The 57671-nt window shown below is 58.5% G+C and carries 48 protein-coding genes, 4 tRNA genes and 2 pseudogenes (1 of these 54 running past the window's edge); 15 read left to right on the top strand and 39 right to left on the bottom strand.

The features are described 5' to 3' along the window. Positions 1-263, top strand: partial view of an ATP-binding protein gene (locus MLC70_RS11505; RefSeq protein WP_248183894.1) — the final stretch only. The gene continues 1126 nt to the left of window position 1, outside the view; only the last 263 of its 1389 coding nucleotides appear in the window; its start codon lies beyond the left edge, outside the window; it ends in the stop codon at positions 261-263. Here MLC70_RS11505 and MLC70_RS11500 read toward each other — a convergent pair. Beyond that, positions 235-1845: a GMC family oxidoreductase gene (locus tag MLC70_RS11500; protein WP_248183893.1), complete on the bottom strand. Its 1611-nt coding sequence runs from the start codon at positions 1843-1845 to the stop codon at positions 235-237. The genes MLC70_RS11505 and MLC70_RS11500 overlap by 29 nt on opposite strands. Before the next feature lie 112 nt (positions 1846-1957). Continuing rightward, a complete protein-coding gene (locus tag MLC70_RS11495; RefSeq protein ID WP_248183892.1) occupies positions 1958-2392 on the bottom strand; it encodes a PAS domain-containing protein in 435 nt (144 codons plus the stop codon). Positions 2393-2623: 231 nt separating this feature from the next. Between MLC70_RS11495 and MLC70_RS11490 the strand changes: the two genes are divergently transcribed. Both MLC70_RS11490 and MLC70_RS11485 read left to right on the top strand, forming a co-directional pair. Further along, positions 2624-4051, top strand: coding sequence for an alkaline phosphatase PhoX (locus MLC70_RS11490; RefSeq protein WP_248183891.1), 1428 nt, complete (start codon positions 2624-2626; stop codon positions 4049-4051). A gap of 100 nt (positions 4052-4151) precedes the next feature. Then, entirely contained in the window at positions 4152-6320 is a 2169-nt protein-coding gene (locus MLC70_RS11485) for an alpha/beta hydrolase (RefSeq protein ID WP_248183889.1), read from the top strand. A 71-nt stretch (positions 6321-6391) separates the two neighbouring features. Here the strand turns inward: MLC70_RS11485 and MLC70_RS18675 are convergent, their stop codons facing one another. The 3 genes and pseudogenes from MLC70_RS18675 to MLC70_RS18765 form a co-directional block, all read right to left on the bottom strand. Then, positions 6392-7945 (bottom strand): methyl-accepting chemotaxis protein, encoded by a 1554-nt coding sequence (locus MLC70_RS18675; protein WP_248183888.1) that lies wholly within the window; start codon positions 7943-7945, stop codon positions 6392-6394. Positions 7946-8062: 117 nt separating this feature from the next. Next, a pseudogene (locus MLC70_RS18770) lies at positions 8063-8482 on the bottom strand (methyl-accepting chemotaxis protein); the annotation flags it as partial. 99 nt (positions 8483-8581) lie between these two features. Further along, positions 8582-9310, bottom strand: a pseudogene (locus MLC70_RS18765) (PAS domain-containing protein); the annotation flags it as partial. 359 nt (positions 9311-9669) lie between these two features. On the opposite strand from MLC70_RS18765, the gene MLC70_RS11465 reads away from it, so the two are divergent. Then, a complete protein-coding gene (locus MLC70_RS11465; RefSeq protein WP_248183886.1) occupies positions 9670-10509 on the top strand; it encodes a metal-dependent hydrolase in 840 nt (279 codons plus the stop codon). A gap of 112 nt (positions 10510-10621) precedes the next feature. On the opposite strand, the gene MLC70_RS11460 is transcribed toward MLC70_RS11465, so the two are convergent. The 5 genes from MLC70_RS11460 to MLC70_RS11440 form a co-directional block, all read right to left on the bottom strand. Then, on the bottom strand, positions 10622-11941 hold the full coding sequence (locus MLC70_RS11460) for an NADH:flavin oxidoreductase/NADH oxidase family protein (RefSeq protein WP_248183885.1): 1320 nt from the start codon (positions 11939-11941) through the stop codon (positions 10622-10624). Between the two features lie 82 nt (positions 11942-12023). Beyond that, positions 12024-12995: a transporter gene (locus MLC70_RS11455; protein ID WP_248183883.1), complete on the bottom strand. Its 972-nt coding sequence runs from the start codon at positions 12993-12995 to the stop codon at positions 12024-12026. Positions 12996-13724: 729 nt separating this feature from the next. Continuing rightward, on the bottom strand, positions 13725-14267 hold the full coding sequence (locus MLC70_RS11450; RefSeq protein WP_248183882.1) for a hypothetical protein: 543 nt from the start codon (positions 14265-14267) through the stop codon (positions 13725-13727). A 228-nt stretch (positions 14268-14495) separates the two neighbouring features. After that, positions 14496-14572, bottom strand: a tRNA-Met gene (locus MLC70_RS11445). A gap of 99 nt (positions 14573-14671) precedes the next feature. Further along, positions 14672-16012: an acetyl-CoA C-acetyltransferase gene (locus MLC70_RS11440; RefSeq protein ID WP_248183881.1), complete on the bottom strand. Its 1341-nt coding sequence runs from the start codon at positions 16010-16012 to the stop codon at positions 14672-14674. A gap of 180 nt (positions 16013-16192) precedes the next feature. Between MLC70_RS11440 and MLC70_RS11435 the strand changes: the two genes are divergently transcribed. Further along, positions 16193-17599 carry a 3-oxoacyl-ACP reductase gene (locus MLC70_RS11435; protein ID WP_248183880.1) on the top strand — a complete coding sequence of 469 codons (1407 nt, stop codon included), beginning with the start codon at positions 16193-16195 and terminating at the stop codon, positions 17597-17599. A gap of 180 nt (positions 17600-17779) precedes the next feature. Here the strand turns inward: MLC70_RS11435 and MLC70_RS11430 are convergent. From MLC70_RS11430 to MLC70_RS11405, 6 genes are all read right to left on the bottom strand, one after another. Beyond that, a tRNA-Val gene (locus MLC70_RS11430) sits at positions 17780-17855 on the bottom strand. A gap of 14 nt (positions 17856-17869) precedes the next feature. Then, positions 17870-17946: transfer RNA gene (locus MLC70_RS11425), tRNA-Asp, on the bottom strand. Between the two features lie 88 nt (positions 17947-18034). Next, positions 18035-18110 (bottom strand) — tRNA-Val (locus MLC70_RS11420). A 175-nt stretch (positions 18111-18285) separates the two neighbouring features. Continuing rightward, complete coding sequence (locus tag MLC70_RS11415) at positions 18286-18498, bottom strand: hypothetical protein (protein ID WP_248183879.1); 213 nt, start codon at positions 18496-18498, stop codon at positions 18286-18288. Between the two features lie 105 nt (positions 18499-18603). Continuing rightward, the gene (locus tag MLC70_RS11410; RefSeq protein ID WP_248183878.1) at positions 18604-19515 is read right to left on the bottom strand and encodes a DUF2846 domain-containing protein; all 912 of its coding nucleotides are present in this window, start codon (positions 19513-19515) and stop codon (positions 18604-18606) included. Between the two features lie 132 nt (positions 19516-19647). Further along, positions 19648-20616: a hypothetical protein gene (locus MLC70_RS11405; protein ID WP_248183877.1), complete on the bottom strand. Its 969-nt coding sequence runs from the start codon at positions 20614-20616 to the stop codon at positions 19648-19650. 159 nt (positions 20617-20775) lie between these two features. On the opposite strand from MLC70_RS11405, the gene purE reads away from it, so the two are divergent. The 6 genes from purE (at position 20776) to MLC70_RS11375 (ending at position 27966) form a co-directional block, all read left to right on the top strand. Continuing rightward, positions 20776-21267, top strand: a complete 492-nt coding sequence (purE, locus tag MLC70_RS11400) for a 5-(carboxyamino)imidazole ribonucleotide mutase (RefSeq protein WP_248183876.1) — start codon at positions 20776-20778, stop codon at positions 21265-21267. 36 nt (positions 21268-21303) lie between these two features. Continuing rightward, a complete protein-coding gene (locus tag MLC70_RS11395) occupies positions 21304-22422 on the top strand; it encodes a 5-(carboxyamino)imidazole ribonucleotide synthase (RefSeq protein WP_248183875.1) in 1119 nt (372 codons plus the stop codon). 71 nt (positions 22423-22493) lie between these two features. After that, on the top strand, positions 22494-23072 hold the full coding sequence (sodB, locus tag MLC70_RS11390; protein ID WP_248183874.1) for a superoxide dismutase [Fe]: 579 nt from the start codon (positions 22494-22496) through the stop codon (positions 23070-23072). A gap of 256 nt (positions 23073-23328) precedes the next feature. After that, positions 23329-25389, top strand: coding sequence for a putative bifunctional diguanylate cyclase/phosphodiesterase (locus MLC70_RS11385; RefSeq protein ID WP_248183871.1), 2061 nt, complete (start codon positions 23329-23331; stop codon positions 25387-25389). Between the two features lie 58 nt (positions 25390-25447). After that, positions 25448-26035 (top strand): LemA family protein, encoded by a 588-nt coding sequence (locus tag MLC70_RS11380; RefSeq protein WP_248183870.1) that lies wholly within the window; start codon positions 25448-25450, stop codon positions 26033-26035. Between the two features lie 11 nt (positions 26036-26046). Next, entirely contained in the window at positions 26047-27966 is a 1920-nt protein-coding gene (locus tag MLC70_RS11375) for a M48 family metallopeptidase (RefSeq protein WP_248183869.1), read from the top strand. A 7-nt stretch (positions 27967-27973) separates the two neighbouring features. Here the strand turns inward: MLC70_RS11375 and gspD are convergent, their stop codons facing one another. From gspD to MLC70_RS11345, 6 genes are all read right to left on the bottom strand, one after another. After that, entirely contained in the window at positions 27974-29929 is a 1956-nt protein-coding gene (gspD, locus tag MLC70_RS11370) for a type II secretion system secretin GspD (RefSeq protein ID WP_248183868.1), read from the bottom strand. A gap of 33 nt (positions 29930-29962) precedes the next feature. Next, positions 29963-30817, bottom strand: coding sequence for a type II secretion system protein N (locus tag MLC70_RS11365; protein ID WP_248183865.1), 855 nt, complete (start codon positions 30815-30817; stop codon positions 29963-29965). Further along, positions 30817-31608 (bottom strand): type II secretion system protein N, encoded by a 792-nt coding sequence (gene gspN / locus MLC70_RS11360; protein WP_248183864.1) that lies wholly within the window; start codon positions 31606-31608, stop codon positions 30817-30819. The genes MLC70_RS11365 and gspN overlap by 1 nt, the downstream gene beginning before the upstream one ends. Before the next feature lie 205 nt (positions 31609-31813). Next, positions 31814-33466 (bottom strand): chaperonin GroEL, encoded by a 1653-nt coding sequence (groL, locus tag MLC70_RS11355; RefSeq protein ID WP_248183863.1) that lies wholly within the window; start codon positions 33464-33466, stop codon positions 31814-31816. Positions 33467-33544: 78 nt separating this feature from the next. Next, positions 33545-33832: a co-chaperone GroES gene (gene groES, locus MLC70_RS11350; protein ID WP_248183862.1), complete on the bottom strand. Its 288-nt coding sequence runs from the start codon at positions 33830-33832 to the stop codon at positions 33545-33547. A 193-nt stretch (positions 33833-34025) separates the two neighbouring features. Beyond that, complete coding sequence (locus MLC70_RS11345) at positions 34026-34568, bottom strand: FxsA family protein (protein WP_248183861.1); 543 nt, start codon at positions 34566-34568, stop codon at positions 34026-34028. A 73-nt stretch (positions 34569-34641) separates the two neighbouring features. Here MLC70_RS11345 and MLC70_RS11340 point away from each other — a divergent pair, with 73 nt between their 5' ends. Beyond that, positions 34642-35403, top strand: a complete 762-nt coding sequence (locus tag MLC70_RS11340) for an SDR family oxidoreductase (protein WP_248183858.1) — start codon at positions 34642-34644, stop codon at positions 35401-35403. Positions 35404-35480: 77 nt separating this feature from the next. On the opposite strand, the gene MLC70_RS11335 is transcribed toward MLC70_RS11340, so the two are convergent. From MLC70_RS11335 to MLC70_RS11325, 3 genes are read right to left on the bottom strand one after another with little or no spacing between them, the layout of a single operon-like run. Beyond that, positions 35481-35792 (bottom strand): MGMT family protein, encoded by a 312-nt coding sequence (locus tag MLC70_RS11335; protein ID WP_248183857.1) that lies wholly within the window; start codon positions 35790-35792, stop codon positions 35481-35483. Beyond that, positions 35785-37161: an AmpG family muropeptide MFS transporter gene (locus MLC70_RS11330; protein ID WP_427902106.1), complete on the bottom strand. Its 1377-nt coding sequence runs from the start codon at positions 37159-37161 to the stop codon at positions 35785-35787. Before MLC70_RS11330 ends, MLC70_RS11335 begins: the two co-directional genes overlap by 8 nt. 39 nt (positions 37162-37200) lie before the next feature. Continuing rightward, the gene (locus MLC70_RS11325) at positions 37201-37683 is read right to left on the bottom strand and encodes a YajQ family cyclic di-GMP-binding protein (protein WP_248183856.1); all 483 of its coding nucleotides are present in this window, start codon (positions 37681-37683) and stop codon (positions 37201-37203) included. A gap of 117 nt (positions 37684-37800) precedes the next feature. On the opposite strand from MLC70_RS11325, the gene MLC70_RS11320 reads away from it, so the two are divergent. Then, entirely contained in the window at positions 37801-38772 is a 972-nt protein-coding gene (locus tag MLC70_RS11320; protein WP_248183855.1) for a GGDEF domain-containing response regulator, read from the top strand. Between the two features lie 342 nt (positions 38773-39114). Here MLC70_RS11320 and MLC70_RS11315 read toward each other — a convergent pair whose 3' ends face one another. From MLC70_RS11315 to MLC70_RS11260, 12 genes are all read right to left on the bottom strand, one after another. Next, on the bottom strand, positions 39115-40326 hold the full coding sequence (locus MLC70_RS11315) for an argininosuccinate synthase (protein ID WP_248183854.1): 1212 nt from the start codon (positions 40324-40326) through the stop codon (positions 39115-39117). A 103-nt stretch (positions 40327-40429) separates the two neighbouring features. After that, on the bottom strand, positions 40430-41173 hold the full coding sequence (locus tag MLC70_RS11310; RefSeq protein ID WP_248183852.1) for a substrate-binding periplasmic protein: 744 nt from the start codon (positions 41171-41173) through the stop codon (positions 40430-40432). Between the two features lie 101 nt (positions 41174-41274). After that, entirely contained in the window at positions 41275-41673 is a 399-nt protein-coding gene (fliS, locus tag MLC70_RS11305) for a flagellar export chaperone FliS (RefSeq protein ID WP_248183851.1), read from the bottom strand. Between the two features lie 29 nt (positions 41674-41702). Then, a complete protein-coding gene (gene fliD / locus MLC70_RS11300) occupies positions 41703-43106 on the bottom strand; it encodes a flagellar filament capping protein FliD (RefSeq protein ID WP_248183850.1) in 1404 nt (467 codons plus the stop codon). A gap of 195 nt (positions 43107-43301) precedes the next feature. Next, complete coding sequence (locus MLC70_RS11295; RefSeq protein WP_248183849.1) at positions 43302-43739, bottom strand: flagellar protein FlaG; 438 nt, start codon at positions 43737-43739, stop codon at positions 43302-43304. Between the two features lie 71 nt (positions 43740-43810). Continuing rightward, positions 43811-44641 carry a flagellin domain-containing protein gene (locus MLC70_RS11290; protein WP_248183847.1) on the bottom strand — a complete coding sequence of 277 codons (831 nt, stop codon included), beginning with the start codon at positions 44639-44641 and terminating at the stop codon, positions 43811-43813. Between the two features lie 152 nt (positions 44642-44793). Beyond that, positions 44794-46905: a motility associated factor glycosyltransferase family protein gene (locus MLC70_RS11285; RefSeq protein ID WP_248183845.1), complete on the bottom strand. Its 2112-nt coding sequence runs from the start codon at positions 46903-46905 to the stop codon at positions 44794-44796. A gap of 40 nt (positions 46906-46945) precedes the next feature. Next, positions 46946-47758, bottom strand: coding sequence for a methyltransferase domain-containing protein (locus MLC70_RS11280; protein ID WP_248183843.1), 813 nt, complete (start codon positions 47756-47758; stop codon positions 46946-46948). Next, positions 47727-48686 carry a glycosyltransferase family protein gene (locus tag MLC70_RS11275; protein WP_248183841.1) on the bottom strand — a complete coding sequence of 320 codons (960 nt, stop codon included), beginning with the start codon at positions 48684-48686 and terminating at the stop codon, positions 47727-47729. Before MLC70_RS11275 ends, MLC70_RS11280 begins: the two co-directional genes overlap by 32 nt. Further along, positions 48683-49672: an N-acetylneuraminate synthase family protein gene (locus MLC70_RS11270; protein WP_248183840.1), complete on the bottom strand. Its 990-nt coding sequence runs from the start codon at positions 49670-49672 to the stop codon at positions 48683-48685. Before MLC70_RS11270 ends, MLC70_RS11275 begins: the two co-directional genes overlap by 4 nt. Before the next feature lies 1 nt (position 49673). Next, positions 49674-50735, bottom strand: a complete 1062-nt coding sequence (locus MLC70_RS11265; RefSeq protein WP_248183839.1) for a hypothetical protein — start codon at positions 50733-50735, stop codon at positions 49674-49676. Beyond that, positions 50725-51459: a cytidylyltransferase domain-containing protein gene (locus tag MLC70_RS11260; RefSeq protein ID WP_248183838.1), complete on the bottom strand. Its 735-nt coding sequence runs from the start codon at positions 51457-51459 to the stop codon at positions 50725-50727. Before MLC70_RS11260 ends, MLC70_RS11265 begins: the two co-directional genes overlap by 11 nt. Before the next feature lie 388 nt (positions 51460-51847). Here MLC70_RS11260 and MLC70_RS11255 point away from each other — a divergent pair, with 388 nt between their 5' ends. Beyond that, the gene (locus MLC70_RS11255) at positions 51848-53014 is read left to right on the top strand and encodes a flagellin (RefSeq protein WP_248183837.1); all 1167 of its coding nucleotides are present in this window, start codon (positions 51848-51850) and stop codon (positions 53012-53014) included. 95 nt (positions 53015-53109) lie between these two features. Beyond that, the gene (locus tag MLC70_RS11250; RefSeq protein ID WP_248183836.1) at positions 53110-55110 is read left to right on the top strand and encodes a tetratricopeptide repeat protein; all 2001 of its coding nucleotides are present in this window, start codon (positions 53110-53112) and stop codon (positions 55108-55110) included. Positions 55111-55117: 7 nt separating this feature from the next. Here MLC70_RS11250 and sbcB read toward each other — a convergent pair whose 3' ends face one another. Both sbcB and MLC70_RS11240 read right to left on the bottom strand, forming a co-directional pair. Continuing rightward, positions 55118-56566, bottom strand: coding sequence for an exodeoxyribonuclease I (gene sbcB, locus MLC70_RS11245; RefSeq protein ID WP_248183835.1), 1449 nt, complete (start codon positions 56564-56566; stop codon positions 55118-55120). A gap of 56 nt (positions 56567-56622) precedes the next feature. Next, complete coding sequence (locus tag MLC70_RS11240) at positions 56623-57507, bottom strand: hypothetical protein (protein WP_248183834.1); 885 nt, start codon at positions 57505-57507, stop codon at positions 56623-56625. Positions 57508-57671 lie beyond the last annotated feature (164 nt).

The following is a 57671-nucleotide window of genomic DNA, read 5'->3' as shown; positions in this document are numbered from 1 at the left end:
GTGTGGAGACCCATCTGGAAACAGCGGATGACGGTTATCGGGTGCTGATCTGTGACCAGGGCCCGGGCATTCCCGAGGATGCCCGCGAGCAAGCCCTGAACCGCTTCACCCGCCTCGATCAGCGCATGGGATCCGGCGCAGGTCTGGGCCTGGCCATCGCCCGCCGCATTGCGGAAATGCACGGCGGGCGGTTGGCCTTGATGGACCGGCGAGACGGTCAGCCGGGGCTGTGCGTCAGCGTGTGGTTCCCGGCTCATCGTTAGCCCGCATCATGTCGGCCGCTTTTTCAGCGATCATCACCGCAGGCGCATTGGTGTTGCCACCGATGATGCTGGGCATGATAGACGCGTCCACCACCCGCAAGCCTTCCAGGCCATGAACCCGAAGCTGAGGATCGACCACCGCCATGTCATCGATGCCCATCTTGCAGCTGCCCACCGGGTGATACACCGTGTCGGTGCGGGAACGGAGCACGTTGCGGATATCGTCGTCGGTGCTGACGTTGCCGGTAAACGGGTCACTGGTGATAAACCGCGACAGCGCCGGGGCTTTCATCAGTTTGTCAGTCATCTTGTAGCCCTTGACCATGGCTTCAATATCGTCCGGATGGTCAAAGAACTTCGGATCGATCACCGGCGGCGTCTGCGCGGAGGCGTCTTTCAGGGACACTGTACCGCGGCTCTTCGGCCTGAGCAGGCACACATGGCAGGAGAAGCCGTGCCCGCTGTGCAGCGTGCGGGCATGATCATCCACCAGCGCAACGACAAAATGCAGCTGGATATCCGGTGCCGCCTGCTCGGGACCGGTCTTGAGAAAGCCGCCGCCCTCGGCGAAATTGGAGGCCAGCAGGCCGCGACGCTCCTTGCGGTAACGCAGGAACTGGCGGATGCCGTGCAGCCCGCCTTTCAGTGACAGACCCAACAGATTGGCATCGCTGGACTTGTAGCCGAAGATGAAATCGGGGTGGTCGTGCAGGTTCTTGCCCACGCCGGGAAGGTGATGCAACACCGGCACACCGACCGCGGTCAACTCATCGGCATCACCGACGCCGGACAGCATCAGCAGCTGCGGCGACTGGAAGGCACCGGCACTCAGTACCACTTCCTTACGAGCACGAATCTGCCGTAGCTGGCCATTCTGCAGAATCTCCACACCCACAGCTCGCTTGCCCTCGAACACGATTCGTTGCGCCACGGCATCGGTTTCGATGGACAGGTTCGGGCGTTCGAGGTGGGGCATCAAATAACCGCGGTAGGTACTCCAGCGCTCGCCGTTGAGCTGGGTGACCTGATAGAGACCGATCCCCTCCTGCTGGGGACCGTTGAAGTCCGGGGTCAGCGGGTAGCCGACCTGGCGGGCAGCCTCAAGATAGTGCTGCTGGAACGGGTTGTCGCTCTGCAGATCACTGACTTTGAGCGGGCCATCGGTGCCGTGCCACTCATCATTGAGGGTCTGATTACCCTCGGATTTGCGAAAGTATGGCAGCACGTCCTTGAAGGACCATCCCTCATTGCCCTGCTCGGCCCAGTGATCGTAGTCACTGGCGTGACCACGAATGTAGGCCATGGCGTTGATGGCCGAGGAACCACCCAGCACCTTACCCCTGGGCTGATAGCCCCGGCGCCCGTTCAGCCCAGGCTGAGGTACGGTTTCAAAGGCCCAGTTATTGATGTTTTTAGGCACCATGGCGACCACCGCGGCGGGGGTTTGCACCAACCAGCTGGCACCTTTACGGGAACCGGCTTCGATCAGCGCCACGGTGGTGTTGGCGTCTTCGCTCAAACGCCCGGCCAGCGCGCATCCGCTGGAGCCACCGCCCACAATTACATAGTCCACTGTCTGCATTACTGAATACCCTTTGAATTCTTGTTATGGAGAAGAACGTCGCAGCCTACCTTTGATGAGAGAGTGGACGAAGTGACACCAAACCTGAAGGTGAATCCGGGCCACTTTGCACTTATTGACATCCAGCCGGAACATCACGCTCCACGAGGGTGATGATGCGCTTGAGGAAACCCTTTTCGCTCATCACCGGCAGATAACGGGATGCCAGCTGAATTCTGTGCCCGTCGGCATGAACGTGGGTGAAAAGCCCCCGGTGCACATGGCCTGTGACCAGCTCACGCCAGAACGTGATGTACGCCTCGCTGCCAGTGTATTGTGTATCGCACAGAACCCGGTGGTGTTGGCCCACCAATTCATGCTCCTGATAGCCCACCGCTTCCCGAAACAGGGGGTTGGTGCGTTCAATCAGCCCATCGGGAGACATCACCAGCACCGCCTGGTGGTCCTCGATGACCGCGAAGTCCGCTTCCAGCTCTCTGAGCTTCTCCTCTGCTGCCGCCAGTTTGTCGAGGGCGGCCTGAAGTTCTCTCTTCGTTTTACCAAACATCACCACTATGACCATCCCATCCGAACACCAGTCTCTCGACCTCGAGGCCAATCCGAGAAGTCTATACGTTGTATCTGAGGGACTCGATGAAAACCCGCACGAGAAGAACATCTGTTTGTCAGCGAAACCACCATTGGACTGCCCACCGACAGGATAACAGTCACCGAAACGTAACACTTCGTTACTATCCTCCGTCAGAAGAGTGAGCTTATTCGGTGCGAGGCAGTGGTCATGGACAATCAAAGACGTCGTTTATTACAGATGTTGTTCGTCGGCGGTTCGGCGATGGCGCTGGGCGCCTGCGGTGGCAGTACGCGGACCCCGGGTACGCCGGAGCAGACCGCGACCACGCCCCCGACGAATACCCCGCCAACGCCTGCGAGCCCAGAGGCGTTGGCCATACAGCTGCCCTTGCAGCAGGGCCCCCTGATGGGCATTGGCGCACTGCAGGACAGCGGCGTTGACGGTGTGCTGATACCCCCTGAATTTGACATTCGCAGAGTGGCGATCTCCGGGCTCACCGCCTCCACCGTCCTACCTCTGCCCTCACTGGGACTGATTACCTATCCCTGGCACACCTTTCCGGACGGCGGCGCCGTATTCGATCTCGACGACGGCGGTTGGATCTACGTTTCCAACAGTGAAACCATGTTGACCGGTGGCGTCGGAGCGCTCCGTTTCGACCGTGACGGAGCGATTACCGACTCCTACCCCATCCTGTCGGGCACCCGACGGAATTGCGCAGGTGGCCCAACGCCGTGGCAAACCTGGCTGTCCTGTGAAGAGGTCGAAGATGGCAAAGTTTACGAGTGCGACCCGCTGGGCACACCGGATACGGCGCAAGAACTGCCGGCCCTTGGCATATTCAACCACGAAGCTGTCGCGGTGGACCTCGAGACCCGTACGCTCTTTCTGACCGAGGATGCCGGTGACGGTCGGCTGTATCGTTTCCGCTCCAGCGGCATGGCGCCTTCCATCAACGGAGAGCCGGGCCTGGATATGCAAAATGGCACTCTGGAAGTGCTGGAAATTCAGGGTTTCGAGTCCGGCAACTATCAGGAAGACCTTAACGAAGCCCGCAAAGTCGCGCGCGTGACGTGGGTGCCCGTGGTATCGCCCGAAAGGGCTCAGTCCGAGGTTCGTTCAGAAATCCAGATGGCTACGGGCATGGGCGCACCCGGCACTATTTTCAAAGGCGGCGAAGGCATCTGGATTCAGGAAATCCCCCGCGAGCAACAGCAACGCGTCAGCGGCACACAACATCCGCTGCGAGCGGTGGTTTACTTCGCCTGTAAGGGCGATAACCGGGTTTACGCCGTGGATGTGGATAACGACCTGATCGAAGTGGTCTTCGATAATGACCAACTGATGGCGCCGGACATCCCCTTTGACGATGTCGACAACCTCACCGTATCGCCCATGGGCGACATCATCGTCTCGGAAGATGGCGATGCCATGCGGCTGATGGTCATGAACCCGAACGGTCCATCCAAGATATTGCTGCAGGTGCCCGGCGGAGGCAGTGAGCTGACGGGTCCGGCCTTTACGAGAAATGGACAGTATCTCTATTTCAGCTCTCAGCGGGGGAACGCGTTGGGTAGCGGCATCCCGGGGCTTGGCATCACCTATGAGCTCGAGGTTCCCGAGAGATTCCGCTGAATATTGACCAGATTGACGCTCCAACTGATTGCCCGAGACACGCACTTTGCAGTGGCTTTGTTGTTAGTCTTTTCCAAAATAAACAACAACAGGCGAATCAATGAAACAGCTGCATAAACTTGGCTTGGCCATTCCGGTGGGACTTCTGCTTGGTTGTGGAAGCGAGTCAGGAGAATCCACTGCTTCAAACGGCACGGTACCTGCCGCCGAAGCTGCGGCTCCCCAGGTTGCTCAGGAGCAGGCGGCGGACTGCTCGAAAAACAGCTGGATAGCCGGCTCGGTCGAGTGGTGCGAAGGCAAACTCACCTACTACGATTATGTGTATGACGATTACGGTGCCGACCGCGGCCTGATTTCCCCGGCGCCTACTCTGCTCAATGTGCTGAACAGAGGCGGGCAACTGGGCTCGCCGGTTGCGAATACCCCCGGTTTGTTGTCGCCAACCGCCGGTGACGAGCGGTATCCCGAGGGGCTTCTGAATACCGCAGACCTGGTCAAACTTCACGTCGAAAATCTCGATGGTACCCTCAGGATTACCGCGGAGCTGAACACCCTGTTCAACCCGGGCGATGCAATCCTCGGCGTGGCGTTGGACCTGGATCCTGGCCAGTCCAACGGCGGAGGCGACTGGGGTCGGGTCGATGTTGCCAGCGAGGGTTGGGATCAGGTCCATTTTCAGGACAACGGCGACCCCGACTCCAATGAACTGGTGCTGACGTTTCCCGCTCCCGCAGCTGACAACTACCGACTCCAGGCCGTCGTTGCCCAGGCCGATGGTACCGTTATGAATGTTGCGTTCCGCGGCATCCATGAAGGCGCATCCGCCGATGGCGGTGTGAACCAGGTGTTGCCCGCTGCCGGTAACTGGTGGGATGACCATCAGGCCGAGGCACTGGGGCGTGGTGACATCAGCGAATTCGGGCTGACGATAGAGCGTCAGGATTTTGAAATCCGGCGATCTGATGATATCGACTTACCCAGCGGCTTTTATCAGCGGGTGTACACGTCGGATTACCCGTTGGGCGAAGGCGTTGCCATACCGGGGGTTAACGGTCGAGACGGCGGCGGTACCTTCTGCGGTCAGTCCTTCAACTATCTGGGCAAGTATCAGCCTTATGGCATTTACGTCCCCGAATCGGCTGTCCAGCCTGAGTCCAAGCCGGGCATGATGGTCGTTATGCATGGCTGTGAGGCCAATCACGCCAGCCAGATCAATCAGCCAAACATGCAGCAGCGATTCGGCGACGCGCTCAATCGCATCCTGGTTTCCCCTCTGGGACGCGGACCTTACGGGTTCTATACAGGCCCCTCCGAACGCGATGTGCTGGATGTGATGGACGATGTTCAGGACACCTACCCGGTTAATCCGAAACAAGTGTTCGCCTCCGGATACTCCATGGGGGGTTACGGCGCCTTGCATTTCGCAACCCATTACCCGGACCGCTATGCTGGCATGGTCAACTGGGTGGGCTACACCGGTGACCTTCTCAATATCCCCGAATTTACCCCTGTCGTCGATGAACTGCTGGAACAGGGAACAGAACTTGTGCTGCGCCCGATCCTCGGCGAAATACTGGGCAGCATCACAACTCCGGCAGAAGGGTTTGCCAATGTAGTGGATTACGTCGGAAATCTTCGCCACATCCCCAGCGCTCATTTGTATGCGGCGGCAGACGAGCTTGTTCATGTGAGTGAAGCCCTGGCCATCGCCCAACGGCTGTCAGCGGCAGACAATCTGGAATACAACTTTTACCTGCATCCTGTGGCGGAGCATCTGACGTTCCTGGTGCTGGATGACTGGCGTAAAGAAGCCCTGGTTTCAGCCGGTTGGGTGCTGGAAGAGAATCCTGTCAATGTGGTTTATACCTTCGACCCTACGTTTGATTACCCGGAATTCGACATCAAGCATGATTCGGCCTACTGGATCAGCAACCTGGTCGCCCGTGAGTCCACGGCAGCCCGGGTTGAACTTAACAGCTCCGGGTGCCGATCGCTGACAGAAGAGGCGTCCACCGAACTCACCGGGGGACTGGATCCCGTGCCCTGGAGCGGAACCCGCAACGAGGTAGCCGAACAGCAAGGTCCTGCGACGAGCAGACTGACCGGAACACTGGAGAATGTCGGCAGTGCGACTATCGATGTTGACGATACCTGCTTGGCTGACATGCCGATTTACTACCGGATCGAAAGTGACGGAGATGCCTCCATCACGTTCAGCGATGGCAGGACACTGACTCTTGAAGACGGTTTGCAGGAGGGCGTCTTGTAAGAGAGCGCTCCTCAGAAACGCTCACTCACTGAAAAACGAACGTGGCTCAACGAATTCATTGAGCCAGTCACTTATTTGAATCTCACCACCAGCTCGTGAAGGTCACCGGCGATCTTCTCCATTTTCTGGACGCTGGCGGTTGATTGCTCGCCTTTATCCAGGTTGTCTGCCGCCAGCACGGAAATCTGCTCAACCTGCTCATTGATCTGGTCAGACACCTGAGCCTGCTCCTCGACGGCCGCGGCCATCTGGGTCGCCATTTCCGCGATGGTGCCGACAGACTCGGTAATCTGCCCCAACGCGTCCTCAGCCTCCAGCATGCGCGCCAGCCCTTCATCAGCTGCCCGATTCCCTTCATCAGCCACTTTGACCGACGCAGACGATCTGGCCAGCAATGTGTCAATGATGCCGTGGATTTCCCGGGTTGAATCCTGGGTCCGTTTTGCCAGTCCACGCACCTCATCGGCTACCACCGCAAACCCTCGCCCATGCTCACCCGCTCTGGCCGCCTCGATGGCAGCGTTCAAGGCAAGCAGGTTGGTCTGGTCCGCAATTTCCTCGATAATTTTGGCGGCGCCGGCAATTTTTCCGCTCTCCGTGGCCAGCTCAGTGACCGACTCCGATATCCCATGCACCTTCTCTTTGAGCTTCTGAATCGACTCGCGGGTCGAGATGACCACCGATGCGCCCCGGTCCGCGTATTCCCGCGCGCCCTCAGCTTTCTCCGCCGTTTGCTGAACGTTGGCAGACACCTCACCGATGGTTTGCGACATCTCATGGACGGCCGCCGCCACTTGCTCAGTCTCGGCCTGCTGCTTTTTCAACGTTTCCTGAGCTTCGTAGGTGATTTCCAGCCCCTGCACAGCGCCAATCTTTACACTGCCAGCCGCGTCTTCGATCCGGGTCAGAACGGCATCCAGGTGCGCCTGCTGGGAAAGCACCGCGACCTTTACCCGGCCCAGCTGTCGGTCGTCGTCCGTGTAGCTACTGGCAGCAAGATCGTCAGTGAACACCTTACTCATCAGTTGTGTGACCGACCGAATGAGGGCGTCCTTGGACAGCTTCATCCAGATCGCGTAGGCAATAACGCCAACAGACAGCACAATCTCTGAAATAACTTCCTGCTGGTAGAAGAACAATCCGGCAGAAATCACCAGCACCGCCACGAGGAAGAGAGTGCTCACCGCAATCCGTTTCCACCACGGGGTTCCGGTTTTGCCGCGCCGCATATCCGCGTACAACTTTTCAGCTCTCGCCACGTCTTCCCGAGCCGGGCAGGATCGCACAGATTCATAGCCGACAACGTCCCCGTTTTGCGTGACCGGCGTGACGTAGGCACTGACCCAATAGAAGTCACCGTTCTTGCGGCGATTCTTCACCAGACCCATCCAGGGGCTACCGGATTTCAGGTGAGACCACATGTTCTCGTAGGCGGCCGGGGGCATATCCGGATGCCGAACAATGTTGTGAGGTTGGCCAATAAGCTCGTCACGGGTAAACCCGCTCACCTCGACAAACGCGTCGTTGCAATGGAGGATCTTGCCTTTGAGATCCGTCGCCGATATCAATTTCTGCGACTGCGGAAAGGTTTTTTCATTGTTTGTTATTGGTAAATTTTTGCGCACGTTAAGTCCTCAAATCATCCGGTTATGTATGCAACTCCTACATAGATTCTTTATCGGCAAGGGATCGAGAATCTTCAGTACCGATCTAACAAAAAAACAATCGCAATGACTCTTTCATTACCCCGAACTGGACATCATCGCAGCCAGCTCACTAATACCCCGATCCACTTCAGTGATACCCTCGGCAACCGAACCGATGCGCTCCGCACTATTTTTTGATAGCCCACTCACGTTATCCATTGTGCCCCTGAGCTCCGCAATCATGGCATTGTTCGCCGCTACGACATCTGAGATTTTTGCAAGAGATTCGGCAGTCCTTGCAGCCAGTGTGCGAACTTCATCGGCTACTACCGCAAACCCACGCCCAACCTCGCCTGCCCGTGCGGCCTCAATAGCAGCGTTCAAGGCGAGCAGGTTGGTCTGATCGGCCACTGCCTGGATCGTGGTAACAATACTGTGGATCTGGGCGGCCTGCCCCTCCAGACTCTCGCTCAGTTTCAGGGCACCCTCGATCTCCGCAGCGACCCGATCTGACACCCTAACGGCCTCCTCGATGGCGTGCGTTGACTGATTGGCGATCTGCGACGCCTCTTCCGAAGTAGCCGCAGCGGATTCCCTGGCCTCCTGTGCCCGACTCACCTGTGAGGTTATGTCCATGGCAAACTTGACAATTTTACTGACGCGCCCCAGCTCATCGAACACCGGGCTGTAGGTCGCCTCAAGCCAGATCGAGCGACCTTGCCGGTCTTTACGCTCGAACCGACCGGAAAAACTTTCACCTGATGCCAACTTTTGCCAGAAATTCGGGTTTTCGCGGTAAAAAGCGTCAAAACAAAACATTTTGTGGTGCTGACCCACAATCTCGTTCAGCCCATAGCCCATGGCGTTCAGAAAGTTCTGATTCGCATCCAGTACGATCCCCTCGGGCTTGAATTTAATGACCGCCATGTACGTATCAAGAGCCGCCAGCAAGGCCTCTTTATCCGCGTTTTCTGTATGGGTCCTGGTCACGTCTGCGGCAATTTTTATGATTTTTACTACCTGACCTTCACGATCTCTGACCGGAAAATAACTCCCCTCAAGCCAGAGCTTTTTTCCTTTCGCATCAATTCGTGGAAGTCGTCCCTGGCGGTAACTCCCACCCGCCAGCTCGCGCCAGAAATCCTTGTACTCCTGGCTGCTCGCATAGGCTTGCTCGCACAGCATCCGATGGTGCTTGCCAATCAGTTGGCTCTCGTCGTAACCCAGCAGCTCAAGCAGCGTATCGTTGACGGATTGAATGATGCCCTCAGGGCTGAACGTGATGAAGGCAACCGCTCCCTGAATGGCCTGCAAGGTACTGAGGAGTTCCTCATTTTCGGCCATGCACATGTCCAGCTTTTGAGAGCTGTCCGTATTTTTCGATTTTTTACCGAACATTTTCATCCCTCAGATACCGGACCGCCGGGCAAACCCGGGCAGTCCGGAAGCGGCAGAGAACACGTTGATGAGAAATAACCGAATAGCTTTCCGATTAATTGCAATTCTCAAGCACCAGTCAATTTTATACCCCAAATCGCGGCGAGCTGTGATTGTCATTTGTAATGAACTGTCACCTCTTGAGCCTTTTAGTAGTATTGAGTAACGCCGCCCAATCGGATAACCAGTTGTCCCAAAAGGGCAAGTCCGTTCACCCGTCACGCCACTATAACTCGGTTCCAAGATCGACAAGAGAGGAGCCTGTTGTGGCTACAACGAAAGCAGTTTCAGCATTCCCAGTTCGCCGGCAGGATTTTGAGTTCGGAGAAGTTCCGAGATACTGGGTAAACGGCGACGCCTTCATGACCCATGTATTTAACGGCATGTCAGCCTTGTTCCCCGATGGCGAACGATTCTTTGTCGCCAGCGTGCGGGCCGTTCGCGAGGCAGTTAACGACCCGCAACTGCAGAAGGACATCGGCGCCTTCATCGGCCAGGAGGCGATGCACGCAAAAGAGCATGAGAAATTCAACCGTGGTGCCGTCGACAACGGCTATAACCTGGAAGCGCTCGAGGGATGGACGCGTAAATTCCTGTCAGTTGCCGACCTGCCGGGGCTCAGCAACAAAAAAGTCCGCCTCGCGGCAACGGTGGCTCTCGAGCATTTCACCGGCATACTCTCCGCTCAGCTGCTGCGCCGGGACGACATCGTTGAATCAATTGATGAATCCATGCGCAACCTGTGGATGTGGCACTGCGTAGAGGAGAACGAGCACAAGGCCGTGGCCTTCGATACCTATAAAATCGTGTACGGTGAGGGCGCACTCAACTATGCCATTCGTATGGGCACGATGATGCTGGCAACACTGCTGATCATGGTGGCCATCCATGCGTTCGTTGCCGAACTGTTGCGTCAAGACGGCAAGCTCTTCAGCGGCAAGGAATGGAGAAGCGGGCTGACCCAGTTGTGGGGGCGCACGGGCATGTTCAAGCAGATCATCCCCGAATTCTTCGACTACTTTAAACCGGGCTTCCATCCCTGGGATCACGACACGGAGTTCCTCCTCAAGCGCTACCGCAAGCGCATGGGCTTCCAGAGCCATTGAGGCCCCCGCACCCTATTCGCCCTGCACGACGCAACCGGGATAGGGAGTCACCGCAGAGCAACCGGGTCCCCGGTTGCTCTCACACTACTCGGGCAAACCCTCAGAAAGGGTGTCACCGAGAATGCTTTTTCACCCGCCGGGCCTGACCGAGCTCATCCATAAGGTAGGCGCCAATCGCCCTGAGGATGCCCATGCGGGGATCCGCCGCCTCGTTGTCCGCAAGCCGGAAGATTTGCTGGTAGTACCATGCCTGGCCACCCAGCACGTTAAGGACCTTGATCGGCATCAGCGGACTGGCCGGTGAAAAGAAGCCCTTCTGGGCAAGCTTGACGTGATCCTCGTGGCAGACGGTTTTGTCGATACGCCCCTCAAGCAGATCCCCGGGCGTGTCCGGGTCTGTGCAGAGCGGCCGGCCAAGGCCAATCACATCGGTTTCACCAGTGGCGACCACTTCCTCCATGAAGGCCCGCGTGCGGAAACCACCGGTCACCATCAATGGGCAATCGCAGACTTCGCGGATCTTCTGGGCGTAACCCAGGAAATAGGCCTCGCGCTTACGGGTACTCTCCCGCATGGCCGGCCCCTCACTCGCGGTGTCCGCATCGCCGCTGTACCCGAGTAGCCGGGGCTGTTCGTAGGTGCCGCCAGAGACTTCAAGCAGATCGATTCTTTCTTCGTTCAGCCAGCGCACCACCTGCACACTGTCCTCAAGCGTGAACCCGCCCTTGCGGAAATCGTCCGAGTTGAGCTTGACCGCCACCGGAAAGTCCGGCCCCACGGCTGCCCGCGTGGCGCGAACCGCCTCCAAAAGGAAGCGGGCGCGATTTTCCAGCGAACCGCCCCAGCGATCGGTCCGCTGGTTGGTCACCGGAGACAGAAACGACGACAACAGATAGCCGTGGGCGCCATGCACCTGAACGCCGGTGAAACCCGCATTCTTGGCAACCCGGGCAACGTGGGCGAACCGCTGGATAAAGTCGAGGATCTCAGCTTCCGTCAGCGCCCGCGGACGGGCATAGTTACCCAGCAACGAAAGCTGAACGGCAGACGGGCCCATAGGACGGTTGGTGACGTACCGCGGCGATTGCCGACCCGCGTGGGAGATCTGCATCCACAAGTGGTTACCGTTCCGCGTGCCCGCTTCTGCCCAGGCGCGCAATTGCGCCATGTTCTCCGGCTCGCCCTCTGTTGGCGCAGGATCAATCGCCACGTTACCCGGCCGTTCCAGCACTCGCCGATCAATCATTACGTTGCCGGTAATCAGCAGCCCTGCCCCGCCATCGGACCAGCGCCGATACAGGGTTTCATGCCGTTCGGTGGCGCTCAAACGGTCGTCTGACAGGCCCTCGGTCATGGCCGCCTTGGCAATGCGATTGGGTAAAACGGCGCCGCAGGGGAGTTCGAGGGGTTGCGCTAAAGGTGATTGATGCATCGGGTTATCCTGTGTAGTTGACGAAGTAGAGCCCACAACCTGCGGGCTCTATTCTTACCGATGGACAGTTGCCCTGGTCAGATCACCAGCTGTACTGGTATGCCAGTGTGAACATCCAGTCCATCTCCATTTGAACGCCATTGTAATCCTGATGAACCGGCAGCGAGAGCTCTGCTCCCAGACGCTGACCGCGAATGGCCCCACTCTGGCCCACCAGATTGGCACCGATGGCCACGTCGACAAAATCACCGCCGTAATTCTCCGGATTCGCTGTCTGAATCGGCGCACGAATTCGCGAGTCATCCCCGTCAATGGCGTCCTCAGTACGGGCAGTAAGACGCAGCGATGTGCTCATCCATGGCAGGACACGATAAGCCCCCCAACCGGTCAGCTCATGCTTATCGCCCAGAGTGTAGTCTTCGTCATTCTCACCAAGACGAACAACGGCTTTGTACTGCCCGCCCCAACTCACCAGTCCATCCCGTCCGTTGTAAGTTACACCAGGCTCGAGATCATAAGTGCCGGAACCTAACTGCATGGCATAAGGCATACGCAGTGTGGGACGCGTGTTCATAGGCGTCAGCACATCGTCCTCCTCGTCAATCGAGCCTGTTGGCAAACTGAGGCCCGCATTGAGATGAACGCTGTGTTTCCCCTGTTCGTAAACCGGAATTAACGCTCCGATTTTGGTATCGCCCCAACCCCGGTTATCCGTAGTGAACTTCCCGAGCCGCGTTGTGCCAGAACCGCCCTGAAAGGTCAGATGGTCCATCTCTTTCTCGATGTAGTTGGCCATAAGCATAAGCGTCACCTTATCACTCGGCGCGTACATCAGACCCAGCATGTGCATTTGCGTCGTCATCTCAAGCGGCACCACCCTGAGTGTTTGGGGCTGCATGGGCTGGCCCGCAAAAGGATTGCTGACAGTGGACACAATCTGCTCGGGGGAAATGCTGTCTCTGCCTTTCTTGTTATCCTTCATGGACATGTTCATGAACCGGTATGAAAACATCCACTCGCCGGCGTTATGGGTGTGGTCACCCATTACGCCCATTGGCGCGTGACTATCCGGGGTAGGACCCGCCTCATGCGCGTAAACGCCGGTTGAAAAAACTGTGGCACATAACAGCACGGCGGCTGTGCCGGCCGGTTTCACTGGAATCAACATAGAATATCTCCACGCGTCCCTCTCAAACCCTGTTTCAGGCGGAATGAGGGCACTGAGTTTGATTTAAGACTGATTAGCTGCTTAAAACGGCGAGTGGTGGAGCCCGCGGGAGATTGTTACGGAGATGCGGCCTTGCTGCGACCATCGAGACCGGCGGAATACCATGGATCTCAGTGGCTGCGATGAAGGGGGAAAAACTGCTGGCTGAGAGATCAGCAAAAACGAACGAAAGCGCGTCGAATTCGCACAGCTCAAACCCAAGGCTTGCAGAACTGGCATTATGGACATGCTCGGAAGAGCCTACGTCCTGCCACGCCCCAAGGAGCTGCACCGACTGAGCGTCTCCGCCACACAGCATAAAGATCGACAGGGATGCGCCTGAGTGAAGTGGCGCAGGCATATAACCCGGGGGCACAATCGCTCTGGAGAAAACCACAAGCAACAAAAAAGGCAGCAATGTCTGACGAACGCCAGGACGGCACGTTCTACTGGCAGGAAACTTTTCCGATAAGCCCATATGTCTTGTTTATTGTAGGTTATATGACAAATTTTCGCGGTCAGACTAACATAAAACCTTATCGATTCGACCCTCTGCCGCCTGTTCGCTCGGAATACTCAACCGGATACTCCGATTTGCTCGAACAACCGGTCCAGATTGTCCTCGATGACATCCGCGATCGTAACAATTAGTCGCCTGTCGTTTTCGCGAACCGCCACTTTATGAACAGCCTCGACCGTGGATCTGCCATGCCATTCGTCAAAGGCTATGTGGTGCAAAGGCGCATTTTCATCTCGCGCCTGATTCAGCACTTCCAGCGCTACATCAAAGTCGAAGCCCAGAAAGACGTCAGGCCCCTGCCGCGTTGCCAATAGTTGAATGACATCGAACTGCTTACCAAAGCAGGCCCACGATATTCCCTTGTAGTCATTCAGACAGTCCCTCGAAAGCCACTCAAAATAGGGCGGGAGCTCATCAAGGAAGTACACAATTTTTTCCATATCCCCTTCGTAGCAGGCCTGACAGAAGGCTTGCTTAGCATTACGCTGAAACTGCCCGAGAGCAGCGCCTCGGAGATTTGTTGCCGCTTCCTCGAAATGGGTGCGCAAATCTTCCAGAGATATGTCTTTATCCGTGCTGAAGCTCTGTTCACTGTTCATGGCGTATTGGCGTTCCGAAAGACTGTTCTTTTCAGTTATTTTTGATGGCGCCCGTCTGGCAAAGGGAACGAGACGTTATCACAAGTTACAACTGACCCTTTACAATGTACGAGAACAATCGGAACCCGGATTCGCTTGCACACGCCTAACCTTTTCGGTTCTGATTTTTTTGACCCCAGAACGCAAAAAAGGCAGATCAGTAACATACTGATCTGCCTTTCTCGACTATGGTAGCGGGGGCAGGATTCGAACCTACGACCTTCGGGTTATGAGCCCGACGAGCTACCAGACTGCTCCACCCCGCATCAAACTGGTTGTTTCTCGGGGATGCCCCGATCAACAAGGTGCGCATGATAAGGGGCAGGCCCGTGTGTGTCAAAGGAAACAGGAAGTTTTTTAAAAACTTACCGTTCCAGGATGGCTGTTACCCCCTGGCCGCCAGCGGCGCAAATAGAAATCAGGCCGCGGCCGCTGCCTTTCTGCTCCAGCAGCTTGGCCAGAGTCGCGACGATACGCCCGCCGGTGGCGGCAAACGGGTGCCCGGTGGCCAGGCTGCTGCCCTTAACGTTCATCTTGCTGCGATCAATGCTACCCAGCGGCTTGTCCAGACCCAGACGCTCCTTGCAGAATGCAGGATCTTCCCAGGCCTTCAGGGTAGACAGCACCTGAGCGGCGAACGCCTCGTGAATCTCATAGAAGTCGAAATCCTGCAGGGTCAGACCGGCTTTGGCCAGCATCCGCGGCACGGCGTAGGCCGGCGCCATCAGCAGGCCTTCTTTCTTTTCCACAAAATCCACGGCGGCCACTTCCGAGAAGGTCAGGTAGGCCTGCACTTCGAAGTTGTGCTCTTTCGCCCATTCTTCGCTGGCCATCAGAACGCAGGAGGCACCATCGGTCAGTGCCGTGCTGTTGGCGGCGGTCATGGTGCCGTTATCCCGATCGAAGCAGGGCTTCAGGCTCGCCAGTTTTTCCAGTGTGGTATCCGGGCGCAGGATATTATCCTTGTCCAGCCCCGCCAGCGGGGTGATCAGGTTATTGAAGAACCCTTCGTCATAGGCTTTGGCCAGTTTCTGGTGGCTCTCAAATGCCAACTGGTCCTGCTCATCCCGCGGGATGCTCCATTCATGGGCCGTCACCTGGCAGTGGTCGCCCATGGACAGGCCGGTGCGGGGCTCGCCGTTCTCCGGGATTTCCGGCGCCAGGTGGCTGGGGCGGAAACGGCCGATAATTTTCAGGCGCTCACCGGCGGTCTTGGCACGATTGAGGTCCAGCAGAATTTCGCGCAGGCCCTCGCCGACGCCAATCGGCGCATCTGACGTGGTATCGGTACCACCGGCAATGCCGCATTCAATCTGACCCAATGCAATCTTGTTGGCCACCAGAATGGCCGCTTCCAGCCCGGTCCCACAGGCCTGTTGAATGTCATACGCGGGTGTTTCGGGCGCCAGGCCCGAGCTCAGAACCGACTCGCGGGTCAGGTTGAAGTCACGGGAGTGCTTGATCACGGCACCGGCAACCACATCGCCCATACGTTGGCCCTGCAGGCCAAAACGATCCACCAGTCCCCGCAGCGCAGACGTCAGCAACTCCTGGTTACTGATCTTGCTGTACGCGGTATTGGAGCGCGCAAAGGGAACCCGGTTACCACCAATGATGGCCACCCGGCGAATGCCCTGGGCGGACGCTTTGGTTTTCGCCCGTGACGCGGTCGTTTTCTTTTGTGTGGTTTTCTGAGCCTGTGCCATGATGAGATCCTGTATTAACGTGTGTATCCATTGCGAAGCAGTCTAGCGCCAACGGGTTCTGGCTCATTGGCATGCCTGACATCCCGGTCAGAGCATTGAGTCAATCCAAATGCGGCCTGAATCCTTAATCTGTACGGCAATTCACAACCGTTAAACGCTTAAGTGTAAAAGGAAGCTCTTATGTCTGACCTCTATCTGAAATTCGTCAACACGCCGGTGGGCAAAACCACCGCCCAGACCCTGGGCTTGCCCTCCCCGGTTCAGCTGGCCCGTTGGAAGCGGTCTGACCAGCCCTTTATCGAGGGTGATGTTCTGGTCGGGGCGGCGTCTGGCGCCAAGGCCATCGCCGCCATTGGCAGCGTTCTCGGAGCCAGCGCCGCCAAGGTGCATCACGCGGACGGTATAGATACTCTGAAGGATTCAGCGAAGGCTGGCAACAAGGCCCAGCCACTGACCCTGGGCGACGACATCAGCCAGAAATTTTCGGCCCTGGTGTTCGATGCCACCGGCATGAAAGACACCACCGAGCTGCGGGCGATCTATGATTTCTTTCGCCCGACCATCAAAAAGCTCGGCGGCAACGCCCGGGTACTGGTGATCGGACAGGATCCTGCAACCTGCCGCAAGCCGGCCCAGGCGGCGTCCCAACAGGCGCTGGAAGGGTTTGTTCGTGCCGTCGGCAAGGAAATCGGCAAGAAAGGCGCCACCGCCAATCTGCTGTGGATGGCACCCGGTGCCGACAAGCAGCTGGACTCCAGCATCCGCTTCTTCCTGTCTGCGCGTTCCACCTACGTGTCCGGTCAGGTTGCCCGTGTCGGTAAAGGCGTGGCGTCGCCGGCCACCAATCCGGTTGCGCCGCTGTCTGGCAAGGTCGCGCTGGTCACCGGTGCCTCCCGCGGTATCGGCGCCTCCATTGCCGAGACCCTGTCCCGCGATGGCGCAACGGTGATTGGCCTCGACATCCCGCCGGCGATGGAAGAACTGCAGAAAGTGACCGATGCCATCAAGGGCAAGGCCCTGGCCTGCGACATCACTGATGCGGCGGCCCCCAAGCTGATTGCGGACTTTGTGGAAGAGCATTTCGGTGGCATCGATCTGGTGATCCACAACGCCGGCATCACCCGCGACAAAACCCTCGGCAACATGCCGGAGCATTTCTGGGATATGACCATCGCGGTGAACCTGACGGCAGAAGAACTGATCGATGAAGAACTGATGCACCGGGAACTGCTGCGGGAAAATGGCCGCATCGTGTGCATTTCATCCATCAGCGGTATCGCCGGCAACTTTGGCCAGACCAACTACTCCTGCGCGAAATCCGGTGTGATCGGGTACGTGGAAGCCATGGCCAAGCAGCTGAAGAATGGCATCACCATCAACGCCATTGCGCCCGGTTTCATCGAGACCCAGATGACCGCCGCCATGCCCATGACCATTCGTGAAGCCGGACGGCGGATGAACAGCCTGTCCCAGGGTGGCCAACCGGTGGACGTGGCCGAGGCCATCGCCTGGTACTGCAACCCGGGCTCAAGCGGCGTCAATGGCAACGTGGTACGGGTATGCGGACAATCGTTGATTGGCAAGTAAGGCGATAGTCTTATCGTGGTGTCGGATTACGCCTTCGGCTAATCCGACCTACGGGTGTTGGCGTTGGTCCTGATGTAGGTTGGATTAGCCGAAGGCGTAATCCAACAAACCAACCGCTCAGACACGCAAAAACACCGACAGCCATGCAGCACGGTGAGCGAAAAATCTTCGAGGGGAAAATGGTGGGTGGTACTGGGATCGAACCAGTGACCCTCGCCTTGTAAGGGCGATGCTCTCCCAGCTGAGCTAACCACCCGGGAATAAAAGAGTTGGCGGAGCGGACGGGACTCGAACCCGCGACCCCCGGCGTGACAGGCCGGTATTCTAACCAACTGAACTACCGCTCCGCATCCGTTTCAACCTTTTGGGGCCGTGAAGCCTGGCAAGCTGAAACCTGAAACCGGACGGGGTAGCCCGGTGATGCCACATGAAAGATGGTGGGTGGTACTGGGATCGAACCAGTGACCCTCGCCTTGTAAGGGCGATGCTCTCCCAGCTGAGCTAACCACCCAGCTTTCATGCTTTGCTCTCACTCATCGCTTTCGCGATCTGCTGAGTCAGCGCTGCTGTCTCAATCAAGTGAGACGCGCATTTTAAGCATTTGTCCGACGGTGTCAAATATTTTCCGGAAATTTTCTGGATAAAGCGGCAACCGATTAAAAAGCGGGCACTTTTTGACCAGATCGTCAGGAAGACGGGCCACGCCGCTTATCGCTCTCCACCACTTTCAGCACCGGTCCATTCTGGCCCGCGTCCTGTGCTTTCTTTCGCAGCGACAACTCGCTGACCCTGAACTTGCGGTCACCCGGCAAAGCCTTTTCGGCAAGCGAGCGATTGACTTGATCCAGGCGACGCCGAAACGTCTCCAACCGCTGCCGCAACGAATCCTTAAACGACATATCCTTTTACCTTGTGTGTGTAACTAGCCACAGTGTAGTAACGCTATCGAATTTCGACAATTGTGACTTTGCTCACACCTGATGTCGCTTCAGTCAATCACCCCGTCAGAAGATCCACCAACCGCCAGAACTCTCCGCTTCGGCCCGTCGCTGCCGCTCATTCTCAATGGCCGCATACTCGCTCTCCAACTGGCGGATTTTACCGTCTGCCTCAAGGGGCACTGTTGGGCCACCACCGAATGGCCAGAGCCAGGAGGGCGAATCGTATTTGCCCTCCTTCTTCAGCCGCTTGATTTCCAGCTCTCGCTCCTCCTCCAGCAACTCCATTTTGCGGGCGTAGTCAAAATCCTCATTGACCTTGGCGATGGAAACCGCAGCGTGGTTCGGCGCCAGCAGGTCACTGTTCAGAAAGCGCGTGGACACCAGCTCCTCTGCCTGCATGGCGTATTGCCGCGGTACCAACTGTAGATCACCCTGGGCCAGCGGGTGCTCGGGATCAAGATCCGGATGGGGTTGCTCCGGGGCGATCAACTCGTTGTATCGCAGGTAATAGACGCGCCCGGCCTCGACCCGCAGAGTAGCGTCGGCAATCAGGCTCAGGCTGAAGGAATTGAGCCCTTCAAGCCCCAGCAGCGGGCGGCGCATGGCGATGTGGCGCTCACCAGGGCTGACCTCAAGCCAAGTAAAACTGTCGTTGCGGATGTTGAAATAGTGCTTGTCGTCCACGTACACGCTCGGGGCTTCAATCTCATCCGCCGCCCATTGGGAATGGGTCCGGTAAAAATAGATCAGGGCATTTTTCTGGTTCCACTGATCGTTATCGATATGGACAAAATCGTGCCCGGACACCGGATGCAGGAACGACCCGACGCTCTTGCCAATGGACTGATAGACCGTACAACCGGACGTCAGAACCACCAGGCCGAGAACGGCGACGGGGAACCGCAGCGAGCGACAGGCTCGTGGAATGAACGCCGCGGTGACACGGCGCTGGGCGAAAGGCAATCGGGTTTTCATTGTTGTTCACTCTTCATCCTTTTGCGAGTTGCCCGATCATAACAACTGCAAAACGGCAGAACTGAGAGCTACCGCAAGAGATGAATACAAACTGTTACAAACCCAGCGGCCCGGAAACCGGGCCGCCTTAGGCTACTGGCTGGCGGACTGATTCCGCAGGTTATCCACCTGTTCGGAGAGGCGCACGAGGCGCGACGTCAGTTGCGACCGCGAAGCATCAATCGACTCGACGGTTTCCTTCAGTCGGTTCAACTCGGTGCGCACCGAGTTCACTGCAGAACCATCGGCGACATTCTCCACGGTGCGTTCAAGAGCACTGATACGCCCTTCCATGCCATCGAGACCCAGTTTCTGCTCCCGCTCGAATCGCTGAATACGACCATCCACCAGCTGGTCCACACCATCGAGGGCCGAATTCAGCTCCGTCAGGCGCTTATCTGCCTGTTCGGTCGACTCTTTCAACGCTACGACCTGCTGTTCCAGCTCTGTCTTCAGCGACGCCAGCTCACCGGTCAGCGAGGACTCCAGGCTGTCTATAGAGGCGGCCAGCCCCTCGCGGGCATCACCCTCCTGTGCCAACTCCCCGGTCAGCGTCTCCAGACGTGCCTGATGATCGTCCAACCGCTTCTTGTTGCGCTCATTGGCGATGGCCCACAACTTGCGGATTTCACTGTCGGCGGTATCCAGCCGTTCGTTCTGATTGCTCAGCTTCTGCTCGATCGACTGCCCCCGCTCTTCCAGATTCTCGCCGGTTTCAGACAGATCCCCCTCAAACCGTGCCAGCGCCAACTTGCTTTGCCGCGCCCAGTAATCCGCCTCTTCCAGCTGGCCTTCCAGCGCCTCAATCTGCTGCGCCTGAGTGAACCAGCCGCCTCCGGCAACCGCCGCTACCAGCACCAGCGCCAGCCAGACGCCCAGCCGGCCGCCGCCATTGCCACCGCTGCCGGATTGCGGCGCGCGGGGTCCGCCGTCGTTACCCATGCCTCCGCCTGTTTTTTTCGACTGCCCGGCGTGCTTTTTAGCAGGCTCAGGGTTCTTCCTGGCGCCGCCGATAGGCGGATCGGCGCGCAGTTCATCGTCATCTGGACGGATTGGTTCCATTACAGCTCCCGGAATATGGACGGTTCAGGTAACAACGCCCGATAATACCCGCTCTCAACGATTCATTGAAATGACAGCCCGTCAACAAAGCATGGTTTGCATGGTAATTAGCCAAAACATACAATGGCCGGCTTTCCAACATACACAGGACTGTGGCATATGCAGCCGCTTGTAGGTCTGATCATGGGCTCCAAATCGGACTGGCCCACCATGGAACACGCCGCCAATATGCTCGATAAGCTTGGCGTGCCCTTTGAAACCAAAGTGGTGTCTGCCCACCGCACGCCGGATTTGCTGTTCGACTACGCGAAAACCGCCTCGGACCGCGGCTTGAAAGTGATCATCGCCGGCGCCGGTGGCGCGGCTCACCTGCCCGGCATGGTGGCATCACAAACCTCGTTGCCGGTGCTCGGCGTTCCGGTTCAGTCCAAGGCCCTGAACGGTCTCGATTCCCTGCTGTCCATCGTGCAGATGCCAGGGGGCATTGCGGTGGGCACACTGGCGATCGGCAAAGCAGGCGCCACCAACGCCGGCCTTCTGGCCGCGCAGATAATCGGCACGTTCAGCGATGACGTGCGCAAAGCCGTTGATGAGTTCCGGGACACCCAGACGCAGACGATTCTGGACAATCCCGACCCCAGCGATCAGTAAACCGGATCAACCGAGCTGAAAGGCAGGAGAACACAGATGAGAATTGGTGTACTGGGCGCCGGCCAACTGGGACGAATGCTGGCACTGGCCGGATACCCGCTGGCCAAGACTTTTGTTTTCTATGACATGTCCGGCAGCCCCAGCGCCGGGCTGGGCGAAGTCATCATCGACCGGGACGGTCAGTATCTGGACGATTTCCTGTCCCGGGTTGATCGCGTCACCTACGAATTCGAACACCTCCCGGTCGAGGTGGCAGAGAAAATCGCCACCTGCAAGCCGGTGCACCCCTGCCCCCGCGCATTGCAGGTCTGCCAGAATCGGGAAGCCGAGAAAACCCTGTTCGGTCAACTGGGCATCCCGACGCCGGAGTGGCAGATTGCCGACAGCGCGGAATCCCTGAGAGAGGCAGCCGAAGCCCTCGGCTGCCCGGTGGTGGCCAAGTCCAATACCGAAGGTTATGACGGCAAGGGCCAGGCCGTGCTCAGAACCCCGGAAGACGCCGAAGCCGCCTGGAACAGCATCGGCCACCCGCGACTGATCGTGGAAAAGTTTGTCGACTTCCATCGGGAAGTGTCGATCATCGCCGTGCGCGGTGAAGACGGCGCCCTCGCCTTCTACCCGATGGCCGAGAACACTCATCATGAGGGCATCCTGCGTTATTCCATTGCCCCTGCGCCGAAGCTCGAGATGCACGTACAGGAAGACGCTGAGCGATACATCAAAGCGTTACTGAACGAATTGAACTATGTGGGCGTATTGACTCTCGAGCTGTTTGAAACCGCGGATGGCCTGGTCGCCAACGAAATGGCCCCGCGGGTTCATAACTCGGGACACTGGACCATCGAAGGGGCCATGACCAGCCAGTTCGAAAACCACATCCGTGCGGTGAGCGGCCATCCGCTGGGTAATGTGGCGCCGCGGGGCTTCAGCTGCATGATCAACATCATTGGCGAGCACGGCGACGTTGAACGCATGCTGGAACTGCCCTACGCTCATGTTCACCTCTACAACAAAGGGGAGCGTCCGGGCCGCAAGCTCGGACATGTGAACATTCTGGCAGACAGCTACGACGAACTGGTTTGGCGGGTCAAGAATTGCGCACAGTTTCTTCCCGGTAGTCCCGAGTTTAAAAGTTCTTTAACACCAAGGGGTTGATCTGACCCAGATCGCCCTTATATTGAACTTACGTACATCCACATAAACAGAGAGACAGGGAGAACGACCTCATGGCATTTGAACTTCCCGCACTGCCGTACGAAAAAAACGCACTGGAACCGCATATTTCTCAGGAAACGCTTGAGTACCATTACGGCAAGCACCACAACACCTACGTCACCAAGCTCAACGGCCTGGTTGAAGGTACCGACAACGCCAACAAATCGCTCGAAGACATCATCAAGAGCGCCAGTGGCCCGTTGTTCAACAACGCCGCACAGGTCTGGAACCACACCTTCTACTGGCATTGCCTGAGCCCGAACGGTGGTGGTGAGCCGACCGGCGCCGCTAAAGACGCGATCGAGAAAGCGTTCGGTTCCTTCGAGGACTTCCAGAAGGAGTTCAACGACAAGGCCGCCAACAACTTTGGCTCCGGCTGGACCTGGCTGGTGAAGAAGGCCGACGGCAGCGTTGCTATCGCCAACACCAGCAATGCCGAAACGCCGCTGACCGGCGCCGACAAGCCGGTGCTGACCGTTGACGTCTGGGAACACGCGTATTACATCGATTACCGCAACTCCCGCCCGAACTACCTCGAGGCATTCTGGAAGCTGGTCAACTGGGATTTCGTGAACGAAAACCTCGCCTGATCCGGCTTGCAGCACCAGGCAGGGCTCGCCCTGCTGACAGAAACGCCCGCGTCATCGCGGGCGTTTCTGTGTCCGGCCTACAAAAACCTTACAAATTGATACACCTGCCCCCTGCAAACTTCTAAAAAAATTGTCGATACTGAATGCAGCAATCCGAAACTGAACCATACTTTAAAACAACAACCAGCCTCAGGTCCGCGAATAGCGTTTTCGTTCTTCGGGTCGGGACAGGGGCAATGGATCACATCGAGCCTCCATGCGGAAAGCATTCGTGGTTGAAAATCACCTGAGCTATCGAGTCCTGCGCTGGGTATTGGGCGTTGCACTGGTGACTGGCGTGGTCGTCAGCGCGATTCAAGTGACGCTGGACGCTGGCGGAGTATCCCGCTCTCTGGATGAGCAAGCGCAGCAAACCATTGCCCTTGTCCGCGATGCCGCGACGCAATCCGTTTTCAGTATCGATGATGAATTAGCCCAGCAAGTGGTCGACGGCCTGTTTGCGCAGGAAGCCATTCGCATGGCCCGCATTACCCACCCCGATGGTGAGCCGCTCGGTAAGGGGACGCGACCGCTGCAAATGAGTGCCTTCCGACCGATAACCGATCCCATTTTTGCGCCAGAGCGTCATTATCGCGAGGCGCTGTCACGGCATGGAAGTCCCGGCACGGTCTACGGCCATCTCGACATCCACTACGACACCGCCCATGCTGCCCGCACCTGGCTGGAGCGCGCATCGGTCACTTTCGCATCGGGCATCGCCATTGCCATCGTCCTGGGTCTGGCCTTATTCGTTGTTTTTTACCTTCTGCTCACCCGCCCGCTGATGCGTATTGTCCAGTCCGTTACTTTGGTTGATCCAGCACAGCCCGAAGATCGCCTTATCGTGCTCCCAGGTGGACACCGATCAGACGAACTCGGCCTCTGGGTCAACGCCACCAACAACCTGCTCATCGCTATCGGGGAGACTCAGAAGCGCCATCGGGAAGCAGAGGACCGGGTCAATCGCCTTGCCCGATATGACCAGTTAACCGGGTTGCCGAGCCGTGAGACCTTTATGGAATTGCTGCAGGCTGACCTTGACGAAGCCCAGCAACAGCGTCACGTGCTCGCTCTGGTGGTCTGTGGTATTGATGATTTCAAGTCGATAAATGAGCAATGCGGTTTCCGTACCGGGGACCTGCTGTTGCAGACCGTGGCCGATCGGCTGACCCAACGCCTCGGGGCAAGTCGGTTCACCCTCGCACGGCTTGGAAGCGATCAGTTCGGTATCGTCGAGAAAGGCCTGCATGACGGATATCAGGCGGCAAAGACCGCCGATCAGATACTCGCAAGCATCAGTGAAACAATGGTCTTCGAGGGCCAGGCCATTTCTATGACGGCTACCCTTGGCATTGCTATGTTCCCGGCAGACGCCCGCGAACCCGACAGGCTCCTCCAGAGTGCAGAGCAGACCATGGCACTGGCAAAACAGCACGGCCACAACCATTTCCAGTTCTACGTTGCCAGTATCGACAAGGAAATCCGCGAGCGGAAGCAGCTGGAAAAAGATCTCTCGCAAGCGCTGGCCGGTCACCAGTTCCACCTGGTCTACCAGCCCCAGATCAACCTCGAGACCCGTCGCATCATCGGCGCCGAGGCGTTGATCCGCTGGGAGCACCCGGAGAAAGGCCTGGTACCACCCGATCACTTCATACCCATTGCCGAGGTGAATGGCTCCATTGTCGAGATTGGTCAGTGGGTGCTGGATCAGGCGTGCTGGCAGGCGGCACGGTGGGCCGAAGAAAGCATGCCACTGCGGATTGCGGTGAACCTCTCCGCCGTTCAGCTGCGCCAGCCCAGCATTGTGGATGATGTTCTGAACACTCTGAAGCGCCACAACATTCCCGCCGGTCGACTGGAACTGGAGGTGACCGAAACCAGCTTCATGACCAACCTGGAAGATGCCGTGGCCAAGCTGCACCGGCTGCACAAAGCCGGCATCAGCATCGCCGTGGATGACTTCGGCACCGGCTATTCTTCCCTCACCTATCTGAAGCGGATGCCCGTGCAGCACCTCAAGATCGACAAGCAGTTCATTCGTGACCTTCTGGTGAACGAGGAAGACACCCGCATCGCCAACACGATTATTGATCTGGGCAAGAGCCTGAATCTCTCGGTGGTCGCCGAGGGGGTGGAAACGGCCGAACAGGAATATTACCTGACCCAGCGTGGCTGCAAACTGGCGCAGGGCTATTTCTTCAGTAAACCCCTGTTGCCCCGAGATTTTGAGACCTTTGTAGCTGGTTTTCACCAGAAATTAATGGAAAATAACGTCTGATCACACAAGGCATCGGGCGCCGCCGCCTGAGCCACCCCATTCCGTTTGAGGAGTCGCCATGGGAACCACCATCATTGGCATTGCCGTTATCGCGGTTGCCGTTTTCTACGTTGTCTACATCTACAACCGCCTGGTGTCATTGCGCAACCAGTTCAAGAACGGCTTTGCCCAGATCGACGTGCAGCTTCAGCGCCGTCACGACCTGATTCCTAATCTGGTGGAGTCCACCAAGGCCTACATGGACCACGAGAGCAATACCCTTACCGCGGTCATGGAAGCCCGGAATAACGCCGTAAGCGCCCAAAAGGACGCCGCCCGGGACCCCGGAGAAGGCACCAAGATGCAACGCCTGGGCTCCGCTGAAAACCTGCTGACCAAGGCACTGGCAAACTTCTACGCGGTCTCTGAGAACTACCCGGAGCTGAAGGCCAACGAGACCGTACAACAGTTGATGGAAGAGCTGTCCAGTACCGAAAATCGTGTGGCCTTCGCACGCCAGGCTTACAACGATGGCGTGATGGGCTACAACATTTTTCGCGAGCAGTTCCCCAACAACGTCGTGGCCGGCCTGCTGGCCTTCAAACCGACCGCCCAGCTCGAGCTGGAATCGCCTGAGGCCCGCCAGGCGCCCAAAGTCGCCTTCTGAAGCAGGCTCTCATGGCTCATCCCGGTTTCTTCCAGCGCCAGGCCAGTGCCCGGCGCAACACTTCGGTACTGGTTGCCCTGTTCCTGGTGGCCGTCACACTGATTACCCTGGCAGTGTGCGTGGTCGGGTATTTTGTCACCCGCAGCGAAAGCTCCGGACTGGCCTTCCACCACTGGCTGCTCAGCCAGCACGGCCTCCTGACCGCCGCGGCTGTCGTGCTGCTGATTGGTGGCGGGTCGCTGGTGCGCTGGGTGGACCTGGCCGGCGGCGGTGAACGGGTGGCGAAGATGGTCGGTGCCCGGGAAATCGACCCGGACACCCGAGACGCTGACGAGCGCAAACTGCGCAACATTGTCGAGGAAATGGCGATCGCCAGCGGCGTCACCGTCCCCACCCTGTACGTGATGGATCAGGAAACCGGCATCAATGCCTTTGTCGCCGGCTACAGCCCCGGTCAAGCAGTGATGGTGGTGACCCACGGAGCGCTGACCCAACTCACCCGTGACGAGCTTCAGGGCGTGGTTGCCCACGAATTCAGCCACATCTTCAACGGCGACATGCGGCTTAACGTGCGGTTGATCGCCATTCTCGCTGGCATTCTCATGCTCGGCCAGATCGGCGGTTTTCTGCTGCGGGCTGCGTCATTCCGATCCTCGAGATCATCCAGAGATGGCCGCGGCCAGGCCGCCATCGGATTGATCGGCCTGGCCCTGTTGATCATTGGCTACATCGGCGTGTTTTTTGGCCGGCTAATTCAGGCCGCGGTATCGCGGCAACGGGAGACGCTCGCGGACGCGTCCTCAGTGCAGTTCACCCGCAATCCGGAGGGCATTGCCGGCGCCTTGTTCAAGATCGGCCTCAAGGGCGGCTACCTGGACACCACCAGCCACGCCAGTGACATGAACCACATGTGCTTCGGTGAAAGCGCCCGGATGAAGCTGTCATCGCTGCTGGCCTCCCATCCGCCCATCGAAAAGCGCATCCATGCGATTCAACCCGGCATGCTGGCCCGCTTGCGCAGTCGCCTCCGCGACACAGAAGCCGCACCAGGACCATCACACACCCGGCAACCCTCAGCGTCGGCGGAACGCCCCGCCCAGGCATCGGGCTTTGCCGGCACCCCTGCCAGTGGTTTTTCTCGTCAGGTGGGCTCGGCATCGGCCGCCGGTGAATACTACGCTGTTGATCTGCTGGCCAACCTGCCGGCTACTTTTCGCAGCCTGCTCTATACCCGGGCCGGAGCGGTCCAGCTCTGTTATGCCCTGCTGCTCTACTCCCTGCCTCGCTCCGAACAGGACGCGGCCCTGGCGCGAATTGACGCACATCCTTTGCTCGGCCCGCAACGAGACCTGCTGGACAAGTTTCTTCCGACTCTGGAGCGCCAGGGCGAGCGACTTCGCTTCCCGGCGCTGGAATTGGCAATGCCGGCACTGCGCAAACTGGATTCGGATGAGCGGGCGGGGCTGCAAGCTGCGGTTGGTAACCTGATTCGCGCTGACCGTAAAGTCTCACTGTTTGAACTGGCCATGAGCAGCTTTCTGAATCGCCACCTGGCGGCCGACTCTCAGCGGGTGGTGCCCGTGACGCACCGGAACTATAAAGCGGTATTGCCGGCCTTGCGGGTATTGATGAGTCTGCTGGCGCGCGCCGGAGCTGAGAACGGACACGGCGCAGAGGCCCTTTACCAGCAGGCCATGGCGGGTTTCGCGTCATCGGAGGGGGAGAGCCAGCTGGCGCCCAGAGTCTCTCTGAAGGAACTGCAGGAGGCCCTGCACACGCTGAACCGGCTATCCCCTCTGCTGAAACCGGCGGTTATCGACGCATGCGGGCATTGTGTCACCCACGATGGCCGTGTGGATACTGCCGAGTACGAACTGATGAGGCTGGTGGCGGATCAGCTGGATTGCCCGATGCCGCCACTGGCCGCCTGATACTCTGTTACTGAATTCGCTCGGTTCCCGGATTAAACAGCGTTTCAATTTCCGGGCGTTCATCCACCTCGGGAAGGCCAAGTTTCTTACGCACGCCCAGATTGATTTCCCACAAACTGTTGTATTTCTCGCTGGTCATTGCCACCGCGTCGGCCTTATCAAGCATGATTTTGGGACGCAGGAACACCAACAAGTTGCGCTTTACGCGGCGCTCCGATTCTGAGGAGAACAGCCGCCCGAGTACCGGAATGTCGCCCAGCAGCGGCACCTTGCTGCGGTTGATCATCAGGTCATCCCGGATCAGACCACCCAGCACAATGGTTTCGCCGTCATCGGCCAGTACCGTGGTCTTGATCTCGCGCTTGCTGGTGATGATGTCTGACGCATCTTCAACGCTGTCTGCGATGTTCTCGGTCGTCTGCTCGACCACCAACCGCACCAGACCGTCCGCACTGATAGTGGGAGTAACCTTGAGAGTCAAACCAATATCCCGGCGCTCGATGGTGGTGAATGGATTGGTGGTGCCGTCGCCGGTCACAGTGGACTGACCGGTTCGGAACGGCACGTTCTGACCCACGATGATTTCCGATTCCTGGTTATCCAGCGTCAGGATACTCGGCGTGGACAGCAGGTTCGCGGCGGCAGAGGTAGACAACGCCTGCAGCAGAACGCCCCAGCTCAGACCGTTCTCGTCTCGCTGACCGGCACCCACGGTAATACCCCCGGTGGCTGGCGTAATCGCGGATTCGGTCAGGATGGCGCTGAGCACATCCCCAAGGCTGCGACCGACGTTGCCGAAGTTGGAACCGATGATCGGTGTTGACTCGCCGGACTCATCGGCTATGGCAACCTGAACCCCCAGGTCTTGGCCCAGCTCATCGCTGATTTCAACGATGGCGGCCTCGATCAACACCTGTGCCCGACGAACGTCCAGCTGAGTCACGATCATTTCCGCCTCCTGCATCAGCGACGGCTCACCGCGCACAACCAGCGCGTTCAGGCCCTCATCTGCAAACACAGAGAAGCTGGTGTTGCGCCGACCGGAGGATCCCGAGCCGGAGCCATTGCTCCCGCTCGCTTCCTCGACCAGCTCGCCCATCACGCCACTGAGCAGTTCCGTCAGGTCTTTGGCATTAGCGTGTTTCAGACGAATGACCTTAGTGGTGCCACCGCTGGCGGCGGGCTGGTCAAGCTTGCGAATCAGCCCGCGCATCTTATCGCGGAAGGTCTGATCGCCCCGCAGGATCAGGCGATTACTGCGCTCATCCGCAGTCACACTGTATTTGCGGGCGGCGTTTTCACCCCCGGACTTGCCCAGCTCGTCCGGCGCCAGCTCCTGCAACAGTTCGACCATGTCGCCGACCCAGGCCTCATCCAGCTGAATCACCTCCACTTCGTACTTGGAGGGGCTGTCGAGTTCACGAACAATCTGCTCGATCCGGCGGATGTTCGAGGCATGGTCGCTGATGATCAGCGCGTTGGCCGCCGCAACGCCGGCCAGATGGCCGTATTTTGCCACCAATGGTCGAAGAATCGGCACCATCTCCAGGGCGTTGGCGTTGTCAATCTGGATCACCCGGGTGATCAGCTGTTCAGAGGGCACCTCGGAGAACCGGTCCAGCGATTCGGCGGATTGTTTGGCGTCTACCTGCTGGACCACCTTGATCACTTCCTGTCCCGGAATCGCTGTAAAGCCATGCACCTGCAGCACCGCCAGAAACAGGTCGTAGATTTCATCCTTGTTCATCGGGGCGCTGGAGAGCACGGTTACCTTACCCTTGACCCGGGGATCCACCACAAAACTGTACCCGGTAATATCAGCCACCTGGGTGACAAAGGCCCGGATATCGGCGTCCTTCAGGTTCAGTCTCCAGGTCTGGTCCTGCCCATGAGCGACCGACATCAGTGGCATCAAAAGGACCAACGCTATGGCCCGCAACAGATTCGTCTTATGGTTATACATCTGGCGATTTCGTCCTGTTATTGATGAACCCGGTCAGCGCCACTGCTCGGGTATGGCATAGCTCACGGTCAAGAAAGTTCCGTCCCGTTCAATTTCAATGTCCAGCTGGGATTGCGACCGCCAGCTTTCCAGTAACGATTTGTCCTGCTCGAGATCACCCAGTCGCTGCCCATTGATCGCGGTGATCACATCCCCGGCTCTGAGGTTAACCGCATTGAGCATGGCATTGGAACCATCGTAGACATATCCGGCGCTGCCGCCGTCGTCCGCCGGGCTCAAGCCGTAGGCGGCAAGAGCCGCGGCGCCCTGGCTGTCGAGCTGTTCCCGCGCGCTGGCCAGAAACTCGTCGGGCGACGTGTCCGCCGGTCCCGGAGACCCGTCCGCAACCAGAGTGTCATCCCCGGTTTGCTCGTCAAAGGCAAGAGATTCGTAACGACCGTTGCGGCGAATCAGAATGCGCCCAGTTTCGACTTCCGCGAGCTCAGCGTTGCCCGGCAGTGTGTCACCCACACGATAGTGCGCTGTCTCACCGTTACTTCCAGCAACTATAGCACCAGAGTCCTCCGGACGCTCCGCCAGCAACACGCCTTCCAGCCTTAATCGCAGGCCAGTCTCCGGGGCCGAGCGGCGCACCACCTCCGCAACCCGCGACTCGCCTTCCAGCCTGCCGAACAGTTCGTAATTGGCAATCGCGGTGGACGACGCCCTGCCCTTACCACCATTCAAGCCCTGTGCAACCGGGCTGGCAGCCACGGGCTGCTCGTTCCAGGCCATTAACCAGGTCATTTTGGCCAGGGTCATGCCCAGATAGAGCGTCAGCGCCACCAACAGAATATTGGCCAGGGAGCGGGCCACTCGGGCCTGGGCGCGCACCGGAAGCGTTGCCATCACAGCCCCCCCGGCAACAGTGGTTGCCGAACCCGGAAAATAACGTCGCCGGGCTGAGCCGACCCGGACCAGGGCTGATCAGCGAGGTCCACCATGCGCTTGAAGACGCGCAGCTCCAGGGTGCCGTTCCAAAGTATGTTCGCATCCGCAGCGGGGCCTTCGCCCCCCTGCTCACTCACAACCAGCGCCAACCCGCCGTCGGAGGTGGACAGATCCGCTTCCATAGCCGGAAACACGGCCTGCCCGGTCTGATTGCCCATGGGCCAGGTCACCAGACCTCCGCCCCAGCGGCCATAACCACTGGCATTCGCGAGACGGTTGTCTTTCAGACTCAACTGCAGGCGATCAACCAACACATCACCTTCAATCATCGCGCCACCGCTCTGGCGGATCAGATCCTCGAACTCGGCCACAGCAATGCGGCCAGTGGCTGCCAGATTGACCGTGGCCGGCCAGCCCACGGTGACGTCACCGTTGAGCGACGATTGCGATGACGCGATGGTCAGCGATACCGGCAGTTGCAGAGAGGCCAGCGATGGCCAGCCCAGAGCCCAGTTGACGCGTACCGGATAGCCGGCAGCCGTCACACCGGCCGCCCCGCTCCAGACCGTACCGGACACCTGGCGGACCTGAATCTGAGGCGGCAAAGTGACATACGCCGACGCCTGATGCCACACCCAGCCTGCGGGCACCCAGACAACCAACGCAACCAGATAGACAAGCACACCCGCCAGAACCAGCAGAAGTACCTTGCCGGGGCGGAGGAAAGCTTTGGGTGCGGATTCAGTCATTCGGCGACACGTTCAAAAAAGGCTGGTTGCCGAGTCTAGCAAAGGGAATATGGCAGGTCATGAAGGAAATGCACAAAGGTGACGGTTTTTCTTGTCAGATCACGCCGACACGCGGGCATAAAAAAACCCGCACGTTACCGTGCGGGTTCTTCGGGGCTCCGATAGCAGAGTTTCCTCACCAGCGGAGCGGAGTACGCAAGGGGGCTTACATCATGCCGCCCATGCCTCCCATTCCACCCATGCCGCCCATGTCGGGCATGCCGCCACCGGCTTTCTCGTCTTCCGGTTCGTCAGCAATCATCGCCTCTGTGGTGATGATCAGAGACGCCACGGAAGCAGCGGCCTGCAGCGCGGAACGGGTCACCTTGGCAGGATCCAGGATACCCATTTCCAGCATGTCGCCGTATTCTTCGGTCGCTGCGTTGTAACCGTAGCTGCCTTCACCGGCGCGGATGTTGTTTACCACAACGGAGGCTTCGCCACCGGCGTTGGTCACGATCTGACGCAGCGGAGCTTCCATGGCGCGGCGCAGGATGTTCACACCGGCTTTCTGCTCTTCGTTAATGACGTCAACCTTGTCCAGCGCGGCAATGGCACGGATCAGGGTCACACCGCCACCCGGTACGATGCCCTCTTCAACCGCGGCGCGGGTAGAGTGCAGCGCGTCTTCAACGCGGGCTTTCTTCTCTTTCATTTCCACTTCAGAACCGGCACCAATCTTGATGACGGCGACGCCGCCAGCCAGTTTGGCCACACGCTCCTGCAGCTTCTCTTTGTCGTAATCGGAGCTGCTGTCTTCGATCTGCTTGCGGATCTGCTCAACGCGGGCTTCGATATCGCCCTGGGCGCCAGCACCGCCGATCAGGGTGGTGTTTTCCTTGGTCACGTTGACACGCTTGGCGGTACCTAGGTCGTCCAGAGTGGTGTTCTCCAGGGTCAGGCCTACTTCCTCGGAAATCACAGTACCACCGCTCAGGATGGCGATATCCTGCAACATTTCCTTACGACGGTCGCCAAAGCCGGGCGCCTTAACGGCGTTGACTTTGACGATGCCGCGCATGTTATTCACCACCAGCGTGGCCAGGGCCTCGCCTTCGATGTCTTCAGCGATGATCTGCAGCGGTTTGCCAGCTTTGGCTACCGCTTCCAGCACCGGCAACAGCTCACGGATGTTGGAGATCTTCTTGTCGACCAGCAGGATGTACGGGTCATCCAGCTCGGCGGACATGTTGTCCTGATTGTTGATGAAGTATGGGCTCAGGTAGCCGCGGTCGAACTGCATACCTTCAACCACGTCGAGCTCATCTTCCAGGCCACGGCCTTCTTCAACGGTGATCACGCCTTCCTTGCCCACACGCTCCATGGCGTCGGCAATGATCTTGCCGATGCTCTCGTCGCCGTTGGCAGAGATGGTGCCCACCTGGGCGATGTTGCGATTGTCGTCGCAGGGCTTGGACAGGTCACGGATCGCCTGAACCGCGGCGATGGTGGCTTTGTCGATACCACGCTTGAGGTCCATCGGGTTCATGCCGGCGGTGACCGCCTTGATACCTTCGCGAACGATGGCCTGAGCCAGAACGGTCGCGGTGGTGGTGCCGTCACCGGCGGTGTCGTTGGTCTGGGAAGCCACTTCCTTGACCATTTGAGCACCCATGTTCTCGAACTTGTCTTTCAGCTCGATTTCCTTGGCCACAGACACACCGTCTTTGGTCACGGTGGGGGAGCCGAAGGACTTCTCCAGAACCACGTTACGGCCTTTCGGGCCGAGGGTTACCTTGACGGCGTCTGCCAGGATATTAACGCCTTCAACCATGCGCTTGCGCGCGCTGTCGCCGAATCTAACGTCTTTTGCTGCCATGTCTTCAATTCCTGTTCGTTAAACCGAAATCGTTGAATCAATCGGATTAATGAGAGTTCGTGCCGGTCGCTTCAGCGATCACTCAAGCACGCCGTAGATGTCGTTCTCGCTCATGATCAGGAGCTCTTCGCCATCGACCTTGACGGTGTTACCGGCGTACTGACCGAAAACCACGGTGTCACCTATCTTGACCGCCAGTGCACGGGTCTCGCCGTTGTCGAGGATACGGCCATTGCCCACGGCAAGAACCTCACCCTGGGACGGCTTTTCCTTGGCATTACCCGGCAGCACGATGCCACCTGCAGTTTTCTCTTCTTCTTCCTTTCGGCGTACGACGACACGATCGTGTAGCGGACGAATTTTCATTGCTCGGTTTCTCCAATAGTCAGATTAATGTGGCAATGACATTGTTGATTTAGGTCGGATTAGCGAAGCGTAATCCGACAAATTGCCCGGCCGTTAACCGCCTGTTTTTCGGAGGTTAAAGACCCGCAGCGAACTTGTGAGTCCTATTTGGGGTAGCCTGAAGGTGTTTTCAACACCCGGTGCTAAAAATTTTTCACTTTTTTTCGATGCGATCCCGGTCACTCTCGGTCTCATCCCGGTACTCGCCTTCAATGATGTCGCCGTTGGCGTCCCGGCCAAACGGCTGCTGGCGTTCGAAGGGGCTCTCCTGCCCGCCGAACGGATCCGGCCCGAACGGCCCCTGGCCTCCTCCGGCGCGGAAGTGAAAGCTGCGGCCCTGCCCCGACATCACCATGCGCTTCATCGCCTGGGCGACAAACCAGTGACGGGTACCGGGCAGCAGGCAAAGGAAGCCGATGGTGTCGGTGATAAAGCCCGGGGTCAGCAACAAAGCGCCGCCCACCGCCAGAATCAACCCTTCGGCGACTTCCTTCGCCGGCAGCTCACCGCTGTTCAGCCGCTGGTTCGCCCGCAACAGCGTCGCCAGCCCTTGCTGACGAAGCAGCCAGGCACCCACCACCGCCGTCAGCAATACCAGGCCGACGGTGTTCAACACGCCGATGACACCACCGACCTTGATCAGCACCGCCATTTCGGCGATGGGCATAATAATGAAAAGAAACAGGAAAACGGGCAAAATGCCTCCTCATAAAAACCACGCAGACGCACAGAAAACGTAAATCCACCTGAGAACTCAATTAGGGCAAAACATGAAACTTCAAGATTCCGTGATTGCAATCACCGGCGGCGGCCAGGGCCTGGGCCGCGCCATGGCCGAATACTTCGCTGGCAAGGGCGCCAAACTGGCACTGATCGACCTGATGCCGGAAAAGCTGGACGAAGCCGTCGCTGCCTGTAAAGCCGCCGGTGTGGACGCCAGAAGCTATGTCTGCAACGTCGCCAAAGAAGAAGACGTTGAGAAAACCTTCGAAGCCATTGTGAACGACTTCGGCCACCTCAACGGCCTGGTCAACAACGCCGGCATTCTGCGCGACGGCTTGATGGTCAAGGTAAAGGACGGCCAGGTCGAGAAGCGCATGGAGCTGGCCCAGTGGCAGGCGGTGATCGATGTAAACCTGACCGGCGTGTTCCTGTGCGGCCGCGAAGCCGCCACCCAGATGATCAAGAACGGCGACCAGGGTGCGATCATCAACATCGCCTCCATCTCTCGCGCCGGCAACATGGGCCAGAGCAATTACTCCGCCGCCAAGGCCGGGGTTTCTGCACTGGTTCCGGTCTGGGCCAAAGAGCTGGCCCGCTACGGCATCCGCTGCATGGGCATTGCCCCGGGTTTTATCGAAACCGAGATGACGGGCTCCATGAAGCCGGAAGCACTGGAAAAAATGACCGCCGGTATCCCGCTCAAGCGCATGGGCAAGCCGGAGGAGATTGCGTCCGCGGCGGCGTTTATCTTCGAGAACGATTATGTGTCCGGGCGGATGATCGAGGTTGATGGGGCTTTGCGGCTCTAGTCGTTTTGACTCCCTGGCCGGCCCTCTTGAACCGGGGGCTGGCTTTTGGTGTGAGGGCTGGTCCCGGCCCTACCACCTCACGACTGCCATTGAAACTTCCGCATGGCAACCCGACCGTTTAGGACTTCCACGCCCTCTTCTCGCAATCGGTACACCTGAGTTTCGTAAGGATCGGAGCCTTGTGGAAACGCAATCTGGCCGTTGCTGCGAATCACCCGGAACCAGGGGATTGAGTGGCCCGCTGGCAATTTACCCAAGGCGCGGCCCACGAAGCGTGCCTGTCGGCCCAGACCGGCCATGGCAGCGACCTGGCCGTAGCTGGCGACGGAGCCGGATGGTATTGCAGCGACTACCTGCCAGATTTTTTGCTCTTTGGTGGGTTCAGGCATAGCGTTCTGGAACGGGCTCCGCTTCCTCTTTTCGGGGCGCCAAAGCATCCAGCCGAGCCCCCTGGCGGATCATAAAGATGGCCAGCAGGATGGCGGGCACCCCCATAAAGCCCGCGACGAGGAAGAACTGGGCGTAGCCGAAGTCCGCCACCACAATGCCCGAGAAGCCGCCGAGGAATTTGCCCGGCAGAGTCATCAGAGAGCTGAACAGTGCGTACTGGGTGGCGGTGAAGGAGGCACTGGTCATGCTGGAGAGCCAGGCGATCAACGCTACGTTGGCGATACCGCCACTGAGGTTATCGGCGCTGACCACCACCGCCAGGGTATAAATGTTTGGCGGATACTGCGCCAGGACCACGAACAACAAATTGGTGGCCGCCGTCATGATCGCGCCCAGCAGAAGAATATTGCGAACACCGTATCGCACGACCATCACCCCGCCTAACAGCGAGCCGGCGATGGTCATGAAGAAGCCGAAGATTTTGGTTACATCCGCCACCTGGGTTTTGCTGAACCCCATAAAGTCCAGGTAGAACGGATTGGCCATCACCCCCATGGCGATGTCGGATATCCGGTAGACCGCCACCATCACCAGAATCAGGATCGCCAACTCCTTGTAGCGGCGAAAAAAATCCAGGAACGGGCCGGCGACGGCGGCGTAGAACCAGCCGATCATGCGCGCCACGCGGGGGTTCAGGTGGGCGCGCTTGCTGGCTTCGTGCTCGATCTTGTGGGCGATGTCCTGGGCGGCGGCGAAATGGTTTACCCGAGGCTCACGCACCACCAGAACAGTAATGGCACCAACGCCCACCAACAACGCCATCACCTCATAGGACACCTGCCAGGACCAGAATTCCGCCAGGTAAAGCGCACCGGCCCCGGCCACCAGCAGTGCCAGCCGATAACCGAAGATGTAGGTTGCCGCCAGGGCTGCCTGCAGGCGCTCCTCGGCAATCTCGATGCGGTAGGCATCAATGGCCACATCCTGAGTGGCGGAGGAAAACGCCACCAGCAGGCCGCACAGGGCCATCATTTCCGGGGCCGTGATCGCATCCACGTGGGCCATCAGATACAGCCCGGTCGCGATCCCTGCCTGGGCCAACAGAATCCAGCTACGGCGCTTACCCAACAGCCGGTCGAGCAATGGCAGTTTGAGCCGGTCCACCACCGGTGCCCAGAACACCTTGATGGAATAGGTAATGCCCAGCCAACTGAAAAAACCGATGGTGGCGGTCTCTACCCCCACATCCGCCAGCCGCGCATTCAGCGTGGAAAACACCAGCAGAAACGGCAGGCCTGCGGAGAATCCGAGAAACAGCAGCGCAATTACCTGCCAGCGGGTGTAGGTGTGGAGTGCGTCCCTGAACAAGGCCAGGCGGGTTCCGGATTCGATGGTGCAGCCTCCGGATCAGTCGCGGAAATTATTGAACTGCAGAGGAATCTCCAGCTCGGTTTCTTTCAGCAGGGCGATGGCGGTTTGAAGGTCGTCGCGCTTCTTGCCAGTTACCCGCACTTTATCGCCCTGAATGCTGGCCTGGACCTTCAGCTTGGCTTCCTTGATCAGCTTGACGATCTTCTTGGCCATATCGGTTTCGATGCCCTGCTTCAGCAGCAAATGTTGCTTGACCAGCTTGCCGGACTTGCTTTCGCCGTCCTCTGACAGCGCGCGGCCGTCGATCTTGCGCTTGGCGAACGCCATCCGCAGCATGTCCATTAGCTGCTCCAGCTGAAATTCCTGCTCGGCGCTGATGGTAATGCCCTTATCATCGTGCTCGATAGTCGCGTCCACGTTCTTGAAATCCCAGCGAGTCGCCAGATCTTTTTTGGCCTGGTCCACGGCATTGGTCACTTCGTGCATATCGATTTCTGAAACTATGTCAAAAGAGGGCATGGTCGTTATTCTCCGAATTCCGTTAGGGGTATACTCTGACCTAGAAAATAAGGGCAAAGCATAGCAAGACCCGCACCTTACCGCATCTGACAATGGACTGGTTAAAAGTAGATAACAATGCCAAATCTGGATCTCCCCATCCTCGTAGTAGACGACGCAAAGTTCAGCAGCATGGTGGTTGGCCGCACCCTGAAGAACGCCGGTTATCGCGATGTGCGCATTGCCAACAACGCGCCGGCGGCCCTGGCACTGATTGAACAGCGCCCGGTGAGCGTGCTGATTGCGGACTGGCTGATGCCGGAAATGGACGGGCTGGAACTGACCGACCAGGTGCGCCAGCAGGACGAGCAGGACAACCACTACACCTACGTTATTCTGCTGACCGCCCGCGAGAGTGTGGAGGCGCTGTCCGAAGCCTTTGATCGGGGCGTGGACGATTTCATCTACAAGTCCGACATGACCAAGCAGCTGATTCCCCGTATTTTCGCCGCCGACCGTATGGCGGACCGGCAAAACACCCTGCTGCGAGCCAATTCCCTGCTGATCGAAAATAACCGGGAGCTGGAAGCGACCAACATCATCGACCTGGAAACCGGGCTGTGCAACAACAAGTACGCCCGCGAGCGCCTGGGCAAAACCCTGCGCCACGCCGAATCCCGCAATGGCGCTACCGCCTATGTGTTGTGCGGCATCCGTAACTGGCAGGAACTGAAGCGCAAACATCCTCCGTCCGTGATGAGCGAGCTGGCAATCGGTATCGCCCGCCGCCTGAGCCACCTGATCCGACCGATGGACGCGCTGTGCCGGGTGGGCGACAATCAGTTCGCTATCGTGGCCCATTTCCCCACCAGCGATAACTGCACCACCACTGCATTCCGGAGGGTGTTTGACGGCATTAACCACAAAGCCCTGAAAACCACCGCCGGCTATATTTCTGTGGAAGCGGGCATGGTGCTGTGCAAATCCGACGCCCAGAATGGCACCCCTGGCGTGCAGGACGTGGAGCGCGCGGCTGTTCAGGGGTTGGTGGACGCGTATGAAACCCGGCGTTTCACCGAAACCGTGCCGGAGTTGAAGGCCAGCGCCTGATTGGCCTGTCGGATTACGCTTTGCTCATCCGACAACACATTCCGTAACACCTGCACACACTTAACAAACAGACTCCCCGGCGCGGAAGCCCTATTCTGCAAGGGTGGATTCAAGCAGTATCCGCCCATTGGCGGAGGAGCCGTGCAGTACCTCCGCCGCCGTATGGGAATCGAGTCCACCGGACTAGCGAATTTTTCAGGCACTTTCGTTTTTTCCTCGAGATTTGTTTTCAAGCCAGCTCACACGAGCTGGCTTTTTTATTGGGCAAACAAAACTCAAGGCAAAAAAAACGCCCGGAACGTTCCGGGCGTTTGCAGGCGGTTCTGACAGAACCCGCTCAGATCAGAGCTTGCGGCCTTTACCAGCGGCAATGCGCAGGCGCAGGGCGTTGAGCTTGATGAAGCCCTCTGCGTCCTTCTGATCGTAGGCACCCTGATCTTCCTCAAAGGTGGCGATCTTCTCGTCAAACAGGGAGTCGTCAGACTTACGTCCCACCACGTCCACATTGCCCTTGTAGAGCTTCAGGCGAACGGTACCGTTGACGTAATGCTGAGTCTGGTCGATCAACGCCTGCAGCGCTTCCCGCTCCGGCGACCACCAGTAACCGTTGTAGATCACTTCCGCGTAGCGCGGCATGATGCTGTCCTTCAGGTGAGCCACTTCCCGATCCAGAGTGATGGACTCGATGGCACGGTGCCCACGCAGCAGAATGGTGCCACCCGGGGTCTCGTAGCAGCCGCGGGACTTCATGCCCACGTAGCGGTTCTCGACAATATCCAGACGACCGATACCGTTGGCACCGGCAATCTTGTTCAGGGTTTCCAGTACCACGTGAGGCTTCATTTCCTCACCGTCGATGGCGACGACGTCACCCTTGCGGTAGGTCAGCTCCACATACGTGGGCTGGTCTGGCGCGGCTTCCGGAGACACGCTCCAGCGCCACATGTCTTCCTCGGCTTCCGCCCAGGGATCCTCAAGGTTCATGCCCTCATAGGAAATGTGCAGCAGATTGGCATCCATGGAGTACGGGGACTTACCCTTCTTCATTTCGACCGGAATGTTGCGCTCTTCACAGTATTGCAGCAGTTTCTCACGGGAGTTCAGATCCCACTCGCGCCAGGGCGCAATCACCTTGACGCCCGGCTTGAGCGCATAGGCACCCAGCTCGAAGCGCACCTGATCGTTCCCTTTGCCAGTGGCGCCGTGGGAGATCGCGTCTGCACCGGTTTCATTGGCAATGTCGATCAGACGCTTGGCAATCAGCGGGCGAGCGATGGAGGTACCCAGCAGGTACTCGCCCTCGTAGATGGTGTTGGCACGGAACATCGGGAATACGTAATCCCGCACGAACTCCTCGCGCAGGTCCTCGATGTAGATCTCCTTTACACCCAGTGCTTCCGCTTTGGCACGGGCCGGCTCAACTTCCTCACCCTGGCCGATGTCGGCGGTAAAGGTGACCACCTCACAGTTGTAGGTGTCTTGCAGCCAACGAACAATCACAGACGTATCCAGGCCACCGGAATAAGCCAGCACCACCTTGTTGATATCAGACATACCCTTGCTCCAAATCCTGAAATCGGGGTCAGTAAAATAAGGCGCATATTGTACGGGAGCGCGGGAGTAATGGCTATTGGGCAAAAAGTCGGGAACCCGACGCTTACTCAGCCTGGCCGAAAAAAATGCTTTGCAGCTCGCCACTCTCGGCCATGGCCTCGAGGGCGCGGGTGAACTTATCCGCATGGTCCTCGCTACCGCTTCGGGAGCGGTACAGCATGGCCGGCTGGCCCTGCACATGCCGCTGATAGCGGAACTGGCGGAATGTCACATCCCGCGACTCGATGGTTCGGAGAATATTGTGATCGCTGGCAAGGATGGCGGCGACGCGGCCCATCATCAACAACTCCATGGCCTGGCCCACACTGTTGACCGGCACTTTGACTATGTCAGCGTTGTTCTTGAACGCTTCGCCCAGGTAGGTTCCGCGAATGTAGGCCACGCGCTGGTCTGCCAACGATTGGAGGTCCAGCGGGTAATCCGTATCCGCCGCGGCCAGGAGCAACAGGTTAACATTCATAACCTTGTGTACCGGAACCGCTTTTTCATCCAGCTCCGGGCTCTGAAACAGAAAGGTGAAGCCAACATCACCGGCCGTAATTTCGCGGATAACCCGTCGCAGCGGTCGCAGCTCGGCGCGGATCGGAATGCCCGAGATGTCCGACAGGCGATTTGCCAGCCTGATCAGGCTACCGCGCTGTTCCCCGCTCTCGGCTTCATACGCCCAGGGCCAGACATCGGGGATAGAAAAGGTCGCGTAGGTGGGTTCCGCGCGGGCAGAGAAAGTGACTGTGACAAGCAACGCGCCTAAACACCCGGCAACCCACGAGAGCCAATAACGAGACATGTGTAACAGGGCCTTGCCCGAGTTCAGAAACGGATAGAAAGTATAGCTGGCAGGATGGAACAATGGCCCGTATATCGGGCCATTGTTATCGGGAACTAGGCTTAAACGGCCTGCTGCTGGTTGACGACTTCCTCGCGGATGCCGTCCCAGCCTTCCTTGATGGCGCGCAGGAGGTTGGCGACTTCGTCGAGTTTGGACGGATCATTGTGGACATTGGCCTCCCACAACGTGCGTTCCATGTAGTCATAGAGCGCATCCAACCGCTCGGCCAGTTCGCCGCCCTGCTCTTTATCGAGGAAACTGCGAAGGCCGGCCACAATGTCGATCACCTTAACAATCACCGCGCCCTTGGCCTGATGGTCGTTGGCCTGCATTTTTGCCTTGGCCATATTGATGCGCTCCAGCGCACCGTTGTACAACAGCTGAATCAGCTTGTGCGGATCAGCATCGGTGATGCTGGTCTGGGTATTGATTCTCTGATATTGCTGAAGACCGTTCATGCTATAACCCCTTAACTGTCCTGTTCAGACTAGCGCTCATTGCTCCTGGGCGCCAGCGCTGCCAATTGCTGGCTGACAAAGTCACCCGTGCTGTTCAGTCGTGCAATGAGTGAATCCGCGGCAGAGAACTGGTTGAACAGGCGCTCCTCCAGTGACTGCAACCGCAGCTCCAGGCGATCCCGTTGGTCCTGGATTTTTTCCAGGTCGTCGTTCAGTCCTTCGGTTCTTGCGGCCAGCGCACCATCGCTGGCCAGGAAATTGGTCACCACATTCACCGTGCGCTCAGCGATGCCCTCTACACCATCTTTCTCCGCAAACAGTGAGGTCATGGCCTCCGGAAACGCCTCAAGTTGTTCCGTAAAACGCGCCTGATCAAATTCCAGTTTGCCGGTACTCGGATCCGTCTTGATACCGACATCCGCCAGCATCCGGATCGGGGACTCTTCCAGCCCCGGGGGAATCTCTGTCAGCATTCGGCGCAAGTCACTCTGAATGTTGCGCACCGTGGAGTCACCCGTAAGAACCGCGCCACGACCAGATTCGGCGTCGAAGCCCGAGACTTTCTTGACCACGTCCTGGAACGCGTTGAACTTGTCCACGAAAGCCTGAACATTGCTGGCAACGGCCTCTGCATCCCGCTGGATCGTGACCGCAGAGGTACCCACTGACTTCAGGTCGAATGTGACACCATCAATCACCCCCTCCACCGAGTTGGTGGGCCGGCTGACCGCGATACCGTTAATCTCGAGTTGCGCATCTTTGGCGGCCACTGTTTCTTCAAGATTACTGGCCGTGCCGTTGAACGCGAACTGGCTGAGGCCACCGGCGTCTGTGTTGTTACCATCGCTGTCGGTTACCGATACCTGCACGGCATTCTCAAGGCCGGATTCCTCAGCCGACAATACCAGGCGGAAACCGGAACCGGTGTCTACCACACCCGCGGAGACCCCGGCATTCGCGTCGTTTATGGATGCCGCCAGGCCTTCCAGGGTGTTGTTACTGCCGTCCACGGTGATGTTCGTGGTAACCCCACCCACATCGAAGGTCAGCGTGCCCGTTCCAACCGTGGTGGTGTCACGATCCGCAAACACGCCGGACGCCAATGATTGAGACTGGGCAAGCTGAGTCACATTCAGACTGTACGAACCGCGGCTGGCACTGAGCGCATCCACCGAAACTCCCGCCACACTCTCGTTGGAGGAGCTGGATGAGAACGCCTTCATGCCCTCGGGGCTGCTGAGCTTTTCCATAGAGGCTCGCATCTCCTCCATGGCACTGCGAATGGCACCATAGGCAGAAATGCGGGTCTCTGTGCGCTGCTGGCGCTGGTCAAGGCGAAGTTCCGTGGGCCGTCGCTCAGCATTGACCAGCTGGTCGAGCAGGTCGGCACTGAAAATGCCGGAACCCGCGCCTAACGATGTGATTGATGCCATGACCGTGCCTCCTGAAAGGCTGAATTAACCAAGTACCTGTTTATCGGCACCGAGCGGCAAAACTTTGCCCTATCAGACCCTGTTTTTGTAACAGGACGTAAACCCCGGGCGCTCAATGCAGAACACCGCCGGCCCTGTCAGGGGGCGGCGGTGCTGAAATGCCATTATTCACGCCAAGCTCAAACCGGCAAGGTTTTACACTTTTGCATTGAATAACGTCAGCGGTTCATCCTGCTGCAAGTTTTCTGCCAACCTCAACGCTACCTCGTCAGGGATCTGTCGCACAACTTCCCGGGTTTCCTGATCCACCACACGCACGATGGTCTGGCCGATGTCGTTGTTCACTTCGAACTGCAGATCCCGCTGGACCGTCTGGACATAATCGTTCAGACGGGAGACCGCTTCATCCAATGCTTCCCGCTGCGCCTCGTTCCGACTCTCAAGCCTTTCCGCTTTCGAGGGATCCTGGACACTGAGGGATTGGATGGGTACTGGCCGACCAGCAGAGGACACGAACGACTGAGCGGAGGCATTGCTGCCTTCGACCTGAGGTGACGCGGACGCCCGAGCCGGAGCTTGCTCACTGGAGCGGACCAGCTTCAGATCCGGGCTAATAAGGTTCACGTCATTCATAGCTCACCCCGCTATCTTCTAACGGCGAGAAGCTACCCCGGGAGTGGGGTAGCTTTGCCGCGTTGTCCCAATTACTGCAGGAGGGACAGAACCTGGTTCGGCCGGGCGTTCGCCTGTGCCAGTACCGAGATACCAGCCTGCTGCAACACGTTCGCCTTGGAGAGCTTGGCGGTTTCTGCCGCGAAGTCTGCATCCACGATCCGGCTGTTGGATGCGCTCAGGTTCTCGATGTTGGTCGCCAGGTTGTTGATGGTGCTTTCAAACCGGTTCTGCACCGCACCCAGATCGGACCGGAACGAGTTTACGGTGTCCAACGCGGTGTCCAGAGTGTCCAGGGCCGCAGAAGCGCCGCTGGCGGTGCTGATATCGAGGGCAGCCACCGACAGACCCGAGGCAGACATGTCCTGATCGAAAGACACGTCAATGGTCTGGCCGGCGTTGGCGCCCACCTGGAAAGAAACCGCGTTACCACTGTTCAGCTGGCCGTCGAGCACACTCTGGCCGTTGAACTGGGTATCTGTAGAGATACGGGTGATCTCGTCCAGACGCTGTGACACTTCGGCTTGAAGCAGAGCACGGTCTTCGTCGGTGTTGGAACCGTTGGCAGCCTGCACGGCCAGCTCGCGGATCCGCTGCAGGTTACCCACGGTCTCATTCAGGCCGCCCTCGGCCGTTTGCACCATGGAGATTGCGTCGTTAGCGTTACGCTGAGCAACGCTCAAGCCACGAATCTGGGTGTCAAAGCGGGTGGAGATCGCCAGGCCAGCGGCGTCGTCTTTGGCCGAGTTGATGCGCAGGCCAGAGGACAGACGCTGAAGTGCCTGGTCAGACAGACCCTGTGAACGGTTCAGCTGGTTTTGTGCGTTCAGTGATGCGACGTTGGTGTTGATGCCGAGAGCCATAATGCTTCTCCTAAAAACGATTTTGTTTCATTTGAAAGAGGTCTGGCTCCCGTCTCGTTTGTTTGGGGTAGCCGCCCTACTGAGTTGCTTAACGGCGCCCTGTCGACATCCTTTAGGAAAAAAGACGGTTTGTTTGTTACGGATTGTAAGGCCTAGGAACCCCCCTGTTCGTAGAGCTCTGGCTCGGGGAATCGAATACCGGTTCGAGACCAGGGGTTGTCTGCCATCGGGCGGGCATCGGACATCACACGCTGAAAATGATCCGGCAGCGCCTCCAGCAGATCCACCACCTGATCCCGCCATAACCGGATGAACTGGTCGCGCCCTTTGCCATCGTGACACGCCAGCCCATGAGAGAGGCCGACATGCACCAGTCGCAGCACGCCACCCTGCAATACCTGATTCATCGCCAGTTGCGCTCCGGTCACCCCTACGCCGCCCGGTTTGGGCTTTATTCTGGTAATTGATGTCTTCAGCTCATTGGCAAGAAGCGCAAGATCCCGGGCCCCACCCAGCTTGGTTTTCTTCACCAGCCTGGCGAGCGCACCGGTTTCCCGGCGGATTTCCGCCACCAGATCCGGTAGCGCTTCGTCCATGGTGTCGCGGCCCAGGTCTGCCTCTATTGACTGAAAACGCTCATCCAGGCTGGGCAAGTCCGCAGCACTGAGGCCCTCAATCCGTTTGACGAAATCCTCCTCCGCGAGCCAGACGGTACCCTCGATCTCGGCACCGTCCGCGCAGTTGAACACCTCCATGGATGACGCCGCGCTTTCCAGGTCCAGCAACAACTGCTCCACGCTGCGTTTGGCGCTGTAATAGTCGCTACGGGTGTAAATCCTGCCGCCCCCCACCCCGGGCACCTCAAAGACGGGGCGCTTCCGCTTTGCCACTTTGGCGCGGAACTGCAAGGCAAAATCGGTGTCCGCCTTATCGCCGTGAATGGAGGTGCTGGCGTGATCCTTATCCTTGCTCTCGAAGCCGTAGTCGGTGCCAAACAGGAACAGCTTGCGGAAGCCCAGGCTGTAGCTGATCGACAAGGCCGCGTTGGTGCAGGTCGGGTTGCACCCGGGGAACCCATCACCGGGAATGCCCAGCAGGGCCGGCACCGCGTTGTCCGATTTGAAGTAGTATCGGGTACGGCCGAACAGCTCGGGCACGTGGGGGTTGATCTCATTCACCGCCAACAGCGGAATATCCTTCAGCGTGTCAGCGCCCAGGTCCGCGTGGATCTCATAGATTGAGTAGCCGGGGTCAAGCTCAACGTGCAGATCCGGCTTTATTCCCGCCATCAGCAGAGGGCGCAGGCCCGTACCCGCACTGACGATCAGAACGCGATCCCGGACCGATTTCAGGCTGTCGATGCGATGGTCAATGGAGGGCCCACTGCCCACCACGACCAGCGGATACTCGCTGGCGGGCAGGTTTTTCTTCTTCAGGTAACAGATGCCCTTGCTTACGTTGAAGGCGGTGTTTCGCAAACGAATCAGCTGATCATCGTAGTTGGACCAGTGGGCCGCAATCGTTGCAACGTCCTTGGACACCTCCATGGCCGCCTCGGCCAGCTCAATGTCCGCCAGGTGATTGTAGTAAGTCGTCATGAAGGGGTAGAACGGCACCGCGCCCTTGAGATGCCGCGCCAGAATGCTCTGGATATTTTCGCTGCCATTGCCAAGACCGATGGCAAAATTGATGGAATGCCCGCGCCGCTTGAACTTCGCGCAGATCGCCGCCCAGTCCACTGTAAACAGGCTGAGAGCGAACTTCTCCGGCTCTCGCTCAACGATGAACGCGCTCACCACCGTGGTTCTCTCCAGCACGGCCTGAATATGAAAGCCCAGACCGCACCCGAGAAAGACAATGGAAGGAAAAAAATTGTTGCCGCGCAGGTACCCTTCAAAGTTCTCGGGGGTAACCGGGCTGGCCTCAAGCAAGTGGCGCACCCTGACTGACGCGAAGCGATCAGCGGGGTATGAAGACGGCCACTCCGGCGCAAAGGTTTTCAGCGGTTTCTCCGGCGGATTCTCCTTGAGAAACTGCAGCGCTTCGTCTTCTGAATATTCCTTCGCCAGCCCCCGGTAACACGACTGACCATCAATCGTCATGTCCAGATCTTTGGCCCCGGGCGTCACCACCAGTTCGGCGCGGGTCAGCATTTGGTTCTCAAGAATCTGATAAATCTTCGGCAAGCTCACTTTGAAGAAGTCCAGGTTCTTTTGTTTGCGCCTCAGATAAACCTGTGCGGCGGTATCCGGGTTGTTGCTCATCTAAACCTCGCCGTGTCTGGCATCGAATTCATTTATCTGTTCAGGGCCGGGGGCCGCGTCGGTACAGCCGGGTCATCATCGAGCCCCAGTAGGCGTGATGCACGTCCGGCAGCGAGCCCTGCACCGCGCGCAACCAGTGATGATCATCCGCGTCCGAGCGATATACAGATTCCCGGTACAGATCCACATGATCGATCAGCACAAAACCACGTTCGGCCAGCAACTGGTCAACCAGCGCCGAGGTAAAGTGCTGAAAGTGGCTGGGATAATGATGTTGCACCCAGCGGTCCCGATAGAGGTTCGCAACCGTTGACGAGGCATCCGGCGTCGCGGTAATAAAGAAAGCGCCCCCCTCAGCCACCAGGTCGGTCAGGTCCGCTACGATACCCCGAAAATCCAGCAGGTGCTCCAGAACCCCCCTGAGCGTTACCAGCTGCATCGACCCGGGCTCACAAGAGGCCACCGTTTTGCGGTAACCCTTCTCTACTAACTGCTCAACAGCCCCGGGTGACAGATCGTCGCCGTATGCGGCACTGGCCGGCACATTGCCGTCGGAAACCAGCGCATCCAGAAAATAGCCGCCAGAGGCGCCATAATCAAATACCGGCGCAGGGAGTGGGTCACCCAGCCGACCCTCCAGCCAGCGAATCTCCTGGCGGTAAGACACCGCACGGGCAAGATTCTTGGCTTCAGACTTCTGATGATTGTTTTCATGGTACCGGCTGTAATGCTGATCGATCTCTTCCGGTGTCGGTGCCGGCACCGAACAGATGTACAGGCAGTCATTGCAGCGCTGGTATCGCCCGGTCCAGGGCTTAAGGTCAGTGCCCCCGCAAAAACGGCATTGCTTCATGGTGCGCTTCCTTCTTGATCAGTTGATAGATAAGCACTTGCCAGAAGGACTCATCTATTTCCGCCTCCAGGCCACGGCATGCCCGCGCCATCTCTGCCCGCTGGCCGCCATTGTCGCAAACGAAATTGATCGTATTCTCCAGTTCAGCAATGCTGCTGCCGGTTGATCGCCGGGAACAACCGGACAACTCCAGAAAGCGGTATGCCGGGGTAAAATCGGAACGGCTCCGAATAACCGTCGGGATGCCGAGCAACGCGATTTCAATAGCACTCAACCCACCCTGACAGACCACCAGATCACACTCAGAAAACACGTAATACGGAAACGGATCAGCGGGATGGTCGTACAGTTTGTGCTCGAGAAAGTGCGAAAGCGTGGGATGACGGCCCGCCTCATTGGCCATCGTCAGGATTCGATGCCCGGATTGGCCCAAGGCCCGCTCAAGAACCGGGGTAAGACCCTCAACATCCGCGCCGCCCATCGAGATGCCGATCGTCAGCGCGCCACTGTTCCGATCATGCGGACCCGCGATGGCTTTCGGGCGATTACAGAGAATGGCAGACAGATCGGTGAGAAAATGACCCGGTACATCCATTCCATTAAGCGCAGGGGCAACCACCAGATCGACCACATCATTGACGTCTGACATATACGACAAGGACGCCACCGCACCTGCCCGCACCTTCAGGCCAAGTTCCTCACGCAACTCCAAGCCATCAACGAACGCAATATCCGCCCGGACCGGGTGCTGGAGAGCAAACGCCTGTTCCAGCTCGGGATTCGCCCAGCCCTCTCTGTTGACGATTTTCAGTTCCACATCGAAGGATGGCGACAGTATGCGCCGCAGAATCAGGCAGCGGGACACATGCCCCCAGCCAACACGGTGGCCGATCTCTGCGATGAGCACCACCTTTGGCCGGTTGATCATTGAAGATGCTCTTTGCAGAGCGGCGTTCGCTTTTCCACGGCTGAATTGAGTGTCTGGCCTACAACGCCCTCAAGCTCTCCAACCGAAAAATCCCGCTCCGGGCGCAAGGGGACAAAATCCTCCGTGCGCAAGACATGCCCGGCAGGAAGGTCCCGGCTGAAGTAAAGACCGCGGCGGGCGCGACGAGCAGTGTATTGCTCGGCATCCGTCGGCTCTGTGCGCACCGTTTCCAGCGCCGGTTTCACGCTGCGAACCATGCGGCAGTATTCCGCCAGTCCGGCGGGCGTGACCGAGTGTTTGGCATCAAGCCCACCGTTGTCCGCTGAAAGCGTAAAATGCTTTTCAAACCATTCCACGCCGAGCGATGCAGCCAGCATGGCTGCACCATAGCCAACCGAGTGATCCGAATAACCAATCGGGCACTGGTAGCGATTCTGCAACCAGGGGATGGAGCCCAGCATTGACTCATCACACCCGTGGGGGTACGCCGCAACGCAGTGCATCAGCACAATATCGGAGGTATGTCTCATCAGCCGTTCAACGGCCTGATCAATCTGTTCCGTCGTGGACATTCCGGTTGAAATGATCACCGTTCGACCGGAACGGCCAACCGCATCCAGCAACTCCATGTAATTGTTGTCGCCACTGGCGACTTTGACGAACGGCGGGTCGGTTTCGATCAGCTCGTCCAGCGAGCGCAGATCAAAGGGAGTTGCTGTCATACACCGATAGCCGGCAAGGCTGGCCGCCCGGTCTGCGGTCTGCCGATACTGCTCATGGGGTATGCGGGAATGACGCCTCAGCCAGCGCACCTCATCGATATCGTAAGTGCCGTATTCATACTGACCGTCCGCATAGATTTCCTCATCACGAATCAGCTGGAACTTCACATAATCGGCTCCCGCCTCAAGCGACGATGCCACACATCGCCACAGCAAGGGCACGGACCCAAAGTGATTCATGGCGGCTTCAGAAATGATCTTCACATTACACCTCCAAAAGCTTCAGAAACCGCCGGATACCCGCTTCCTGCGTCTCCCGCAATTGCTGCCAGCGCGCGGGAGGCTCCACGGAAACAGGAAATGAGTCCAACCGGGACTCAATTTTCCCGAGTGTCGAATCACGATCTTCCACAATGTTGAGATCATACTGACTCATCCCCAGGGCATCGATCAGGCTTTCCGAACGCTCATCGTAGGACAGGTTCAGCGCGGGCCGCCCCAGAGACCAGAGGGGCAGACTGGTATGCACGCGAAAGGAAATAGCCTCGCTGACGCCGTCCAGAATCTGAAAATATTCATAAACGTCGCTTGTGTAGAGAATCTCCCTGCCAAACGACATGGCGTACTCAATATCCCTCTGATCGTTGCACAGCACCATAGCCGGCTTGCCCTGCCTGCGCTCAAGGATTTCGAGGCATTGCTCGGAAAGCGCATGGACACGAATTTTCTGTGACAGGGGTACGTTCATCTGCTCTGGGTTCCGCACCGCCAGCATCGGGTACCGGGTCTCCGCCGATGGACTCGCTTCGAACTCCGCCGCTGCCAGTTCCGAGATGTACACCGAGGGACAGCCGCCCACCTGATGGTCAGAATGTTGCGTCAGGGAGTCAATGTGCCTTCTGGTCGCCTCATCCCGTGAGAGAACGACATCGGCCCGCTCAAGCAGCGCCCGCAGGTCCGCATCGCTGATGGCATCGGTGCGTCGAACGTAGGACAAATCGGGGCCGTAGATGCGCCCGTAGGAGGAAGAGTAAATCAGCATCGGACGGCGCAACGCCTGCAGTGCAGTCCGGTCTATCGAAATCTCGCCGTTTTCAAACAGGTTACCGCCACCCACAATCACACCGTCTGCGGTCTGATTGATGTCGTAGACAATCTGTTTGGTCAGCCCCGCCTTGGAGCCAAAACCTGACGCCGGCACAGTGATAAAATTGATACCGCAACCCGACAGACTGGCCACCATCCGCCGGACCGACTGCTGGATCATGAAATTGCCGATATTGAAGCCCGGACCAAACGGACAGATGTGGTAGATATTAAGTCTCACCAGAGCGCCTCCTGTTATAAGCATAGTTTACACGCTCCACACTTCCGGGGCGGGTTCTCTGAAAATCGGGATCGGTCCAGAGCGCGCGAAAAAATCCGGCATCTGTCGCATCATCAATGGTTAGCCGAACGCCAGGATCAAAGCGAGCCAGATCCAGGTCGCCGGCGGTAACCCCGAACACCGCGCGCGACGGAAGTTGCTGGGTAACCGGTGTTATGTGTTCGAGCTGCTCGGGTGTGGCCTGATCCAGATTGACAGCGTTGATCACGGCCGCCCGAAACATTTCGAGTGACACCCCATAAGGAAAGCTTCGATCAACCAGATTCGTGATGACGTGCACCTGATCATCCATTCCCTGTAACTGCGCCGCCGCAAATTCGATCAGGGGCTGGAGGAGAAGCGGGCTGTCGGCGTTGACACGCCAGAGCCAACACTGGGGGTGGGCAGCCGCAATGGCGGAGAGCCGTTTCAACGGCGCGAAATGATCGGTGACGGCAGCGACGCCCGCCAGCCTGGCCTTTTGGACCAGAGGCTCGTCTACCGCGCGCGACGTCGTTGCGATAATCGGCTCGATGACGCCTGGCACCTGCTCAGCCATCCGCCTCAGTTGAACCAACAGCTCATCAATAACACATTGTCCCCCGAGCAGCGGCTCAAGGACCTTACCGGGGAGTCGCCGGGAATCCAGCCTGGCAAAGATTACCGGAATAATCGATGCGCTCACACTTGCCTGCCCCCAACTCGCCTAACCATGCTCAATCGCTCACTTTTTCGGCCCGGATTCGAGACAATAACATGTTAAAGATACAGGTTTTATGCAAGAGGAAATTGGTAGCCCTCTGTAAACGAAACCGACCAACGAGGCATTCAGACTGAACCGGGCGGGCGGCAAGTCGCTGCCGCCAAACGCCGTCCGCAATGTGGCAGCAAACCGCCAACCTCTTTTGGCGCCATCTTAAAAAAGCCTAAAAATCATCAGGCTGGACCTCCAATACGATATTGGCATGAACTTCGCTTTGTCTCCGGTAAATCGGCAACACAACGAATAATGGCCGGCAGGGGCGCAACGCAACAGGGTCCTCTAACCGGCACTTCTGTCCAGGAGACACACCATGCCTCAGATCATTAATACCAACATCGCGTCACTGAATGCCCAGCGTAACCTGAATGCGTCACAAACCGATGCCAACACGGCTCTACAACGTCTGTCCTCTGGCCTGAGAATCAACTCAGCCAAAGACGACGCTGCCGGCCTGGCCATCTCAGAGCGTTTTCAATCCCAGATCACTGGCCTGAACATGGCGCAGCGTAACGCCAACGACGGCATCTCTCTGGCACAGACCGCAGAAGGCGCGCTGGACGAAATCACCGCCAACCTGCAGCGGATCCGCGAACTGGCGGTGCAGTCCGCCAACGGTTCCAACAGCAACTCCGACCGTGAGGCACTGAATCAGGAAGTGCAGCAGCGGGTGGCCGAGATCAACCGAATTGCCGGCCAGACCTCCTTCAATGGCCTGCGCGTGCTGGACGGCTCCCTGCCAACACAGACCTTCCAGGTGGGCGCCAACACCGGCGAAACCATTCAGGTTAACGGTCTTGACGCCCGCGGCAGCCAGCTCGGCTCCGTCATCGGCGACACGTCCGGCATCTTGAACGCCGACGTCAGCGGCCTGACTGTGGCTGAGCGCTTCGAGAATGGCGAAACCGTCGATTTCACCGTGGACCTGCCGCTGCTGGACGGGTCAGGCACCACCACCCTGAACATTACCGATGCCAGCTCACTGCAGGACATCCTCGGTCAGGTGAACGCACAAACACCCCAGACCGGCATTACCGCCTACCTGAACAAGAACAACGACGAGATCATTTTCTCCTCGGCGTTCGATCAGCCCTTTACGGTCGATGTTACCGTCGCCAGTGGGACGACCTTCTCGGTCGCCACGACAGTGCCGGATGACCTGGTCACCGTGAATAACACGGATGTCTCTACTCAGGCTGGCGCCGACCTGGCCATGATTTCCCTGGACTATGCCATCGAACAGATCAACGGTCTGCGGGCCGAGCTGGGTGCGGTGCAGAACCGTTTCGAGTCCACCATTGCCAACCTGAGCACCACGTCCGAAAACCTCTCGGCTTCCAACAGCCGGATACGGGACGCGGACTTCGCCAAGGAATCGGCGGAGCTGGCCCGGACCCAGGTCCTGCAACAGGCCGGTCTCTCGGTTCTGGCCCAGGCCAATGCCCGACCGCAGCAGGTGCTGCAGTTGCTGCAGGGTTAATAAGAAAGACAGGCTGATGTCGGATTATGCCTCAGGCTAATCCGACCTACTTTCAAGATCGAAGTACTGCCCCGGCAGGTTGTACGAGGTGTCCCATGCAAGCACAGCATCACATTCAGGATTCAGAATCCCCACAGGCGCACGTGGCGCGGCTGGTGTTGCAGGCGAACCTGGCTTATGGCGAGTCCAACAACGGGACAGCCTCGTTTGTTCAGCGTCTCAAGGCGAGACATGAATGCCGCAGCTACCTCGATGAAGCGCTGGCACAGGAGCCGGACCACGCCGCCGCACTGGGGCTGCTCGGGCGGGTAGAACTGGATGATGGCCAGCTTGAGAAAGCCCACACCCTGTTCAACGCCAGTCTGAACCTGCAACCGGGCCAGGCGCAGCAATACGCCAACCTCGGTTACTGGGCGATGAAGAATGAGCGCCCGGCGCTGGCAGAGCAGTATTTCCTGCAAGCCCTGGAATTCGACCGGCAATCGGCCGCCGCGTTCTGCGGCGTAGCCCACGCCAAGCGGCTTCAGGGCCAGTTTGATGTGGCGTATCTGCACTATCGCAAACTGCTGGAGAGCGGTGCCCACTGGGATTCCGTCTACAGCGGCATGGTCACCTGCGCGACGCACCTGGACATTACCAAGGCCGACACCGCCCTGGCACAGGACGCCATCGCCCTGCTGAACAAGAACGGCCTACCCCACCAGGAACTGGGCCGCTTCGTGGCGGCGATCATTCGCCAGCAATATGACCTGGACAACCCGCAGGCGCAGATCTTTCTGGATGCGGCCAGCGAGGACGAACTGCTGATTCTGGCGCTGGAGAAAACCCTGATGCCCGACCCGGCGGTGGAAGAACTGGCCGCGATGCTTCGCCGCGCGGTCATTGCGGAAGTGGCGCACACAGCAGAACTGCGGGAAAGCCTGCAGCCGCTGACCCTGGCGCTGGCCCGCTACGCCGACCGCACCGGCTATGCGCTGAGTGCCGACGAAGACGAAGAGCGCCTGGTCGAGACCCTCAACAACAGCCTCTGCGCCCAGATCGCCATGGGCGAATCCCAGGACGCCATGGCCGCCTCACTGATACTCAGCGCCCTATACGGCGCCCTCTTTCACCAAACGTTCGCCGTTCACCTGGGCCAATGGAATCTGGTGGACTGGCCGCTGGCCATGCAGCCGGTGCTGGCGGCGAGTTACTACGAGCGCGCCACCGAAGAAGCCATCAAACAGAATTTTGACGAAAAAGCCGACGAGCTGTGCCTGGACAAGGCGGACGTCCCCCAGGCCTGGCCGAGCTGGTCACAACTGGCCCATCGCGTCGGGAGCAGCCTGAAAACGCTGATGGCAGAGGAATTACAGCTGCCCACAGACAGCCTTCCGGCCACCCTGCGCATTCTGGTGTGCGGTGCGGAATCCGGCCAGCGGGCGATGGAACTGGCCCACTACCTGGATGATGTGGAAGTGATTGCGGTTGACGAGTCCCTGGCCAACATTGCCAAGGCTACTCGCATGGCGGACGACATGGGCATGGACAACATCGTGTTCTGGCCCTGGTCGATTGCTCAGCGCTTCGTTGCCGATGGGCACAAAGTGCACTGGGTAGAGGTGGGTCGCTTGCCGTCCACCGCCATGACCGACGTATCTCTGGCTGCGCTGGTGAGCTCCGCGACTCAGAGCGGCGCCGTGGTGCATATGCACACCGCCGTTGCCGAGCAAACCGAAGGCGACCGGCAGATTCGCAAACTGATCGACCACCACAAGCTGCAACCCACGCGCACAGCGCTCCGCCAGCTCAGGCGCATGGTGCTGACCAACAAGCACGACAACCATTGGCAAAGCCTGCTCAACGAAGCGGACTTCTACTCCCTCGGCGGCTGCCGCGATCGCTGGTTCCGCCCCCAGGACGTCCACCAGCTGCAAGAGCTGATGGCACTGGTCAGCAACGAAGTGGAGTGGAAACTGGTCAAGGCGCGAGACACCGACGGCCACACCCTGGCGACCGCACCGGTGCAGAAGCAGGTGCAGGCCGAGGCGCTGGGCAGTGAGGTTCAGAGCCTGATGGGCCAGGGGCTGAGCGTGTACTTCGCCAAGCGGCGGTGATTGGGCGTCACATGTAAGGAATCAACGATTCCCCATACAAGTGCAGATCCTCCAGGATCTGCATTTTCTCGGGCACCAACGTCGGGTCCGCCGCCAGCCGCTGCAGCTCCTTCCCATACGCCTCCAGCGACCACCACCCCTTCTTGGGCTGCATCAAACGCTGGCTGCGAAACGTCTCCCAGCGTTCCATTTCCTCACCAATCAGGCTCCCCGGGTAATTGCGGGCACGGTAGCGAAACAGCAATTCCTGCAATCGCTCATCTTCAAAGCGAACATCCAGTTCACCCAGAGTCTCCACCGGCTGCTGAATCACCCAGTTGAGCTTTTCCCGATCGGTTTTGCTGATAAAGCCTCCGGCGTAGAGCTGCTCGTCCGGATCGCTCAGGTCACTGCCCTCGAATTCCCGGTCAAACGCCTCGGCAATCCGCGCGGGCAGGTCTGTGGCCTTGCGCAACAACGCGAGATTGGCCCGCAGCTGATCACCATCCAGCGCCAGCTCTCCCAGCCGCTCCGGTGACAAGGTAGACAACATGTTCGCCGGTGCCAGCACCGGGCACTTGTTCAATTGCACACCCTTCAGGGGAAACCGGCTGACGCCCTCCCCCAGTTCCGCCTGGGAAGTGAACACCCGCTGACGAATCTCGTCAACACTGGCGTGGATCAGCGCGCTGGGGTCTTCCCGCAGATCGTAAACGATCATCAGGTTCTTGTTGGTCGGGTGCTCGGCCACCGGAGCCACCAATGCACAGCAGCCTCTGGATGCCGGGTACTTGGCCGACACATGGAACACCGGCTTCAGGGTAGCGGTATCCAGCATGGCGCGGGCGGAGTGCTTGTCCTTGTTGTTCAACACGAAATCGAACAGCTTGGGCTGCTTTTCCTTGATCAGCCTGGCCACGGCAATGGTGGCTTCCACATCCGACATGGCATCGTGGGCGGCCTCGTGGGCAATGCCGTTGGCAACGGTCAGTTCCTCAAGGCGAAAGCTTGGGCTGCCATCTTCCTTGCGGGGCCACTCGATCCCCTCCGGGCGCAATGCGTAGGTCAGCCGCACCATATCAATAATGTCCCAGCGGGAATTGCCGTTCTGCCATTCCCGGGCGTAGGGATCGCGGAGATTGCGGTACAGGGTGTGGCGGCTTACTTCGTCATCGAACCGCAGGCTGTTGTAGCCCACCACGCAGGTACCGGGCTGGCTGAACGCCTCATTGATCTGGGCAATAAACTCCGCCTCCGGGAAGCCGTCCTGAAGGGCTTTCTGAGGCGTGATACCGGTAATCAGGCAGGCTTCCGGAGAGGGCAGGTAATCGTCCGCAGGTTTGCAGTAAATCACCAGCGGGTCTTCGATGATGTTCAGATCCGCATCGGTCCGCACGCCGGCAAACTGCGAGGGCCGGTCATGAACCGGGTCCACGCCGAAGGTTTCATAATCGTGCCAGTAAAAAGAGCGGATCACCGGGAAGACTCCTGCGTCAGGTTATAAACCAAACGCAGTGTAGTGGAATACGCCCATCAAAACATCCCGTTACCACGGTCGATGTAATTGGTCTGCTCCCGCGGAATACCGTTCTGAAACACCGTTTCGGCATTCAGTGTCATGCTGGTGGGCAGGTTAAGAAACACCCCTTTCGCGGCCTCTATCACGTTGCCGCCCTCCGGGCTCTGCCAGCTCACACCCTCGCGCTGAAACGAGAGAAAGAAGTCGTTGGTGAATTTGGCGGGCGCGCCCTCAACGTCCGGGGCATCGCCAATGTCCAGGGTACGCAGGTAGCTCAGCGGTGCACAGTTGCCTCCACCGCTCACGCTGCAATCGGTGGCCTCACCGGCGATCCCGAAATGACTGGCGCGGAAGTTGGTCGCATTGCTGTTGGCATCAAACAGCGTGGCCGGGGTGATGCTGCCGTCCGCCTGCTCTATCTGAAGGCCGATGTTGCCGCTGAAGGATTCCGTGTCTGACGAGAACGTGCCGCGGGCCTCGCGGAAGCCCATGCGGAAGCCGGCCAGTTGGTTGTCCACCTCCGCCAGCTCAATGTAAGGCTTCAGCCCCACAAATGGCACTGTGTCGCCAGCGCTGTAGGTCTGGCCGTCAATGCGCTGCACGCCGTCTTCGCGGGCAATGTGGCCCAACGCCACGTCTGCTGCCAGGAAATCGGCGCCACCGTCTATGCTGCCCAGCGTCATGCTGTCGGCATTCACACGGGTTTCCGCATCCATGGTGAGTGACATGCGGGTGAACTGATGCACGCCGTCCGTCAGGTTTTCGATGGCCATGAAGCCCTGCCCCTGCACTTCGCTCATCTCCTGTTCGGAAATGGGTTCCAGCTCAGCCTGGGCAACGGGCGCAATACCCAGGCAAGCCAGTGCAAGAACAGCGTGTCCGTACGCGTTCTTTGTCATCGTTTTGCGTCTCTGAATCGTGTTTCGGCCTTAATTGTAATGTTATGTAGTCGATTGGCCATGGAAGCACTATAGCCCAGGCGTTGAGTAAGCGCCAATAAATCCGCACCTGTGGCTGGCAACTGAATTTCGCCACACTGATTCCTGCTTTCAAATGAAGGAGG

Source organism: Marinobacter goseongensis, from assembly GCF_023156235.1.
Classification (GTDB): Bacteria; Pseudomonadota; Gammaproteobacteria; order Pseudomonadales; family Oleiphilaceae; genus Marinobacter; species Marinobacter goseongensis.
This window is presented reverse-complemented; position numbering and strand designations above follow the sequence as displayed.

Bases quoted from the DNA above. Each gene is read 5' to 3' on its own strand.
- MLC70_RS11255 (WP_248183837.1), top strand. From the start codon at position 51,848: ATGCCTCAGATCATTAATACCAACATCGCGTCACTGAATGCCCAGCGT.
- purE (WP_248183876.1), top strand. From the start codon at position 20,776: ATGCAGCCGCTTGTAGGTCTGATCATGGGCTCCAAATCGGACTGGCCC.
- MLC70_RS11315 (WP_248183854.1), bottom strand. From the start codon at position 40,326: ATGTCTGATATCAACAAGGTGGTGCTGGCTTATTCCGGTGGCCTGGAT.
- MLC70_RS11500 (WP_248183893.1), bottom strand. From the start codon at position 1,845: ATGCAGACAGTGGACTATGTAATTGTGGGCGGTGGCTCCAGCGGATGC.
- MLC70_RS11415 (WP_248183879.1), bottom strand. From the start codon at position 18,498: ATGTCGTTTAAGGATTCGTTGCGGCAGCGGTTGGAGACGTTTCGGCGT.
- MLC70_RS11325 (WP_248183856.1), bottom strand. From the start codon at position 37,683: ATGCCCTCTTTTGACATAGTTTCAGAAATCGATATGCACGAAGTGACC.
- MLC70_RS11295 (WP_248183849.1), bottom strand. From the start codon at position 43,739: ATGAATGACGTGAACCTTATTAGCCCGGATCTGAAGCTGGTCCGCTCC.
- MLC70_RS11380 (WP_248183870.1), top strand. From the start codon at position 25,448: ATGGGAACCACCATCATTGGCATTGCCGTTATCGCGGTTGCCGTTTTC.
- MLC70_RS11240 (WP_248183834.1), bottom strand. From the start codon at position 57,507: ATGACAAAGAACGCGTACGGACACGCTGTTCTTGCACTGGCTTGCCTG.
- fliS (WP_248183851.1), bottom strand. From the start codon at position 41,673: ATGAACGGTCTTCAGCAATATCAGAGAATCAATACCCAGACCAGCATC.
- MLC70_RS11410 (WP_248183878.1), bottom strand. From the start codon at position 19,515: ATGAAAACCCGATTGCCTTTCGCCCAGCGCCGTGTCACCGCGGCGTTC.
- gspN (WP_248183864.1), bottom strand. From the start codon at position 31,608: ATGACTGAATCCGCACCCAAAGCTTTCCTCCGCCCCGGCAAGGTACTT.
- gspD (WP_248183868.1), bottom strand. From the start codon at position 29,929: ATGTATAACCATAAGACGAATCTGTTGCGGGCCATAGCGTTGGTCCTT.
- MLC70_RS11365 (WP_248183865.1), bottom strand. From the start codon at position 30,817: ATGGCAACGCTTCCGGTGCGCGCCCAGGCCCGAGTGGCCCGCTCCCTG.
- MLC70_RS11450 (WP_248183882.1), bottom strand. From the start codon at position 14,267: ATGAACAGTGAACAGAGCTTCAGCACGGATAAAGACATATCTCTGGAA.
- MLC70_RS11490 (WP_248183891.1), top strand. From the start codon at position 2,624: ATGGACAATCAAAGACGTCGTTTATTACAGATGTTGTTCGTCGGCGGT.
- MLC70_RS11285 (WP_248183845.1), bottom strand. From the start codon at position 46,905: ATGAGCAACAACCCGGATACCGCCGCACAGGTTTATCTGAGGCGCAAA.
- MLC70_RS11440 (WP_248183881.1), bottom strand. From the start codon at position 16,012: ATGGCACAGGCTCAGAAAACCACACAAAAGAAAACGACCGCGTCACGG.
- MLC70_RS11385 (WP_248183871.1), top strand. From the start codon at position 23,329: ATGCGGAAAGCATTCGTGGTTGAAAATCACCTGAGCTATCGAGTCCTG.
- fliD (WP_248183850.1), bottom strand. From the start codon at position 43,106: ATGGCATCAATCACATCGTTAGGCGCGGGTTCCGGCATTTTCAGTGCC.
- MLC70_RS11435 (WP_248183880.1), top strand. From the start codon at position 16,193: ATGTCTGACCTCTATCTGAAATTCGTCAACACGCCGGTGGGCAAAACC.
- MLC70_RS11275 (WP_248183841.1), bottom strand. From the start codon at position 48,686: ATGATCAACCGGCCAAAGGTGGTGCTCATCGCAGAGATCGGCCACCGT.
- sodB (WP_248183874.1), top strand. From the start codon at position 22,494: ATGGCATTTGAACTTCCCGCACTGCCGTACGAAAAAAACGCACTGGAA.
- groL (WP_248183863.1), bottom strand. From the start codon at position 33,466: ATGGCAGCAAAAGACGTTAGATTCGGCGACAGCGCGCGCAAGCGCATG.
- MLC70_RS11460 (WP_248183885.1), bottom strand. From the start codon at position 11,941: ATGCATCAATCACCTTTAGCGCAACCCCTCGAACTCCCCTGCGGCGCC.
- MLC70_RS11335 (WP_248183857.1), bottom strand. From the start codon at position 35,792: ATGCCTGAACCCACCAAAGAGCAAAAAATCTGGCAGGTAGTCGCTGCA.
- groES (WP_248183862.1), bottom strand. From the start codon at position 33,832: ATGAAAATTCGTCCGCTACACGATCGTGTCGTCGTACGCCGAAAGGAA.
- MLC70_RS11320 (WP_248183855.1), top strand. From the start codon at position 37,801: ATGCCAAATCTGGATCTCCCCATCCTCGTAGTAGACGACGCAAAGTTC.
- MLC70_RS11250 (WP_248183836.1), top strand. From the start codon at position 53,110: ATGCAAGCACAGCATCACATTCAGGATTCAGAATCCCCACAGGCGCAC.
- MLC70_RS11375 (WP_248183869.1), top strand. From the start codon at position 26,047: ATGGCTCATCCCGGTTTCTTCCAGCGCCAGGCCAGTGCCCGGCGCAAC.
- MLC70_RS11455 (WP_248183883.1), bottom strand. From the start codon at position 12,995: ATGGGCGTAATGGGTGACCACACCCATAACGCCGGCGAGTGGATGTTT.
- MLC70_RS11310 (WP_248183852.1), bottom strand. From the start codon at position 41,173: ATGTCTCGTTATTGGCTCTCGTGGGTTGCCGGGTGTTTAGGCGCGTTG.
- MLC70_RS11485 (WP_248183889.1), top strand. From the start codon at position 4,152: ATGAAACAGCTGCATAAACTTGGCTTGGCCATTCCGGTGGGACTTCTG.
- MLC70_RS11495 (WP_248183892.1), bottom strand. From the start codon at position 2,392: ATGTTTGGTAAAACGAAGAGAGAACTTCAGGCCGCCCTCGACAAACTG.
- MLC70_RS11340 (WP_248183858.1), top strand. From the start codon at position 34,642: ATGAAACTTCAAGATTCCGTGATTGCAATCACCGGCGGCGGCCAGGGC.
- MLC70_RS11395 (WP_248183875.1), top strand. From the start codon at position 21,304: ATGAGAATTGGTGTACTGGGCGCCGGCCAACTGGGACGAATGCTGGCA.
- MLC70_RS11405 (WP_248183877.1), bottom strand. From the start codon at position 20,616: ATGGAACCAATCCGTCCAGATGACGATGAACTGCGCGCCGATCCGCCT.
- MLC70_RS11280 (WP_248183843.1), bottom strand. From the start codon at position 47,758: ATGAAGCAATGCCGTTTTTGCGGGGGCACTGACCTTAAGCCCTGGACC.
- MLC70_RS11290 (WP_248183847.1), bottom strand. From the start codon at position 44,641: ATGGCTCTCGGCATCAACACCAACGTCGCATCACTGAACGCACAAAAC.